Here is a 57,671-nt window from a genome sequence, read left to right as displayed (position 1 = left end):
GGACGGGCTGCACGCCGGGCACATCGATCCGGCGCTGCTGCACTCCGGGCCGGAGCGCGCCGAGGTCTTCGAGGTGGCCGCCGCCCGGTACGCGCCCGCCGGCACCGACCCGGCCGAGCTGGCCGAGGCGCTGGACCGGCTGCTCGACCAGCCCTGGTGGCCGCACGGATACGACGGTTCCGCGATGGCGCAGGCCCGGCTCAAGGACGCCACCAGCCAGCTCATCGGCCGCTTCTGCCTGGCCGCGGAGAGCGCCACCAGAGCCCGCTTCGACGGTGAGCCGGGCGGCCCCGGCGCCGGCCCCCGCCGCCTCACCCGGTATGCCGCCGAGCTGGTGGTGCCCCGCGCCGCGCGCCTGGAGTGCGCCGTCCTCAAGGCGGTCGCCGACCGGTATGTGATGCAGCGCGCCGAGCAGGAGCGGCTCCGGGCCGACCAGCGGATCGTCGTCGCCGAGCTGGCCGAGGCGCTCACCGCACGCGCCCCGCACGGCCTCGACCCGCAGTTCCGCGCCCTGTTCGCGGCCGCCGACGACGACCGGGCCCGCAAGCGTGTGGTGGTCGACCAGATCGCGTCCCTCACCGACGCCTCCGCCCGCGCCCTGCACGCCCGCCTCACCCACGGCACCCCATGAGCCCCCGCCCGCGCCAAGCGGTCCCCGACGCACGGGGGTGTGAGGCGGGTGGCCTGATCGGGCCACTCCCCCTTCCCGCAGCCCGCCGTGTGCGGGACGCTCGCATAGGACACCAGGGCGGACGCACCGCGGACGGCAGGGTCCGAGGCGGACACCCCCAGGACGGCAGAGCTGAGTACACCCGGGCCGCGGCAGCCACCGCGGTACCCGGACCCGGCGAGGAGGCTTCAAGTGGTCGACGCGGATCAGACGTTCGTCATCGTCGGAGGTGGGCTGGCCGGTGCCAAAGCCGCCGAGACGCTGCGCTCCGAGGGCTTCACCGGCCGGGTGATCCTCATCTGCGACGAACGCGACCACCCCTACGAGCGGCCGCCGCTCTCCAAGGGCTACCTCCTCGGCAAGGAGGAACGCGACAGTGTCTTCGTCCATGAACCGGCCTGGTACGCGGGCGCCGAGGTGGAGCTGCACCTCGGGCAGGTCGCCGACGGCATCGACCGCGCCGAGCGGACGGTGCGCCTCGGCGACGGCACCCTCGTCCGCTACGACAAGCTGCTGCTGGCCACCGGCGCCGAGCCCCGCCGTCTCGACATCCCCGGCACCGACCTGGCCGGAGTCCACCATCTGCGCCGCCTCGCGCACGCCGAGCGGCTCCGCGGCGTCCTCGCCTCCCTCGGCCGGGACAACGGCCATCTGGTGATCGCCGGCGCCGGCTGGATCGGTCTCGAAGTGGCCGCCGCCGCCCGGGAGTACGGCGCCGAGGTCACCGTGGTCGAGCCCGCGCCCGGCCCGCTGCACACCGTGCTCGGCCCCGAGGTGGGCCAGATCTTCACCGACCTGCACGCCGAGCGCGGCGTCCGCTTCCACTTCGGCGCCCGGCTCACCGAGATCATCGGGCAGGACGGCCTGGTCCTCGCCGCCCGTACCGACGACGGTGAGGAGCACCCGGCGCACGATGTGCTGGCCGCGATCGGCGCCGCCCCGCGCACCGCGCTCGCCGAGGCCGCGGGCCTGGAGATGGTGGACCGCTCGGCGGGCGGCGGTATCGCCGTCGACGCCTCGCTGCGCACCTCCGATCCGGACATCTATGCCACCGGGGACGTGGCCTCCGTCCAGCACCCCCTCTTCGGCACCCGGCTCCGCGTCGAGCACTGGGCGAACGCGCTGAACGGCGGCCCCGCCGCGGCCCGCGCCATGCTCGGCCACGAGGTCGCCTACGACCGGGTGCCGTACTTCTTCTCCGACCAGTACGACCTCGGTATGGAGTTCTCCGGCTGGGCGCCGCCCGGCTCGTACGACCAGGTGGTGCTGCGGGGGGACGCGGGCAAGCGGGAGTTCATCGCGTTCTGGCTCTCCGAGGGGCGGGTGCTGGCCGGGATGAACGTCAATGTGTGGGATGTCACCGAACCGATCCAGGACCTGGTCCGCAGCGGTACCCCGGTGGACCCCGAGGCGCTGGGCGACCCGTCCGTCCCGCTCACCGACCTGGTGCCCTGACCCGCGGCCGTCCGGACTGTCGGTGCGCGGCCGTAGAATCGGCGCGTGGCCGGAAGGATCAACGACGACGATGTGAAGGCGGTACGGGACGCGGTCCCGATCGACGCCGTCGTCTCCGAGTATCTCCAGTTGCGCAACGCGGGCGGCGGGAATCTGAAGGGCCTCTGCCCCTTCCATGACGAGAAGTCGCCGTCCTTCCAGGTCAGTCCGAGCAAGGGTCTCTTCCACTGCTTCGGCTGCCAGGAGGGCGGCGACACCATCACCTTCGTGATGAAGGTGGACCACCTCTCCTTCTCCGAGGCCGTGGAGCGGCTCGCCGCCGGCGCCGGCATCACCCTCCGCTACGAGCAGGGCGGCTACAACCCGAGCCATCAGCGCGGCGAACGCATCCGCCTGGTCGAGGCCCACCAGATCGCCGCCGCCTACTACATCGAGCAGCTCGACAGCTCCCCGGAGGCCGAGATCGGGCGGGCCTTCCTCGCCGAGCGCGGCTTCGACCAGGCCGCCGCCGGCCACTTCGGCGTCGGCTACAGCCCGGCCGGCTGGGACCACCTCACCCGCTACCTCCGCGGCAAGGGCTTCACCGACAAGGAGTTGCTGACCTCCGGCCTCGCCCAGGAGGGCCGCCGCGGCCCCATCGACCGCTTCCGCGGCCGCCTGATGTGGCCGATCCGCGACATCGCCGGCGAGGTCGTCGGCTTCGGCGCCCGCCGCCTGCGCGAGGACGACAACGGCCCCAAGTACCTCAACACCCCCGAGACCCCGATCTACCGCAAGTCCCAGGTCCTGTACGGGATCGACCTGGCCAAGAAGGAGATCGCCAAGTCCAGCCGGGCCGTCGTGGTCGAGGGCTACACCGACGTCATGGCCTGCCATCTGGCCGGAGTCACCACCGCCATCGCCACCTGCGGCACCGCCTTCGGCGGCGAGCACATCAAGATCCTCCGCCGGCTGCTGATGGACAACGGCTCGGCCCGCGTCATCTTCACCTTCGACGGGGACGCCGCCGGCCAGAAGGCGGCCCTGCGTGCCTTCGAGGACGACCAGAAGTTCGCCGCCGAGACGTACATCGCCATCGCGCCCGACGGTATGGACCCGTGCGAGCTGCGGCTCGCCAAGGGCGAGGACGCCGTCCGCGAACTGGTCCAACCCCGCACCCCGCTCTTCGAGTTCGCCCTCCGCCAGATCGTCGCCCGCTACGACCTGGACACTCCCGCGGGCCGCGCCGCCGCCCTGGACGAGGCCGCGCCCGTGGTCGCCCGGATCAAGAACAGCGCCTCCCAGCACGAGGTGGCGGTCCAGCTCGCCGGGCTCCTCGGCATCCTCGACACGCAGTTCGTGGTGAAGCGGGTCGGGCAGCTCGCCCGCTGGGCCCGGGACCGCGGCGGCCGCGGCCCCGCCCCCACCCCGCGCCAGACCCCCGCCGCACCCCCCGCCCAGACCCCCCGCGGCCCCGCGCTGAACCTCCGCAGCCCCGCCCACCGCACCGAACGCGAACTGCTCAAACTCGCCCTGCAATTCCCCCAGTTGGTCTCCCCGGCCTTCGACGCGTACGGCGCCGACGAGTTCACCGCCCCGCCGTACACCGCGGTCAAGCTGGCCATCGAGGAGTCGGGCGGCGCCGAGCCCGGCGTGGAGGACCCGGCGGCCTATGTGGTGCGGGTCCGCGAGACCGCGCCCGACGACACCGCCCGCGCCATGGTCACCGAACTGATCGTGGAGCCCATCCTGCGCAGAACCGTCGACGAGGTGTACGCCGGGGAGCAGCTCGTCGCCGTCCGGCTGCGCGCGGTCGACCGCCGCGTCCGCGACGTCCAGTCCACCCTCACCCGCCTCGCCGCCGGCGGCGACCCGGCCCAACTGGCCGCCGTACAGAACGAGTTGTGGATCCTCCAGCAGTACGCCCAGGCCCTGCGGGTACAGGGCGCCGCCGCCCTCTGAGCGGCGCGGTGCCGCAGGCGGCTTTGCCCGGCCGGGGGTTTACCGCAGGGCGACGGCGCGGAAGCAAAAAGTGGCAGCACGCCCCTCGTGCCGCAATGTGTCGTGCCCCACACTGGGGGCGGTGCCACCGCCGCCGCGATCACCCTGGAGGTCGCCCCGTGCATACCAGGACCCCGCTCCCCACCGACCGCCCCACGGACCCCGACCCCGCGGCCGACCTGCTCACGGCGGTGCCCCCGCAGCGGCGTCCGGTACCCCTGCCCGAGCCGGAGCCCGCCGCCCAACTCGCCCCCGGTGAACCGCAGTCGGGCACCGAACCACCCGCCGCGCCCGCCCGCGGGGACAGTGGCGGACCCACCTCCGACCTCTTCCGCCAGTATCTGCGGGAGATCGGGCGGATACCGCTGCTCACCGCGGCGGAGGAGGTCGAGCTGGCACGCCGGGTCGAGGCCGGGCTGTTCGCCGAGGAGCGCCTCACCCTCGCCACCGGCCTGGAGGAGCAACTCGCCCTGGACCTGGACCGCTTGGTGGTGATGGGCCGGATGGCCAAACGCCGCCTCATCGAGGCCAATCTGCGCCTGGTGGTCTCCGTCGCCAAACGCTACGCGGGGCGCGGCCTGACCATGCTCGACCTGGTCCAGGAGGGCAATCTCGGCCTCATCCGGGCGGTGGAGAAGTTCGACTACGCCCGCGGCTACAAGTTCTCCACCTATGCCACCTGGTGGATCCGCCAGGCCATGTCCCGCGCCCTCGCCGACCAGGCCCGCACCATCCGGGTCCCGGTGCATGTGGTCGAGCTGATCAACCGGGTCGTCCGGGTCCAGCGCCGCCTGCTCCAGGAACGCGGCTGCGAACCCACCCCGCAGGAGGTCGCCGCACAACTCGACCTGCCGCCCGAGCGCGTCAGCGAGGTACTGCGGCTCGCCCAGGAACCGGTCTCGCTGCACGCGCCCGTCGGCGAAGAGGACGAGGTGGCGCTGGGCGACCTCATCGAGGACGGCGACGCGGCCTCCCCGGTGGAGTCCGCGTCCTTCCTCCTGCTGCGCGAACACCTGGAGGCCGTCCTCACCACCCTCGGCGAACGCGAACGCAAGGTCGTCCAACTCCGCTACGGACTGGTCGACGGCCGCCCGCGCACCCTGGAGGAGATCGGCCGCATCTTCGGCGTCACCCGCGAACGCATCCGCCAGATCGAATCCAAAACCCTCACCAAACTCCGCGACCACACCTTCGCCGACCAACTCCGCGGCTACCTGGACTAGCCAACCCACCCCTTTCCCAGTGGCCCCAGGGGCGCGGGGAACTGCGCAAACCCCAGCCCCCGCGCCCCGCACCCTGAAAGGAACCCGCACCCCGAAGGGAACCCGCGCCCCCGGGACGGGATCAGTCCACCTCCGCCACCGCCTGCGCGAACTGCGCCGCGTAGAGCCGCGCATACGCCCCCTCCGCCAGCAGCAGCGACTCATGCGTGCCCTGCTCCACGATCGCCCCGTTCTCCATCACCAGGATCGTGTCCGCGTCCCGGATCGTCGACAGCCGGTGCGCGATCACGAACGAGGTCCGCCCGTAGGCGAGTTGGGCCATCCCCTGCTGGATGAGCAGTTCGGTACGGGTGTCGACGGAGCTGGTCGCCTCGTCCAGGACCAGGATCACCGGGTCGGAGAGGAAGGCGCGGGCGATGGTGATGAGCTGCTTCTCACCGGAGCTGACCCCGCTGCCCTCGTCGTCGATCACGGTGTCGTAGCCGTCCGGCAGGGTGCGGATGAAGCGGTCCGCGTGCGCCGCCCGGGCCGCTTCCTCGACCTGCTCCCGGCTCACCTCCCCGGACGCCCCGTACGCGATGTTCTCCGCGATGGTGCCGCCGAAGAGCCAGGTGTCCTGGAGCACCATCCCTATACCGGAGCGGAGTTCGTCCCGGCTCATCTTGGAGACGTCCACCCCGTCCAGGGTGATGCTGCCGCCGGTCACCTCGTAGAACCGCATCAGCAGGTTGACCAGGGTGGTCTTGCCGGCGCCGGTCGGGCCGACGATGGCGACGGTGTGGCCCGGCTCCACGGTGAGCGACAGGTCCTCGATGAGCGGCTTGTCGGGCTCGTAGCGGAAGGAGACATGGTCGAGTTCGACCCGGCCGAGCAGGACGTCGGGCTTCTCGCCGGGCACCGGGTCCGGCTGCTGCTCCTCGGCGTCGAGGAGCTCGAAGATGCGCTCGGCGGAGGCCACACCGGACTGCACCAGATTCGCCATCGAGGCGACCTGCGTCAGCGGCATCGAGAACTGCCGCGAGTACTGGATGAACGCCTGCACATCGCCGATGGACAGCGCCCCGGACGCCACCCGCAGACCGCCGACGACGGCCACCAGCACATAGTTGAGGTTGGACACGAACATCATCAGCGGCTGCATGATGCCGCTGTTGAACTGGGCGCGGAAACCGGCCTCGTACAGCGCCTCGTTCTGCTCGGCGAACCGCTCGGCGGACTCCTTCTGCCGGCCGAAGACCTTCACCAGGGTGTGCCCGGTGTACATCTCCTCGACATGCGCGTTGAGTTCGCCGGTGGACTTCCACTGCTGGACGAACTGCGGCTGCGACCGCTTGCCGACCCGCGCGGCGACCACGAACGACAGCGGCACCGTCACCAGCGCCACCAGCGCCAGCAGCCACGACACCCAGAACATCATCACCAGCACACCGACGACCGTCAGCAGCGAGTTGACCAACTGCCCCATGGTCTGCTGAAGGGTCTGCCCCAGATTGTCCAGGTCGTTGGTGGCCCGGCTCAGCACCTCACCACGCTGCCGCTTGTCGAAGTACGACAGCGGCAGCCGCGACAGCTTGTCCTGCACCTCGCCGCGCAGCCGCATCACGGTCAGGTTGATCGCCCGCGTCGACAGCCGGGTGGACACCGCCATCAGCAGGCCCGCCCCGAGGAACGTGCCCAGCGCCAGCAGCAGCACGGAGCCGACCGCGCCGAAGTCGATGCCGTGGCCCGGGGTGAAGTCCATCCCGGAGAGCATGTCCGCGACGCCCTTGTCGCCGCGCTGCCGCAGGCCCTCGATGGCCTGCTCCTTGGTGAGCCCGGCCGGCAGCTTCCGGCCGATGATCCCGGAGAACACCAGGTCGGTCGCCCGCCCGAGGATCTTCGGGCCGACCACCGACAGAGCCACGCTGAGCACACCCGCGCAGAGCATGGCGATCATGGTGGGCTTCTCCGGCCGGAACTGCCCGAGCAGGCGCTTGCCCGAGCCCTTGAAGTCCATGGAACGCTGATCGGGGCCGCCGCCCGCCATCATCCGCCCGCCTGGCCCCGCCATCAGGCCGCCTCCGCTTCCGTCAGCTGGGAGAGCACGATCTCCCGGTAGGTGTCGTTGCCGGCCATCAACTCGCGGTGGGTGCCGGTGCCGACGACCCGCCCCTCGTCCAGGACGATGATGCGGTGCGCGTCGCGGATGGTGGACACCCGCTGCGCCACGATCACCACCGTGGCCTCCGCGGTCTCCTCGGCGAGCGCGGCCCGCAGCGCGGCGTCCGTCGCGTAGTCCAGCGCCGAGAACGAGTCGTCGAAGAGGTAGATCTCGGGCCGCTGCACCAGCGTCCGGGCGATGGCGAGACGCTGCCGCTGGCCGCCGGAGACATTGGTGCCGCCCTGTGCGATGGGCGAGTCGAGACCGTTCTCCAGCTCCCGCACGAACCCCTTGGCCTGGGCGACCTCCAGGGCGTGCCACAACTCCTCGTCGGTGGCGTCCGGATTGCCGTAGCGCAGATTGGTCGCCACGGTGCCGGCGAAGAGATACGGCTTCTGCGGGACCATCCCCACCGTCCGGGACAGCAGCTCCGGCTCCACCGTCCGTACGTCCGTGCCGTTCACCAGGACCTCGCCGCCGGTGGCGTCGAACAGCCGCGGCACCAGCCCCAGCAGGGTGGACTTGCCGCTGCCGGTCGAGCCGATGACCGCGGTCGTCTCCCCGGGCCTGGCCACCAGATCCACCGACCTCAGCACCGGCTCCTCGGCGCCCGGATACCGGAACCCGGCGCCGCGCAGCTCCAGATGGCCGTGCGCGCGCAGCACCGTCACCGGCGCCTTCGGCGGCACCACACTGCTGTCCGTGGACAGCACCTCCTGGATGCGCTCGGCACAGACCTCGGCCCGCGGCACCATCATGAACATGAAGGTGGCCATCATCACGGACATCACGATCTGCATCAGATACGCGAGGAACGCGGTGAGCGCGCCGATCTCCATCCCGCCGCTGTCGATCCGGTGCGCACCGAACCAGACCACGGCGATGGACGACAGATTCACCACCGTCATCACCAGCGGGAACATCAGCGCCAGCAGCCGCCCGGTGCCCAACGACACCTCGGTCAACTGCTCGTTGGCCCCGTGGAACCGCTCCTTCTCGTACTCGTCGCGGACGAAGGCGCGGATCACGCGGTTACCGGTGATCTGCTCGCGCAGTACCCGGTTCACCGTGTCCAACCGCACCTGCATCTTGCGGAAGAGGGGCCGCAGCCGGCGCACGATCAGGCTGACGCAGATACCGAGCACCGGCACCACCGCCAGCAGCACCCCGGACAGCGGCACATCCTGACCCAGCGCCATCACGACACCGCCGACGCACATGATCGGCGCCGACACCATCAACGTGAACGACATCAGCACCAGCATCTGCACCTGCTGGACGTCGTTGGTGGTCCGGGTGATCAACGACGGGGCGCCGAAGTGACCCATTTCACGCGCCGAGAAGGCCTGGACCCGGTCGAAGACGGCGGCCCGCACATCCCGCCCGAGGGCGGCGGCGGTCCGCGCCCCGAAGAAGACGGCACCGATGTTGCACACCATCTGCACGACGGTGATGACGATCATCACTCCGCCGTACTCCAGGATGTAGCCGGTGTCGCCCTTCACCACACCGTTGTCGATGATGTCGGCGTTGAGCGTCGGCAGATAGAGAGAGGCTGAGGTCTGCAGCAACTGCAGCAGCACCAGCAGGACGATGGGTTTGCGGTACGGGCCCAGGTGGGCCCGTAGAAGTCGTATGAGCACGCTCGGGTCTCTCGGGATCGGTGATGGCTCTCGGCGGGACTGCGGAGGTTTGCGAGGGTTCGCGGCACAGCGGTGCAACACCCCCTATCGTCGAACACTCCACCCGCGTTACCTCAAGCCAATTAATCCGTCAGGGCGCATTCCGCTTACCCCGCCGGGTCACCGCTCCCGTGAGCGGCGGTCAGTCCGCGGCTGGCGGGAAAGCGTTCGGATGGAGCTGGTCCCGTACCGCCGTGTACTGCTGGCGCACCGCACGGCCCACCGGCAGTTCCTCGCCCGGCTCGAAGACCTGGGAGGCCGCCCCCTGCCAGGCCGGTGGGGCGTCCGCGCCCAGCGTGCCCCGCGCGACACCCAGCGCCCACGCCGCCTGCCGGGCCGCACCCAGCGCCGCGTAGTCCGCCGGCTGCACCACCACGACCTGCACCCCCAGCAGCGAGGGCGCCGCCGCCCGCACCGCCGGCAGCTCCGCCGCGGCCCCCAGCAGGAACACCCGCCGCACCGCCACACCCCGCCCGCGCAGCACGTCCAGCGCGTCCGCGAGACCGCACAGCATCCCCTCGAACGCGGCCCGGGCCAGATGCTCCGGCTTCATCGACTCACGCCGCAGACCGCTCAACGTGCCCGCGGTGTGCGGCAGATGAGGAGTGCGCTCACCCTCCAGATACGGCAGCAGCACCAGCCCGTGCGCGCCCGGCGTCGACTTCTCCGCCAGCGCCGACAGGCCCTCCAGATCCACCCCGAGCAACTCCGCCGTCCCCCGCAGGGTCCGCACCGCGTTCGAGGTGTGCACCACCGGCAGATGCATCCCGGTCGCGTCCGCGAGCGAGGTGATCATGCCCGAGGAGTCGGCCAGCGCCTCATGGTGCACCGCCATCACCGAACCGGAGGCACCGAGCGACACCACCGCGTCCCCGGTGCCGATCCCCAGCCCGAACGCCGCCGCCATCGTCTCGTCCGTACCCGCCGAGATCAGCAGCCCCTCCGGCGTCGTCCCCGCGGACTGCGCCGGCCCCAGCACCTCCGGCAGCGCCACCTGACGCCCCAGCGCCAACTCCACCAGATCCGTCCGGTACGAGCCCGTCGCCACCGACCAGTAGCCGGTACCCGAGGCCGCACCCCGGTCCGTGGTGCGCTGCGGCGGGCGGCCCAGCAGCTGCCACACCAGCCAGTCGTGCGCCCCCAGCACCGACTCGACGCGCCGCGCCGCCTCCGGCTCGGTCCGCGCCAGCCACCGCAGCTTCGTCACCGCCTGCCCGGCCTGCGGTACACAGCCGACGGCCGCCGCCCACGCCTCCCGGCTCCCGAGCCGGTCCACCAGATCCGCGGCGGCCACCTGCGCCCGCTTGTCGTTGCCGACCAGCGCCGGGCGCACCGCGTTGCCCTGACCGTCCAGCGGCACCACGGCGTTCGGCTGCCCGCACACCCCGATCGCCTGCACGCCCTCCAGCATCCCGCCGGAAGCGGCCTCGCCCAGCGACAGCAGCCAGGCCTGCGGATCGATGTCGCCGACCCGGCCGGTCTCGCCCGGATGCGGCGCGAAGCCCTGTCTCAGCACGGCACCGGTCTCCGTGTCGCAGACCACGATGCGTGTGAACTCGGGCGAACTGTCCAGCCCCGCGACTATCCCCATGGCGAAAATTCTGCCGTACCGTGCGACCCGATCGGAACTCGCCGTCCCCGGACACGACTGTGCCGCCCCCGCGGTGGGAGGCGGCACGGTCTCGTTCCGGTGCGGGAACGGTGCGTCAGGTGTTGGAAGTGCCCCATTCGTCCTCGCCGGAGGAGCCCCGGTCGCGCAGCGAGCGCACCCGGTCCGCCACCGAATCCGGCATCCGGTCGCCGACCCGGTCGCTCACCGAGTGCAGCGCCCTCCCGGCCAGGTCCCGGCCCTGCTGCGCCGCGGACTCGGCCGTGTTGCGCACCGCCGGATTCTGTGCAACCCCCTGAGCGGCCCGCTTCAGCTTCTCGTAACGCTCGCGCCCGGCCCGCGCTCCCAGTACGAAACCCAGGGCCAGTCCGGCGACGAATGTGAGCCGGTAGCGCATGGTGGCCACCCTTCTTCTTGTAATCGGTGTCGATGACGGCGTATCGATTGGCGGAGCACCCCCCCGCTTGCGCTAATGTATGTGCTGCAGCGAGCGCGCGCCGCCCGGCGGATGCCCAGCGAGGTACGTTCGATGCACCGAGGCGATCCTCCGTAGCTCAATTGGCAGAGCAGCCGGCTGTTAACCGGCAGGTTACTGGTTCGAGTCCAGTCGGGGGAGCTCGATCCTCCGTAGCTCAATTGGCAGAGCAGCCGGCTGTTAACCGGCAGGTTACTGGTTCGAGTCCAGTCGGGGGAGCAGCCGAGAAGGACCCCACAGGGGTCCTTTTTCGTGTGCCGTGGAACCGCGCAGCCGCGGTCGATGTCCTCATGGTCGAGCGAAGCCGACCATCCGAGGCAGGAGATCGTATGAGCGGCTATGCTGCGGCAGACGGCGCGCACACCCGTACGCGGCACGCCGTAACGGGGCGGTAGCTCAGCCGGTTAGAGCAACGGACTCATAATCCGTCGGTCCTGGGTTCGAGTCCCAGCCGCCCCACCCTGCGGATCTTCCAGAGAGCCGTTCCTACCTGCGAAAACGTCAGAACGGGCGTCACCACTCCAGGGTGGTGACGTCCGTTCATCCGTTCAGACCAAGATCCAGGGGACACACAGGGGACACGGCGCCAAAACCAGGGAACCGAGGGGACGCTAGGTCGGCTTCGGGCGCCTGGTCTGGGCTCGGCGGCCCCTCCTCGACGCCGGCGGCAGCCCGGTCGGCAGGGCGAAGCCGGCCCGGCCCGGGGACTCGGAGCGGGCGACCGTGAAGCGGGTGAGCGAGAAGTTCGACTGCTGCTCCTCGGAATAGCGGTCGTTGAAGTTCTCCACTCGCACCAGCTCCAGGCTGTTCGTGGCGCAGTGGTCACGCACCCACTTCACTGCGGCGTTGGCGGCATCGCCCTGGCTTCGTCCGGTCAGCGTGATCATGCCGAGGAGGTCGGAGTCCGGCTTTCGCTGTGCTCCAACAGCCCAGGTGTCGCCTGACTGTCGTGCACCGTGAGCGAAGAACACGGCGACGTCGGCCTGCCAGGCCGTCTCGGGGATCTCCAGGGGCGTGCGTTCCGCGTAGGAGATGTCGCGGGGGACGACCGACATGACTGACTCGGCCTCAGCCCGCATCATCTCGGGCAGCACGCTGGTGTAGGTGTCGGAGGTGATCTGACGCGAGGAGTGGCCCAGCTTCTCCTGGACCACCTTGATGTCGTTCTTGGCGAGCAAGGAGAGGGTGGCGGCCAGGTGGCGGAGATCGTGGAGTCGGACGGGCGGTAGTCCGGACAGCTCTACGAGGCGGGTGAAGCGTCGGGATATCCAGTCTGGGTGCAACTCCTCTCCGTTCTCGTGCGTCCACACCCGGCCGCTCTCGACGTAGGCGTCGCCCCATTCCTGGCGCTTCTGCTCCTGCTTGGAGCGGAAGCTGACGAGGTTGTCGCCGGACTCCAGGCTCAGCGACAGGGTGCGGACGCTATCGGCCTTCGGTGCTTCGCCGTAGAGCTTGTACGCGACTTCGACAATCTGCTGGGAGACTCGCAGCCAGAGGGCATCGGTGCTGACCTCTGTCCAGGGCAGTGCGGCCATCTCGCCGCGTCGGGGGCCGAGGAAGATGAAGCTGTGCCACAGCTCGTAGAGCCAGTCGTCCTTGGCGAAGTCCAGGAACTGGCCGGTGAGTTCTGGTGTCCAGACCATGACGGGGCCGGGCTTCTCGCCGGTGCGCTTCCAGTGCTCGACGCGCTCTGGTGTCCAGACGAGCGGCTTGGGCCGGGTGACGGTCGGCAGTTCCACGAGCTGCGCCCAGTTCTTGGCGAACGCCTGCTCGCGCTTGATCCCCCAGGACAGAGCCGAGCTGAGGGTGTCGTTGATGCGGTGCATGGTGGCGGCGGAGGTGATCTTCCGAAGCCCCTTCTTGCCCTCGCGGAGCGCGGCGTTGGCGTTGAGGAAGGCTCGGCGGGTGGTACGGCGCTCCTCCCTCTTGGCGTAGCCCGCGGTCCTCACCCAGGCTTGGTGGGCGTCGTCGCGGTCCTTCTGGAGTTGATCGACGCACAGGCGGTGAAGGATGCGCTCGGCGTTCTCCCTCTCGATCGCGTCGTACATTTTGTCGAGGTGGCGGACCTTGAGGTCGCGGCGCTTGATGTGGCCGAGGTGAGGGATTAGGTAGTTGGCGATGTGTTCCTCGTAGCCGTGGATGGTGGTGCGGGCCAGCGACTTCTTGGCCTTGATCCACCGGACGAAGTAGTCGCCGCACTTCTCGTCGGAGAGCACGTCGGTGCCGGCGGACGCGGCGTCGTATAGCTCCTTGGCCTTCTTCTTGGCGTCGTCCAGCTTGGTGAAGCCGCCTCGGCGGACGCGCGCACGCTTGCCGCCTTCGCCGGGCTCGCCCTCGAAGTAGAAGTACCAAGTGCCGTGGTTCTTCCCGAGCTTGGGACAGGACAGTCCGATGTCTCCGACCTTGGGGGTGCCGTCGTCGTTGAAGAGAGGGTTGCCTTCCTTGTCCTTCAGCGCGCCCTTGCATTGGCAGCGTCGGTAGTAGCTCGGCTCGAACATCCTGTCCCCTGCTGTCGGCTTTGATCGGCTCACAGCCAGCCGGTGCCGTACGTATCCGTACGTGTCTGGTGTGATCTGATTTGATCTTGCTGGGGCTGTCGGACACTGCGGTAAAGTCGTTTACCAGTTGGCGCGGGGGAGACAGGCGACCAACGACATGACTGCTCAGGAACCGGGTGGACCGACCGGCGCGATGGGACTGGAGGAGCTGCTAGCTCTCCCGGCAACTGTGAACATCACGACGGCCGGTCGCGCGCTGGGTGTAGGGCGGGACAAGGCGTACGAACTGGTACGACGGGGCGCGTTCCCCGTCAGGACGCTGCCCTTGGGGGGCACGGTCCGGGTTCCGACTGCCGAACTCTGGAGGGTGCTGGGTGTTGAGCCTCGGGCGAAGGCGAGCCCGTGATCACGGGAATGTACGATTCCATGGTGTTCGTGGGTCTATCAGCAAGGTGACCTATCTTGCTGCTAAATTGGTACTTGTAGGGGGTCGGGTGGAGGGGTAGGAGATGCCAAGGCTTTACGGTTTTGAGGACATGGCGTATCAGCGCGTGCGCGAGGCGGAGGCGGAGGGCATCCGGGCCGCCGCGTCGCGGCGTCGGGAGCAACAGGGCTTTCCGGCGATCACGGCGTGGATGACCGAAGCGGGTTACGTCACCACGCTGGGTAACCCGTTCAAACCTGATGTGCTGGCCGGTGTGCTCCATCACCCGGCCATTGCCGGATTGAGGGAGACCGAGGACGGCGAACTCGTCGACAGTGGGGGTCCTCGGATTATCCCGGTTGAGGACTTCTTGGAGATCCGCGCCATGAAACGGGGCAACGATCCGGACAAGGAGCGCGCCGACCAGAGGGAGTATCTGCTCTCCGGTCCCATCAGTGTGTGCGGCCTGTGTGGAACCACGCTGGGAGCGTCCCCGTCGAATGCGGGGGCTCGCGGGCACCGTTGCCCTCCGAGTTCGGCGCAACATCCAGGCGGTTGTGGGAGAGTCCGCATCAACGCCGATCTGTACGAGAAATACGTTGGCGAACAGGTTATGGGCGAGCTGGCCAAGCCGGAGGTCGCGGAGCTGATCGGCCGTGCGCGTGAGGAACTGCTCCTCCAGGCGATGGACTTGGAGAAGCAGGTTGCTTCGGCTCGTCGTCGGCAGACGAAGCTGGGTGCGGACTACGCCACGGGATCGGGTATGTCGCTCGCTGCCTTCAAGGCGGCCGACAAGGAGTTGAGCAGCCTCATCCGGGAGAAGTCCACGCAGTCCCGGTTCCTGAAGCAGGTCAAGCACGTCCCTGTCGGCTCTGTCCCGGATCTCGTCCGCTGGTGGAAGCACGCCCCGCTGAAGGCGCGGAAGGGGTTGGTCGTCCTGCTGCTGGAGCAGATCGCCGTGTACCCGGCCGCGTCCAGGGGTTCGCGCACCGTGGACTCGGACCGGGTGGCCTTCACCTGGCGGCAGTGGGGTGCCGCCGAGTAGGAGTCGTACTGCGTCTAGCTAGAGGTTGACACCGCGGCGGAGCACAGCAGGTCGACGGTGGTTGCTGAGGACGGCCATCGACAGCCCGGCTGCAATGCCGAGGATGGACAACCCCTCAAGCGTGGGGCTGATGAGGTTGTCGAGTGGCAAAGGCCAGGTGTGGCCGTGCTCGAACGCGAGGACGTAGCCGCCGCGGCTTACCGCATACAACACCCCGAGCGCCGCCCCGGCTGCCGCCACGGCCAGGCCGGCACCGGCCGCGCGGCCCTGTCGCCAGACGGCGCGGGCGAGCTTGGCTGCGCGCATCGCCACCTCGGCCCCGGCGGTGGCGAAGAAGCCGAGGTACGTCAGCAGGTAGGTGCGCACCTCGTTGAACTCGGCGTACGACAGGTCCAGTTCCACGTCGAGCCGTGCGGGGTTGGTGTGGCGGAACTGCCAGATCAGCAGTCCGCACACCACGACGACGAAGCCGATGCGGCAGGCGATGTTGACGTCGTGCGGCAGTTCCCGGTATTCCCAGTCGATGATCATGACTTGGAGACTTGTGCAGAAGATCACGGCGGCGATGTGTGAGACGAGCGATGACAGTTCCACGGTCGTCGCGCCGTCCACGAGGTCGGCCACAGTGGGGATCGCAAGCACGGAGCTGAGGAAACTGCTGGCCAGCGCGAGGACGTGGGCACGGCGCGAGATGCGGAAGAGATCGCTGTTCTGTCTGCGCTGTGTGACGGCTCGATAGAGGGCGATGGCCGTACTCAGCAGGGTGAGTACGGAGCACAGGCCGAAGATCGGGCCGTCCAACGTCAGCGTCCTTCCAGGTAGTCCGCTGCTCGTTCAGCGGCGTCATGCAGGCTCCGGCGTCGTGGGCGCCCTTCGCGGGGCTGGTCAACGCCGGGGGGAGGCGGGGGGATCGTAGGGACGTCTTCGGACAGCCCTCGTTGGCGACGGACCTCTCGGAGCCTTGAGCTGATTGCAAGAATGTCCTGCATTTCAAGACCCTGCATCAAACGCAGGGCTTCGCGGGCTTCGGGTCTCGACGCGAACATGGTGAGCGCCGTCAGGTCGTCCCACTCGGGTCCCCGAAGGAGGAATGCTGCTGGGGCGCCGAGAGCGTCGGCCACTGAGCTGAGGGTAGTGGCTGTGGGGTTGCGACTCGACCCGTTAAACAGGCTGTTCACCTGACTGTGAGAAAGGCCGGGACCAGGTCCGTTGCGGGTGGTGTTGGAGATGTCCCGCGCACTGGGCGTGAAGCCGTCGCCGTCGCGGCGCAGCCTCAACAGGGCGAGGAGTTTCGCTCGGAGGCCCAGGGCCCGCCCGTCGTCGTGGGTGTCTGCCATGTCCGTCATCTCTGGCTGTGTCGTATGCTCCCGGCGGTGTGGCCGACCGGTAACAACCGCAAAGATTACACTACGTCGCCCAGGTTATAGGATTTGTCACACAGTTTCTCGGCGGAGTGACGACTGGTGAGCGGGCACTGGTTGTACCCCCGTGTGCCCGCCGTTGGTGGGTTGCCCCGAGGAGTCGCATCAGGGCGGGCGGAGCGGCGCGCACGCCGTGCACAGGAGGAAACCGCATTCATGTCCGAGGTTGACGAACGCCGGATCGCCGAGATCGCGAAGGAGGCGCCGCGAGTTCTGGGAGGCGCGGTGGGTGGAGCGGCGCAGGACGATGCTCGCCGGGCGGTCGAGGTGATGGCGCTCATGCGACGGGAGGGGCGAGGTGCTGGCGATGGCGAGCCCTGGTAAGGGTGGTGAGAGTGGCGGGAGTCTCGTTCTCAAAATAGATGACATTGTTGATGTGCTGCTGTACGTTCTTTCGCGTCGGGCGGGTACAGCAGCCGCAGGAACCCGTCTGGCGGCGTCGCGTGAGCGGCGTCCTGCCCTACTCCTCGCCGGGTGGCCGACCCCCCGCGCCCCGCCTGGCGAGGAGTCGGCCGTCCGGTGCGGTCGTCGGGGTGCGTGAGGGAAGTCGGCCCGTCGTGACCAGTTCGGTCGCGGCGGGCCCTCTCGCGTGTGCACGCGAATAAGAAATGGAAAAGGCGGGAAATTCTCCTTTCGAATTCACTTGAATTAAAAGAGTTCTGAACTTGCTTTGGCGGTATTTGCCATTAAGATATAAATGCAAGAACAAAGGGAAACACCCTAACGGAATTCATGGAGGGCGCGGGGAAATGGCCGACACCAACAAGATCGAGTTCATCAGCCTCAAGGTCGGCGAGATCGCTCCCAACCCGGAGCAGCCGAGGAAGTTCTTCTCGGAGGAGGCGCAGGAGGAACTGACCAGCAGCATCAAGGAGAACGGCCTCCTTCAGCCGGTCGTCGTTCGGCCGGTCGAGGGCGAGAAGGCTCCCTACATGCTGATCGCGGGCGAGCGGCGCTGGCGCTCCTGCCAGGCGGCCGGCCTGGAGGTCATCCCGGCCAAGGTGGTCGCGGGTGCCACCGAGGAAAAGGCGTACGTTCTCAGCATCGCTGAGAACGTCAACCGCGCGGACATGACGATCATGGAGGAGGCCGGTGCGTACGCCGACCTCACGGCCGCCGGTTGGGACCCGAAGAAGATCGCCAAGCAGTTCGGCAAGACCGAGACCCACATCACCTGGCGGCTGGGCTTGCTGACCCTGCGGCCCGAGGTGTCGGAGATGGTCGACGAGGGGAAGATCAAGTCCAACCTCGCCTGGCACATTGCGCAGCTCAACCCGGCAAACCAGATGGTTGCCGCCATGCGCTACGTGCGCGGCGACTTCGACAGCGAGGCGGACGCACAGCACTTCGCCAACGGCCTCAAGATGATGGAGAGCCAGACCTCCCTCGCCAACGAGAAGGCTCCGACGGCCGAGGAGCAGGAGAAGCGGACCAAGGCCAAGGTCAAGGCCAAGGACGGGCTCAGTAAGGCTGAAGAGGTCCTGATCCCGCTACTGGAGGAGCTGGCTGAGAAGAAGCCCGAGGACCTGGCCGTCATCCTCGGCGACGACCTCGCCCGCCACCTGCGGGTCGTCGGCCGCCTGTACGCCAAGGTCCAGATGGTGCGGAACCTGCTGAGCAAGGCGCAGGGCATCCAGCGGGCGCAGGTCGAGCAGTTCAACAAGGAGGCCGCCGAGGTCCAGCAGGAGGCGGCGGCCAAGAAGGCCGAGAAGCCTGAAGAGGCCACCAAGCCCGCAGCGGTCAAGCCGGCGGTGAAGAGGTCGACCGGCGCCAAGCCCGCCGCACGCCGGGCGCCCGCCAAGAAGGCCGCCCAAGCGGCGGAGTAGAGCAGAGGGGGCGCGTTGAGCCCGCGCCCTCCCCCTCCCCCGGAAGGGTGGAGAGGTGGGCGCAGTCGGAAGTCCCGGCTGCGCCCACTTTCATTCAAATTTCCTCTCGAATTCCATGTTCATGGAATTGAAAATGTCATAAGATATAAGTACGGAAAGAAATTTCTTACGGGATTGGAGATCTGGAGATGGCGGGAAACGGAAAGCTCTCCGTTGATTTCAATCAGGTCAGGTCGGAGTGCGTGGACTGGGGGTCCAAGTCGGACCATCCGGCGATCCGGCAGATCACGGACCACATCTCCTCCCTCATGGTGAAGGCGCGCGATCTCGTACCTGGTCCTGCGTCCGAAGTGATTGAGGAAGTCGAGGACACTACGGCCTCGGCGTATGCCAACGAGACCAACCGCATCATCCGGTTCACGGCCAACTGTGCGGACGGTCTGGTGGAGTTCGACCTCGTCGTTCAGATGGCAGCTCGGACTCCCTTCGTCTACACGCAGGAGTAACAGACTGGCCCGAGCCTGGGGGGCTCCTCCCCCGTGGGCCCGGCGCCCTCCGTGCCCCGCTCCCAGGCAGGGGCGGGGCCGGCAACTCCCCGGCCATCAGCAGCACACCATCACGGCCGGGGTGATCGGTAGTAAGGAAGGAAGCAGAGTGCTCACCTTGTTCACCAACCGGTTCCAAGCGCACCAGCCCCCGCAAGGGGTGCCGGTGCGCATCACCCTTGGCGGCGTCCGGTTCAAACTCCCCTACTCCCTCACCCACTCGGTGCGGGAGCTCGCGCCACGTCGGGACTATCTCAAGGCTCCCGAACCCGAGTTCGCGGCGGCGTTCCGGAGTGACCTCGACCGGCTTGGGCCCGAGCGGATCGCTGCGCGGCTCCGGCAGATCGCGGAGGCCGAAGGCGATCACCGCCTGGTCCTGCTCTGCTTCGAGGACCTGGCCAAGCCTGGCCTGTGGTGCCACCGCCGGATGTTCGCGGCGTGGTGGAAAGACCGCACCGGGGACGAGGTGCGGGAGCTGTCCCCAATGGAGGACGGCCACTACCAGCAGGGAACCTTGCTGTGAGCGTCGGAATCGCGCTCCGTAAATAGATGACATGATTCCAAGGGGCTGCGTGCTCCTGGTGTAGGTTCCAGTCCAGCGCCCGGCCCGGCATCCCGCCGAGGCCGGGCGTTGTCGTTCGTTTGGAGGCGAAGATGTTCCAGGGCACCATCCCGGGCCCCATGCGCTCGATCGTGCGCGAGACCGCCAGCCTGTGGCCGAGCGGCCCGGTCTACATCCCGTGCTGCGGGAACTTCACCATCGAACGGTCCCTGGCAGGCATGGGGTTCGGCCTCCACTCCTCCGACGTGTCCATCTACACCAGCGCGGTCGGCCGGTGGCTCACCCGACAGCCCGTCGGCATACAGCTCCGCGACGAGCGCCGAGACGAACTCGGCTGGCTCGCAGACTCCTTGGACGACGGCGTGGGCACCGTGGCCACCCTCATGCTCGGCACACGGTTCCTCGCCAGTGTCGGCCGCGATGGGCTGTGGCACGAGCGAGTGGTGCGCTCCTACCGGGAGCAGTGGAAGGCCAAGCACGCGGAGACCGTGGAGCGGCTGTCCGGCTCGGACGTCGAACTGGCCTCGTACGACGTGGAGGACGTGCGCTCCTGGCTCCAGAAGGTCCCTGGCGACGCTCCTGTGTGTTCCTTCCCTCCCTTTTACGGCGGCGGCTACGAGAAGCTGTACGAGCCGCTGGAAGCCCACTTCACCTGGGACGCGCCGCAGTACAAGCCGCTGTCGGATGACGACGTGGTGGGCGTGCTGGGCGCGATCACGGACCGGCCGTACTGGCTGACGGCCTCCAATCACAGCGTGCCCGAGTTGCACCCGTACCTGCGTGGCGTGATCAAAGCGACGCCGCGCGCCGCTCCCTTCTACGTGTACGCCAGCAAAGCCCGCACACGGATCGTCGCACCCCGTCAGCCGATCGACCCGGTGAAGATCCCGCGTCTTCGCGAGGGCGAGGAACTGGTCGGCCCGCTGCGGCTGTCGCTGCTCAAGCCTGGACAGTTCAATGCGTTGCGCTCCCGGTACCTCAACCCGAGGATCGCGCCGGGGGCGGCCAACCTCGCCGTCGCGGTGAAGGACGGCCGCGGGCGGCTGCTCGGCGTGTACGCGATGGCACCGAGTACGTTCACCCCGGACGAGGCGTACGTGCTTTCGGACTTCGGGGTTGCGCCGACCGACTACCCGCGGTTGTCGAAGCTGATCGTGCTCGCGGCCACGAGCACGGAGACCCAGTTGCTGTGCCAGCGGGCGTTCTCGCGGCGCATCCGGCGGGTGGCGACGACGGCGTTCAGCAACAACCCGGTCTCGATGAAGTACCGCGGGCTGCTGCGGCTGAACAAGCGCGGCCCGTCGAGCGAGGACGGCTGGAAGTTCCAGCTCCAGTACCAGGGGGCGATGGGTCGGCACACGTTGGCCGAGGCCCTTCAGATGTGGGCGAAGCGGTGGGGCGCTCCGACGACGAAGACGGGAGTCTGATCATGGAGACCGAGTCCACACGGCTCGCCCCGCCGCAGATGGTGCAGGGTGACCCGCGCACGCTGACGCTCCTCGACCACAACGCGCGGTTCCTGCCGCACGAGCAGTTCCGGCAGCTCGTGGCGAACATCGAGCGGGACGGGCATCTGACCTCGACGCCGCTGGTGTGGAACGACCGGGAGGCGGGGCGGCTGGTCGTCTTGTCCGGGAACCACCGCACGCTCGCCGCGGTTGAGGCCGGCCTGTCCACGATCTGGTGGATGCAGATAGACGAGCCGCTGCCCCGGCAGCGGCAGATCGCGCTCCAGCTCTCGCACAACGCGATCGCGGGGCAGGACGATCCGGCGATCCTCAAGGAGCTGTACGACGAGCTGGAGTCGGTGGAGTGGCGGCAGTACACGGGCCTGGATGACAAGGCCCTTGACCTGCTGGAGAAGGTGGACGTGGCCTCGCTGGGGGAGGCGAATCTCGACTTCTCCAGCGTGCAGTTCATGTTCCTGCCGCCTGAGTTGGAGCGCGCCGAAGCGGCGTTCGACGCGGCCCGCTCCACGGCGACGGCGGATGAGCGGTGGGTGGCCGGGCTGGAGCAGTACGAGCCGGTGCTCGATGCGCTGGAGACCTCGCGGGCCGCGTACAAGATCGGCAACTCCGCGACGGCACTCGGCGTGATCCTCGCCGTGTTCGAGCGGCACCTTGGCGAGCTGGCCGAAGGCTGGTTCGACGCGAAGGCCGCGGAGCCGACGAGGGCGGGGACGGCGCCGCTGGAGTCGGTGTTCGGGGTGCGGGTCCTGCCGGTGGAGTCGGCGGCCGTCGTGAGGGCGGCGATCGACCGGATGGTGCAGGACGGCACCGTGCCCGCCGACGAGCCGTGGAGGGCGCTGGAAGTCCTGGCCGCCCAGAGCAACTAGCGGCCGTCGGCCAGGAGGTGAGCGGTGGCCGAGGGCACCGTGGAGTCCTGGGAGCGGCAGGGCGGGGAGTCGGTCCAGGCGTTCGAGGCGTTCGCCGTGTACCGCGATCTCGGGCCGGCGCGCAGTGTCACGAAGGTGGCACGGGAGTTGGATAAATCCCGCGCGCTGGTGGGCCGGTGGTCGCGGCAGTTCGCATGGGTGATGCGGGCGACGGCGTACGACCGTGAGCAGGACCGGCTGTTCCTGGCGGAGCAGGCGCAGGCGCGGCGTGAAATTGCTCGCAGGCACGCGAAGTTGGCGCAGGCCGTACAGGGCAAGGCGGTTGCCCGGTTGCAGACCCTCGACCCGCGGGAGTTGTCGCCGTCGGAGTTGCTGCGGTACTTCCAGGTCGCTGCTGAGATCGAGCGGCGGGCCGTGGGTGAGGCACCGGTGGGGCCGGTTGAAGACCGGGACGAGGGCGTGGACGTGGCCGGGCTGTCGGACGAGGACCGCCGGGCCCGCATGGAGCAGTTGCGCCGCGAGTTGGAGCGGCGGCTGTCGGAGGGCGGGTCGTGAGCCGGGGTCGGGCCAAGCGCGGCTTGGTCGAGGGGTTCGGGGACCCGTCGGTGATGAGCGAGGAGCAGCTTCGGGCCGAGGTCGCCGCGCTGGTGCGGGCCGATGAGGTGTCGGCCCGGCGGTGGGCTTGTGAGGTGCCGGACTGCGACGGGCTGCCCCATCCGGGGTGGCTGCATCACCATGCTCGTGGGGCGCAGCGGCGGCCGTTGTGGGTGTGGACGGTGTGGATGCTGCTGACCGGCCGCGGCTGGGGCAAGTCGCGGACGGCGGCGGAGGCGGTACGGGAGTGGGCGCAGACGCCGGGGCAGCAGATCGCGGTGGTGGCGAAGAACGCCACGTTGGTGCGCGACATCTGCTTCGAGTCCCCGAAATCGGGGCTGCTGTCGGTGTTCCCACCGGAGGAGATCGTCAAGTACAAGTCCGGCCTGGGTGAGACGACGCTGTGGCTGTCCAACGGGACCGTCATCAGGGGATTCGGTGCGGAGACGCCGGACAACCTGCGCGGGTGGGCGTTCGATAAGGCGTGGCTGGACGAGTACGCGGCGTGGAACCGGATCGTGGCGCAGGCGGTCTACGACATGATCTGGTTCTGCCTGCGCGAGGCGGACGCCCCGCAGGTCGTGATCTCCACGACGCCGAAGCCGCTCCCACATGTGAAGCGGCTCGTTGAGCGCGGCCGTGCCCAGGAGAAGAAGCACCGGGAGGACGGTGCGCCGCCTCGGGTGGTGTTGACCCGCGGGCACATGCGGGAGAACGACGCGAACTTGTCGGCTGCTGCCCGCGAGGAACTGGAGGGGGAGTATGCCGGCACCCGGCTGGGGCGGCAGGAACTGTCCGGGGAACTGCTTGAGGACGTTGAGGGTGCGCTGTGGAAGGGGTGGATGCTGGAGGTCGAGGGTTTCCGCCCTCGGTCCGAGCATCTGCCGGATCTCCAGCGAGTAGTGGTGGCTGTGGACCCGGCGACGAAGTCGCACGAGGACGCGGACATGACGGCGTTCACGGTGGCCGGGCGCGGCTACCCGGTGGAGTCGATGTTCGGGGACGACCGGCCTCGCGGGTATCTGCTGGACTGCGAGCAGGACCGGCACACGCCGACGGCGGCGATGCGGCGGGCCGCGGCGCTGTACCACGAGCACCGTGCGGACTGCGTGGTCATCGAGGCGAACAACGGTGGCGACTACCTGCCGGCGTTGTTGGAGCAGGTGGATCCGACGGTGAACTGGCGGATCGTGCACGCGACTCGGGGGAAGCGGGCGCGGGCGGCACCGGCGGCGCAGTTGTATGAGCAGGCGCGGGTGTCGCATGTCGGTCCGGCGCGAGTGTTCGCGGAGTTGGAGGAACAGATGACGACGTTCGTCGGCCAGGGGGAGACGGAGGACTCACCGGACCTGCTGGACTCGGCGGTGTGGGCGTTGTGGGATCTGTTTCTTGACCCGACGATGCCACCTCCACAGGGTGGGGATGACCGGCGGCTTACGGGCCGACGCTAGTGAATGCTGCTCGTGCTGCGATGAGATGTGAAACGCTGAGGCAGTTCGGATCGAGCTGGCAGGGGAGGCCAGGATGTGGGAGTGGTTGGCTATCTTGGCGGCTCTGGTTTTTGGGATTCTGAACTGGATTCTCCTACCGTTCCGGCGCTCACCGCGTTCGGGGTGGGACACCGTTCCAACGCCCAGTAAGAGGACCGGACGTGATGTCGGAAAACACCTGATGGCGATCGGTCCTGCGGGAGCTGGGAAGACAACGCTCTTTTCGCGGGTGGTTGAGGACCTGAGAACGGAAGAGCGGTTGCTTATTGTCTCCGCGGCGATGCTTGGCTCAGATTCTGCTCGTCCAGTGTCTGGTAGCGGACCCCCGAATCTATTGAGTGTGGCCCAGGATGAGCAGGCCGTTGAAGGTGTCATCCATATGCATGAAGGGCTGGATGCACTCTTTCAAGCTCTCGGGCCCCCGCCAGAGGGAGGCTTAAGCGAATCGGAGCGAGTGGGTAGCGGCAGCGGAGGGACCGTTCAGTGAGCACAGACAGCGGAACCTCGGCGCGGCAGCCCACTGGTTTGGAAATTGCCATGCAGTGGGCGGAGCTGCCTGCGGAACACATGAAGATTGCTCTTGCCGCTCTGGAGCCTCAGCTACGCAGGGAGCATGAGGCGCGGACGATGCAGTTGCAGTCCGAATTTCAGCTTGCCCTTGCAGAGGCGAGTGCCCGGGAGTCTGCGGCAAAACGGGCGCATAGTCTGTATATGGTTGGACTGATTGCCGGGTTCGTTATCTCAACTGCAATGTTGAGTGGTGCGGTGGTAGTGGGGATTCACGGTCAGCCGTGGCTCGCTGCCATACTGGCGGGGCCCACCCTCGGGATGTTAGCGACCATCTTTGTACTCAGGAGAAATGATCAGCACTTGGTGCGCGCAGTTACATCAGGACAACGTGCTGCCCTGAACGTGGTGCAACCGCCGACGGCCTGATACATCTGTTACGGCAACTTCCGGCTTCCGTAGGGCACATGCGCGTGGCCATATAAGCTGATCGATGGCGTGGGGCTGAGCTTCCTGGAGTGGACGTGGGCCTGCGCCAACTCGTGATTGATGCGTGGTCGTGGTTGAACTACAAGCCGGTGATGGCCGAGGCGGGCCGCCAGGGCAACCGGGCGTTTCCGGAGCTGGCCAAGACCTGGGTGCCGCCGCAGGAGTTGCGGCGGCTGGCTGCGTACAAGGTGCTGGCTTCGTACGACAACAACCAGGCTGGGCAGCTTGCTGCGGCTGGTGGTGACGAAGCCGCTTTGGAGCGGCGAGAGTTGGGTGACGCTGCGAATCTGGTGGATACGGCGCTCGGCTATCTGTTGGGTTCGGAGCAGAAAGTCGCGGTCGAGGGGGCGGAGCACGCTGACGAGGCGACGCCGACTCCAGGAGCGGCGGAGGCAGCCGCGGTGCAGCAGCGGTTGCGGAGTTGGGCGGACAAGGAGCTGCTGACGCTCCGCGTGCAGCAGGCGGAGCGGGCGGCGGTTCTCCTCGGGGACAGCGTGATGGTGCTGGCGTGGAACCCGGAGAAGCAACGGCCGACGTTGCGGGTGTACGACCCGGGGTTCTTCTTCCCGCAATGGGACGACGGTGCGGACGACGACTTCCCGAGCCGGGTGCATCTGGCGTGGGAGCTGCCGGCCGACGACGAGGCCGGAATCAAGGCGCGGGTGCGGCGGGTGACGTACGAGCTGGGCCCGATCTCCGACGGAGAGGAGGAGGGGGCGTCGGGGACGCGGACGTATCCGTGGGAGTCGGGGCGGACGTCCAATGTGACGTGCTACCTGACGGATGCGGAGTGGCGGCTGGAGGATCTGAAGAGCGGCGAGACGCTGGATCGCTTGCCGATGAGCAAGGCGAGCTTCCGGGTAGCGGCGGATGGCACGGAGCTGAACCGGCTTGATTTGATGTTGGACTTCGTGCCGGTGGTGCACATCGCGAACACCATCCCGGACGGCGGAGAGCACTGGGGTCGGTCCGTGCTCGCGCGGGTTCTCCAGGCGCTCGATGAGTTGGCGGCCACGGACTCAGACGGCTCGGCGGCGTCTGCGACGACGGGTACGCCGATCATCGGGCTTGCTGGCGCGCGGCTGCCGGTGGACCGGGTGACGGGCAGGCCGCAGGAGTTGGAGGTGCGGGCCGGGGCGGTGTGGCAGCTCGGTGAGACGGGGCGGATGGATGCGTTGGACACGTCGCCGCAGTTGGCCGAGTTGCGGGCGCGGGTGGATCACCTGCTGGAGCGGATCGCGGCCAACTCGCGGGTGACTGCGGCCGGGTTGGGGACGCTGGACGCCACGGAGGTGCCGTCGGGGTACGCACTGAAGCTGGCGCTGGGGCCGCTGGATGCGCTGATCGGCATGATGCGGCTGGCCCGTGAGCACAAGTACCGGTTGCTGTTCAAGATGGTGCAGCGGTTGTACCAGGCCGGGCGGGCGGAGGGTTGGACGGCCGGGGAGACGCTGCCGGCGCGGCTGGCGTGGGCGCCGCACACGCCGACCGACCGCGGGGCGGTGCTGGAGGAGGTGGTCACGGCATATGGGGCTGGGGTGCTGTCGCTGGAGACGGCGGTGGCGATGCTGCTGGAGGCCGGGTACCCGATCAGGGACGCCTCGCAGGAGGTGGAGCGCATCAGGGCGAAGGCGCAGCAGGAGGCCGAGGCGCGGATGGCGGAGGCGGCGGCGCGTCACAGGCGCGACGAGGACGAGGAGGACCTGGACGGCGACGCCGGTCCGGGCGTGGGCGAGGAGCGAAATCTGATGAAGAGGGAGAGCGAGCGGGAGCCGGTGGTCTCGGGCCGGTGACGCTGTGGCCGGGGTGCGTGAGCGGGTAGTCAGCGCCAGATGCCGCGGGCGCGCATCAGATCGATCTGGGGTTCGGTGACGTGCTCGCGGTACTCGGCATGGTTGTAGGGCGGGCGCTCGACGTAGAGGTTGGCCGGGTAGATGGGCTGGTCGTAGAGGGTGCGGTACAGCTCGTTGCGTAGGTCCTTGGTCCAGTTCGTCCATGCGGCGGTGGTGCGTTGCCGGCGCAGGGCGGGCAGGTCGATGGTGGCGGTGACGAAGGTGGGGACGCCGCCGTGGTCGAGGTGGCCGACGGTGCGGCCGGTGTAGTCGGTGATGGTGGAGCGTCCGCCGAAGAAGTCGATGCGCTGCCCGTCGGCACCGGTGTAGGAGGCGGGGTTGGGGGCGAGGACGTACATGAGGTTGTCGAGGGCGCGGGCTCGGTTCTGGATGTCGAAGGCGCCGCTGGCGACGCCAGGCAACGGGAAACTGGTGCGGTAGGCGATCTCGCAGCCGCCGAGGGCGAGGCCGCGGGCGTTCTCTGGGTATGACGCTTCGTTGGCCATCATGACTCCGAGTCGACCGATGGCGGTGTCCGCGACTGGCCAGTACGCCTCGGGGCCGGTGCCGTACAGCTCGGTCCACCGGTCGAGGACATCGTGCGGGCTGAGGCTGTGTTCCATGGGCGGGAGCGGGGCGAGCTTGTAGTGCCGCAGGACGATCTCGCCGGTTGGATCGATGACGAAGCCGACGTTGAAGTACCGGTCGGGGAACGCAGGGTGGAGGGCCTTGGCCTGACCCATGAGATGCACGTCGAACTCGCGGGCCCAGCGGCCGAGTTCTTCGGTCTCGGCGCCGGGGAGGTTGATGGCGCAGGTGCGGGCGTAGGTGGCGTGGTCGAGGTCGTGGATCTCGTCGGCGAAGCCCTGGAGCGCGCCCTCGGGCAGGACGACCAGCCGCACGGGGTGGTCGAGGCCGCCAAGGGAGACGGCTGTGCGGGTGAGCGAGTACAGGTGGTCGAGGTTGCTGGCGATGCCGTCGCGGTGCTGGACCTCGGTGATCTCGGGGATCAGGCCGACAGCGATGTAGGGGGTCAGCGTCATGGGGTGGGGCCTCCTTGTCCGACCGCCATCCTGAGTGGACGGTCGGACAAGGCTCTGACCTGCGGTGTTGAGGATGCGACACGCGTCTGAATCGTCTACAGTCCTCTCCTTATCCTTTAATGAAGGCGACTTTGATTAAAGGATCGCGGATCAATGACACATAAAACTCACTCTTCAACTGCGCGGATCAACTAGTCTGTAAGCAACGGCTACAGCAAGTCTTTAAGAGTCATTGCCCGCCAACAGTGACTCGGCTGGAGTAAGACCACCGCTTGCTCCGGTTCTTGTCGCCCAGGAGCGTCGAAGCGTCTGACGCGCGTGTGACGGAGCCCCGCTCCGCGACGCGGAGCGGGGCTCTGCCTGGGTGTGGCCCGTCAACGGCCGACGACCACGACGGCTCCAACGTCGTGGTCGTCGGCTACCCCAGCAGGCTGAACAGCCTGATTACCGCTGCCCCGCCCACGTCCACCATCTTGGTGGCGAAGGCCGAGAGAAACGCAGCAGCTACTATCAGGGCGAGTTCGCGCCGGCCAAGCCGTCGGACCAGTTCCCCTAACCACCTCAATGGTTACCGCCTCTCGTCAGCCCGGACCCTGTTGTCCGGGGACATAGGGGGCAAAGCGTGAGAAACGGCACTACATTCAGGCTTGGACCAAGATTACGCGCATCACCTACGTAGTACGGCCAGTTCGCCGAAATTGATCCGGGCCCAGTGTGGTTAGTCGGGCGTTTGGCTACACTGATCGGTGGCGCGGGGGCGCTCTGGAGGAGATGTATGGTCCGGCCCCTGCCGCCTCGCCGTCCCGTCGGCCACCGCCGTGACGGGCGGCCGATCTACCCGGTCCTTGGCGCCTCTTCGGAGGATGAGACGAATGACCGGCTTGATGACGCCCCGGACGAGGGTGGACAAGAGCAGCAAGTCATCGTGTCCCAGGACCGGTTGGGCAAGATGCTCACTAGGGAGAAGGCTCAGGGGGAACGGGCTGCTGTCAAACGGCTGTTGTCCACGCTCGGCTTCGACACCCCCAAGGCGCTGAGTGAGTTCGTGACGACGCAGCGGGAGGCCGAGCAGGCCGCGCTGTCGGAGGTCGAGCGCCGGGAACAGGTTGCGCAGGAGCGGGAGTTGCAGGCCGCTCGCCGGGAGGAGTTGGCCGCGGAGCGGGAGCGGGCCGCGCTGCGCCGGGCCGCGCTGGTGGCCCTCGGTGCGGAGGGCGATGACCTGCTGGACGCGGAGCGTCTGCTGTCGGTGGACGATGAGGACGCTGGCGAGGCCCAGTTCCAGGCCGCCGCCGAGCAACTCCGCGCCCGCCGACCGGAGTTGTTCGGTGAGGCACGTACTCGGGTGTCGGCCGCACCTGGGGGTGCACCGGCCGGACGTGGTCCGACCCGTACGACCTCGGTGTCGAAGCCTGGTTCGGCCGGGTTGGAGATGGCCAAGCGTCGTGGCCTGGTACCGGAGTTCAGCGACAAGGCTGCCCGGTAGTTCCGGGCTCTGATCTTGGGGACCACGCCCCTGGAACTTCGTGGACGGCATCGTCCCGGTGGCGGTGTGCGGAGTCTGACCGCAGCGTCCATGGAGATCAAGAACATGACTATTCAGCCTGTCTCGAAGTCCGAGTACATCACCGCCAACCGCGAGTGGCTGGCTTCCCTGCACGGCACCGACTCCGTCGAGACCATCACCCTCGATCTGAACCTGTTCTGCGAGGGCACGCACTATGTGTGCGGCGACGGCTGTGACCCCTACGGCCGGGTGCTGTCCGGCGTGCCGGTCGGCCGCGTCGCGGAGTCCGGTCTCTACGGCCCGTACGACCCGGACGCGCACTGCGGCCGTCAGATCCTGCGCGGCTTCGTGATCGCGGAGGCGCCGTTCGCGCCGGGGCAGACCCGGGTGCCGGCCGCGCTGCTCTGGCACGGCGCGGTGAAGGCGTCGAAGGTGCCGGGCGGTATCGACGTGTCCGAGCTGGTGTGGCACCCGCGTGCCGCGCAGATCCGCTTCGTCTGAGCGTGGGGTTTGAGCTGTGACGATTCAGGACCTCCTCAAGGACGTCTCGGTCATGGACCTGACGACGTTCGCCAGGGCGATCCCGTCCCCGAAGGACTTCCTCCTCACTCAGACGATCTTCCCGACCGTCGAGCTGCGAGAGGTGAAGTGGCGGACCAAGGACTCCGGCAGGTACGTCAACGTCGCCAAGTACCGGGCGTTCAACGCGAGCGTGCCGTTCGCTACCCGTGAGGCATGGCAGACCTCCCGCGAGGGTGCGCTGCCGCCACTGGGGCAGAAGCTCGTCGTCTCCGAGCAGGAGCAGATCCTGCTGGAGGCGTCCCACGGCAGCGATCAAGATCGGCTGATCGAGCTGCTGTACGACGACGTGGAGCGCCACGTCGAGGCCATTCGTTCCCGTCTGGAGCTGGCCGCCGGAGACGTGCTCGCGGACGGCAAGTTCGAGCTGGAGCAGGAGAACGGGCTGACGCTCGAAGTGGACTGGGGTGTGCCGGTGGAGAACCGGCCGGTCGCCCGCGTCCCGTGGTCGGATCCGGCTTCCGATCCGATCGCGGACGAGCTGCGGTGGATTCAGCAGCTCGATGACATCGGCGCTCCGGAACCGGAGATGGTGATCACGAGCCGTAAGGCGTTCTCGTACCTGGCGGCGAACAGCGCCTACAGGGCGGCGTACTACGGGTCGGTGAACCCGTCGACCACGCCGACGGCGACGCTCACTCCGCAGCAGATCAACGTGGTGCGCGGCAACTACTCGCTGCCGCCGATCACGTTCTACAAGGCGCAGGTCCGGGTGGACGGCAAGCCCCGCAAGGTGTTGCCGGAGGACCTGTGGATTCTGGTGCCGCCGGAACGGGAGAAGTGGGCCCAGACCATGTACGGGGTCACCGCCGAGGGCCTGGTCCTCTCGCGCGGCACGAACCCCGAGATCCTCCGCGAGGACGCGCCGGGCCTCATCATCACCCGGGGTGTCCAGGACGACCCCGTGCAGATCTACACCAAGGGGGCCGCGGTCGGGATGCCGGTCATGCACACCCCGGACGCGCACATCGTGGCGAGGGTCCTGTGATGGCGGGCCGCGGGCGGCTGAAGGCCGCGGTGTACGTACAGGACCCGTCCACGCGGGAGGAGTTGATCGTGCTGCCGGGGGAGAGCCCGGACCCGGAAGTGGCTGTGCTGATCACCAACCCGGACGCCTGGGACGAATTGGCCTACGGCGAGCCGGTCTCTGTGGATAAGCCAGAGCCGCCTGTGGACAAGAGCGACGGTCAGGAGGAGACAGTCAGCGGGGGAGGGGCGAAGAGGTCCGCGTCATCAAGGCGGGGCGGGGGCGGAGGCCGGTCGGCGTCCGCCTCGTCGTGACGAACCCAAGGCGTCCCGCTGCCGGGAACATCCCGACCGCGGGCCGCGCCGTGTGGAAGGAGTAGAGGGTGGACGAGTTCCAGCGGTCGTGGTTGCTGGCCCAGCTCGGGCCGGACACTGACCCGACCGACCTGGAACGCCGCTTCTTCCGGCTGCGGTCGGTGTGCGCTGTCGCCCTGGAGGTGCTGGGTGAGCGGCGCGCGAAGCTCCTCGCGGACCCGCTGAAGGTCACCGTGGACGGGGTGGTGACCATGGACCTCCAGGAGAACCTTCGGGGCCTGGAGCGCCAGATCGAGCAGATGAGGCAGGCGCCAGCTCCGAATGGCTCGGGCGAGGACCAGGAGGACGATGGGCAGTTGGTCCAGGTCGCCTGGCTGACCCCCAGCCGTCTCTACCGTTAGCGGAGCCCGTGGGCGCAGCTCTGCATGGTCAGTTCGGGTGCTGGTGTGCGTGTTTGTCGGACTCGTCAACTCCGGTGCCAGGGCCTCGGGATGGCGCTGGTGGGTTCGGTAGGGAGATGACTGTCGGACGTCGGAGTCAGGGTAGAACGAGAGGGGTGGTCCCCCGCAATACTCCTGCGGGGGACCACCCGTCGTACCAGGCGGTCAGTTATCGACAACGCCGAAGTCGAGGTCGCCAGTCTGCACGGTCTCGATGAAGGCCGAGAACGCAGATGCGGGGAAAGCCAGCGTGGGGCCGTCCGTCTTCTTGGAGTCCCGAACGTGAATCCGGCTGCTCTGATCGGCGATCTCGACGCAGTTGGTACCGGTGCCGTCGCTGTACGACGACTTGAACCACGCGCTCTCTGCGATCGGCTCGTGGGCCAGCGTGTCCATGTTGATGACCTTTTACCCTCCTGCTAGTTCTTCCAGAAAATCAATAGATTCTTCCACGCCCAGGGCTACGCCCAGCATCGCGTCGAACCGGCGCGAGAACCGGTCCACCTCTCGGGGTTTGTCCGACGTGGAGACGGCTGCCCAAGCATTATCGGTCTGCACGCGAGCCGGGAGCGTGCCGAGGTTCAGGATCGTGAAGTCGTGGGTCGACCTGTAGCCGCGGCGGAATGGAAGGATCTGCAAGGAAATGTGGTTTTCCTTCGCCAAGCCGGCGATCTCCTGGTACTGCTCCCGCATCACGTCCTCGTCACCGTACGGGGTACGCAAGGCCGTCTCTCCGAGGATGATCCGGAGGCGGGCCGGGGCCCGGTCCTTCGGCCGGAGTACCCGCTCCTTGCGTTCCATTCGCAGCTCAAGGTTGCGCTTCACCGATTCTGCGGTGGTGTCCTCTACAGGGCGGTGCGCCTCCAGGAGTGCCTTGGCGTAACGCTCCGTCTGGAGCACCCCGTACACCAGTATCGGGTGGTACGCGGTGATCGCGATGGCTTCTGCTTCGAGACCGACGTAGTGCGGCATACCCGTCGGCATGAAGCTGCGGTACTGCGTGATCCAGTCCTCACCGGGAGCATCGCGGTTCAACTCCACTAGCTGTTCAACGAGTTCGGCATCGGACACGCTGTACCGCTTCAAGAGTGCCCGCAGGTTCCCGACGTTGCGCCGGAAGTTGATCTCACCGCCCTCGATGCGCGACAGCGTCGCCTCGGACAGCCCCTTGAGTCCCCGAACAGCTTCCTTGCGCGTCATGCCCAGCGTTCGGTCCTTCTCCGTCGGCGGGCAGTTCTCGCGCAGATGTCTCATCTGGATACCGAGTTCAAGTCGTCGTCCTGTCGCTCCGAGCTTTGCTGCCACCTGTGCACCTTCCTAGCGCCGTCGTGCACGCGGGTCCCTTCCTGTGCAGGGACTGATACCCCCTGAGCATGAGGTGCAGTCCGCTGTGCACGCCGCTGCATAGTCCATTTTGAGGTCTCGCTGAATTTTCATTGGAGACTCGGTTGCGGTCCAACGTCACTACCGGCCACGGTAGTTCACGGAATCCGTGAGAGCGGGGTTCCAGCGCAAGGGGCGTCCACTTCGCTCCAGTGCACTGGGCTCTCTCTCCCCACCGCGCCCTCCAAGAAGCCGAGGCCAACCATGAGCCCGAGCCCCACCAGTAGTCGACGCCCGGACCGAACCAGCTTGCTGCGCCGACGAGTTCGTACCAAGTACGTGGACACGTCGGTGTCCCACGGCTTCCACGCGGCGTTTGAGCCCACCCCGGTGAAGGTGGCCGAGATGCGGCGCGCGACGGCAGCCCTATTGCAGAAGGCGTGTCTGCCGGAGTCGTTGGCTAGTGATGTCGTGCTCGCAGTTTCGGAGTTGGTCACCAACGCCATCGTCCACGGTGACGGAGAGGTGGGCCTCCACGTCTCGGTTAATAGGGAGCGGGTGCGGGTCTCCGTGTCCGATCAGAGCCCTGATGAAGCCTTCTTGATGTGGGCAGAGGCCGATTGTGAGTCCGGCCGCGGGATGAATCTCGTCGCTGAGCTCGCGGCTGCCTGGGGCGTCGAGGTCACGCCCACTGGTAAGAAGGTATGGGCCGAACTTCGTCCGCCTGCTGAACGGCGGGCGGCATGAGGAGCCCCGGAGTCGCTGACACCAGCGTCGAGACCATGACGAGTGTCCTCGCCCGGTTGCACGATGCGTTCGTGCACGACGAGGACTTGGATGACGACCTCGACGTGATTCTCTCGGGGCCGAGCTGTCTGAGCCGTCCGCCGCGGGCGCGTGGCCTGCGGGCACGCCTTCGCCGTCCGGCCCGCTGTGAAGCCGGTCCCGACATCACCGGTCGGGTCGAGCGACTGAGCCGGATGCTGGGTCAGCTCGTCAATATCGCAGCGCACCGAGCCTCCAGTCCGGAGCTGCTCGACATGGTGAAGAGGGCCGACGACGTTCGCGCGGAGAAGCCGCGCGGGGAGTTCATGGCCGACCGAGGTCTCCTGCGGCGGATGGCGCTGGCGGCCCTGGACCTCGTTGAACTGCTCAGTGAGGACGAAGACGGCGCCTTGACGTACGGGAGCCCTCCGCCGGCTGATGGAAGCCGGACATGACTCATCTGCCACGGACGTACTGGGCCCACCTCGACTATCGAGGCGACGGGGCAGGTCCGGTCCCGGTCCCGATTGGTGATGTCAGCACCGAAGAACCCGACCTGGCGGTCGAGTGGGTGCGCGAGTCCGTACGCGGGGTCAGCGCGTCCCTGGATCGCCGGACTTTCCACACCGTATGGGCGTGGCTGGGTGATCACCGCGCCGTGGGGGTCGCCGTGGCTGAGTTGCGGCACGGTACGCCGTACTCCTTCACCGTCGCGGGCCGCACAGGGATGTGGAAGTGGACCGCGTACTCCGTGTCGGTCCTCCCCATGGTGAGTGCGTGCCCATGCGGGGCTGAGCGGAAGTCCGTGGAGACCGCCACTGGCGGAAGCGGAACGCCTCCGTGACCTGGCCTCCGCCTGGAGCCCAGGAACACCCGTAGACGATGCCGGAGAGAATTCGAATGGCTAGCACGACCATGGCGCCGGATGGCGCACACCTGGGCGCCGAGGCCACCGTGAACGAATCGGTAGGTTCTGAGATCGTTCGTACGCAGCTTCGCGGCGCGCTGCTCAACTTCGCACGTCTGTCCAGCCGGTTCAGTATGGATCTCAACTCTCGGGGGGAACGCGAGGCGGTACGCGGTTTCATCGCGCCGTGGGTCCCGGCTGCCGAAGACCGCCGCAAGGCCAGTGGCTCGCCCGCGGACGAAGCACGCTGGCAGAAGATCATCGCCGACGTGCAACCGCCGGAGGACGAGGCGGACCTGCTGTCGCTGACCATCGCCGGGCGCACGCTGCTGCGTGCTCTGCTGGAGGCTCTGCGGCCGGGGCCGAGCGTGCGGGCCGTAGCGGATTACGTTCGTGCGTCCATCGCCAACGGCGCCTACCCTCCCGGCAGTTCCACCTCGGCGGGGCGTATCGCCACCGAGATGGGGTGCCCGCGGGCAATCCTCGGCCGAGTGCAACTGGCTCTCGCCGACCTTGAGGCAGAGGGCCTGGTCACCTTCCCTCAACCCCACCGAGTAAGGGTGGGCGGCGAAGAAGCGCAGCCACTGGACCGGGTCGCCCAGACGGCAGACTGGCTGCGTCTGCTGATCCAGGCCGGCGTGTACCTCCCCGCTCACCCCCTGCCCACACGCTCAGTTCTGGGACGGGCCCTTGTGACGCCCGAGGCGATAGTCACCCAGGCCATCGGTGCCCTGCACGTAGAGAAGATCGTCACCGCCTACCGCGGCTCACGTGTGATAGTCCGTCCGGAGCTGCCCTTCAAGGCCGCGGAGCCGCCGGACCTCGACCGCCTTGTCCGGCGGCTCGAAGCAGCGGCACTGCCCGACGCCGACCTGCGGCCCACCCGCATCCGCGAGCTGTGCCAGCAGTCCCGCACCTGGTGGCACACGCGCTTCACCCCCCATCCCGAAGTTCTGACGCAGACCTTCCGCGCCCTGGTGGCCGCCGCGGCGCATCTGGTCCCGCTCGCTGCCTCTCGGTATCCCGGCTACCAAGAGGTCCAGCCTGTGCTGCGGCGTACCGCCGTCACGGCACTCACCGAGCTGCCCCAGGACTCCGACACCAAGGTGTGGCGGACCGCGGTGCTGGGAGCAGCCGTCCGCGAGGTCCTGATCCTGCTCCCCGACGCCGGGTGGCCGCCCGTCACCTCAAACAACACAGAGCCAGCGTCAGCCTCCCGCCCACTCCCATCGAAAGACCAACCATGACCACCACCAAACGGGCCGCCGAACTCCGGCGTGCGCTCCGCTCGTTCAACTCCGAGTGCTGGAGCTTCGACGCTGAGCCCACGGTGCGGCTACTGCGTGGCTACGAGGTTGCGTGGAATGCCGCGCTTCCGTGGCTGCCGCTGGCCCAGCAGAGGCTGGGGGAAGCCGCCGGATCGCCTTCGGAGCGCGCCCGCTGGCAGGAGCTGATCGACAAGGTCCGGCCTCCCAAGTCCGGGAGGCTGAAAGGTACTTCCTATGCGGACTTGGTCTCCCTGTGCGCTGCCGTCCGAGCTTTCTTGAACGCGCTGCTCGATGCGGAGAGGCCCGGTCCGACCGTCGCGGAGATCGCAGAGTACGTGCGGCGGGCTGTGAGAGCGGGCCATTTCCTGCCCGGTGAGCCCATCCACGTGGGGCAGATCGCCGAGGAGGTCGGCTCCCCGCCCGATCGAGTGCGCCGGGCCCTCCAGGACGTAGGTGACTCGGGCGCGAACACACTGACCGCCGCGGGGCAGCTTGCCAGTGTCTCCGTTCGTCCGATGCAGACCGCGACCGCTCCCCGCCCAACGAGTACCCCGTGACGGCCCGCGGCTTACCGGTCCGGGCACCGCCCGCGTCTGATGCGCAGGACGGACCGGGGTCCGGCTCCGCAGGACAACACCCAACTCAGCCCCTTTCAGGGAGAGATCCGTATGCACGATGACCGCGACTTCACCGACTCGCCGCAACGCCGTCTCGGCAACCTGGCGCTCTACCTGCACCCGGAGGACATCTCCGAGGACGTCCCGGCGGAGGAGCGCCGGGTGCTCCTGGTGTGCAAGAAGTACCAGCAGGAGAAGGGCGAGTTGCGCCCATGGGGGCTGCCGGGCGGGTGCGCGACGACGAACGAGCCGGCCGACGCCGCGCTGCTGCGCGAGGTGCACGACGAACTGGGCATCGGGGCCCAGCTCGGCCGGATCCTCGTCGTGCACCAGATGCCCGAGTCCGAGGACTCCACCGAAGGCATCAACCTGGTTTGGGAGTGCGCGCCGATCCCGGATTCCACCGTGATCCGGCTGCCCCAGGACGAGCTGTCCGCGTGGGCGTACGTGCCGATGAAGGATCTGGACGAGTACGTCAAACCGCACACACGCATCCGGATCGAGGCCGCCGTTGACGTCGCCAACGGCACCGCGCCGGGAGCCGTATTCCTTCACGGTTACCCCGACGTCGCCTGACCGTGTCTTGCTGCGGCATCTGGTCCTGACCGCAGCAGCCAAGTCCCGCCCGCCGACCGGTGGTTAACGGTCCCGGACGGCGGGCGGCTCAGCCCCCGCTCGGGACGTCACGCATCACGAGCGGGCGGGCGCCCTGGCCGGCGCGAGCGTATCCGTCTTCCCCCGAGCGGACCGCGCTTGCCTGGCCAGGGCGCATCTCCCCTCCCGTGGGCGATCCACACCCGTCCTCGCCGGATGGGGAGAGTACAGCCCACAACGAAGAGCACCACTCCCCGGCACGCTGCCCTGGTGACGGGGCCGGGAGAGGAGCCAGCGTCGGCCTTCCGCCGTGAACAGGCCGAAGCCCTTCTGCGCCAGTAACCGCTCCCACCACCGCAGAGCCCGACCGAAGAAAGCACATGAGCCAAGGCAGAACCGTAAAAACCTGTTCCACCTGTGATGGCCAGAAGAAGATCAAGACCATGCAGCGAGGACAGGTTGTCGTCATCCGGTGCCGCGACTGCAAGGGAAGCGGATATCAGACCACTGGATGACCTCCACTACCCGCCCCTCCCCCTACAAGGACCACCTGCGATGTGTTTCCACAAGCCGCCCTGCCCCAGTGCCGCCGCATCCGACCGCGATGCCGCGCACCCCGTGGTCACCCGTACCGAACAGGGCTGGAGCCTGCTGTGTAACGGCGTGATCGCCTTCGAGGACACCGGAGAACTTCTGCCGGACGGCAAGATCATCTGGCCGTGCCGTGCCGTCCCCGCCGCTGCCTGAGCCACGCCGGGCAGGGACCGCTCCGTTGAAGTGCGGCCCTGCAAGCGAGACGTCCACTCTCTGCCTCGGCCGTCGATGACTGCCACCCGACTTTCTTAACGAGGAGTGGACCGTCATCACGCCAACGATTGGATGAACCAGATGAAACCTGCCCACGCCCTACTCGCGCTCGCTGTTGCGGGACTCGGTGCGCACCTGTGGCAGAGGGAACGGCATCAGCGGGAGACCAAGGCTCTCACCGCCGCGTCCATGCACGCGGAGTACCTGCGCTACATCGAGTCCCACCCGGAGTTGCTGAAGCAGTGGGCGCCGGAGGACGACTCCCTCACGCCGGAGGAATACAGCCGCCGTGTGCACGCGAACCACCTGTTCGTCGGCCTCGCCGCTCGCCACCGGGCGAGAATCTTGGATAACCAGACGCTCCGTACCCAGGCCCAGTGGCTCATGTCCCGCCAGATCGGCCGTGACTACTGGGAGTCCTTCGGCGCTTGGCGCGAGGGTGAGGCGCGCGACAAGTGGGACCGCCGCTTCAACGCGATCATGAGCGACGAATACGCCGCCCGTCCGGAAGTGACCACGGCTGGCGCCGCCTGACCGGAAACAGCCCGCTCGCGTAACCGGGTGACTACGCTCCGCTCGACATTGTGGTCACCTCTACAGACGGGCGGACGGTCTCAACTGGGCTCGCTCGCAGGCAAGTTGGGCGGGCGCCGCACCAACACCACGGTGCGGCGCCCGCCCTGGCCACCGGCATCTGCCGCTTCACAGCGACTCGCCCCCGGAGGGCGGGCGACCGCGGTGTCTGCGCACTCGGCTGCACTTCCCCGGCAGCCGGATGCGGGGGTCCCGCGGCCCCTCCGCCCGTGCACCGCACGGACGGTCCTGATCATCTTGGAGGTACTGACATGGCCACCCCGACAACCGAAATGAAGCCGACCAGCGCCAACAGCACTCAGCTTCTCGCCGGCGAGGAGTGGGAACTCGACATCGCCATCACCGACGCGCCGCGGCCGATCGTCAGCGACTGCGGCACCGGCGACGGATGCGCGTCGACCTGCGCCTCATCCTGCGCGAGCTGACCTCAAGACGAACGCTGTGCGGGCCGGGGACTCACCCGGCCCGCACGGGCCCAGCAGAATGGGGAACAACGATGACGCGGACCCGACTTCTTCAGCGGGGTGACGTGCTCCTCCTGCGGGCCGCCGTACTTCCTCTCCGCGCTCAGCGAACTCGCTGGCCATCGGTGGATGATCCAGAGGAATGCCGACGGTGGCTGGCGGATATCTGGGCCGAGACCACGTTCTCGACGGCGGTCCGCGCGGCCTCACCCCTTCTGGCGCAGGCCGTCGATCAGATCGTCACCGGGCACGCCCTTGCGCCCAAGAAGGTACGCAAGGCCGTGTTGTCGACGGCCCGCTACCTGCTGCGGGCGGCCGGCCGCCCGACACCTTTCGGCCTCTTCGCCGGGGTGTCGAATGCCCAACGTGGGCCTGCACTGGCCCAGTTCGGTGATGCTCACCGCCCTGTCGTACGGCCGGACACCCTTTGGCTCGACCACGTTCTCCGCGATCTCCACAGCCGCCTGGACGTCCTGCCTCACCTGACCCTTCAGCTCAACAACCTGGCCGTCCGGCACGGCGACGCCCTCGATGTACCGCTGTCCGGCGGCCGTACGGCCAGCATCCGCGTCACCAGACCACTCGCCGTCGTCATCGAGGCCGCGACCGTTCCCGTGCTCTGCCAGGAGATCATCGACCGGCTCCTGTCGATGGGCGGCACAGCAGAGCAGGCTTCCCGGCTCGTCACCAAGGCGCTGACGGCGAACGTCCTCACCAGTAGCCTGTCCGCGCCCATGACCGAACGCGACCCGCTCGGGCACATCCTTCGTTCACTGGAACCGCTGACGGCTCAGCTCGATGCCGGGTCTGCGGACCTTCTACGCGAACTCACCGGTGTGCACGGGCTGCTGACGCAGCACGACAGCACCGCCGACACCGCTGCCGCACAGGACCTGCGACTCCAGGCCAGGAAGCAGATGAGCGCGCTGAGCCAAGAAGGTCGGGCTCGTCTCAGCCTGGACCTTCGTCTCGACGCCACGGTGCAGATTCCCGACTCCGTCCTCAGCGAGGCGGAGTACGCCGCCGACGCCTTGGTGCGCTTGACACGCAATCAGGGTGAGCAGCCGATGTGGGCTGAGTACCACGGCGTGTTCTGGGAACGGTACGGAGCCGGAAGCCTGGTGCCCGTCCGGGAAGCCGCCGATCTGGCGGCCGGCGTGGGACTCCCGGCCGACTTCCCGACGTCCGTGTGGACGGAGCCGCCCGTCACCGCTTTGCCGCGCGACGAGCTGCTGTTGGCCAAGGCGTGGCAGGCCGCCGTCACGGGCGCCGAGGAGATCCGGCTCACCGAAGCGGACCTCGACGAGCTGTCCGCCGATACGACGGCCCGGGACCCCGCGATCAACCCCCACGTCGAGATGGGGGTGCGCGTCTACGCCTCCAGCCAACAAGCCATCGACCGGGGCGAGTTCACCGTCACTGTTCGCCCGGCTTGGAGCACCGGCAACCTCACTGGCCGGTTCGCCACGATCCTTCAGGACAGCGGACTGCGTGAGTTGTACGAGAAGCTGCCGACGCTGGTCGACGGCGCCTTGTCCGCACAGCTCTCCTTCGCACCTGTTCATCCCCACGCCGAGAACGTCGCCCGGACACCGGCACTCCTGCCGTACGTGATCCCCATCGGCGAGCACCGCGCCCCGGCCGGCAACGTGATCCCGCTCGATGACCTCGCCGTACTCTCCACCAGCAAGAGACTGCACCTGGTCAGCCTCTCCCGACGGCGCGTGGTGGAGCCGGTGGTGCTGCACCCGCTGGCCCTGGAGAAGCAGGCCCCGCCGATCGCGAGGTTCCTCGCCCTCCTCGGGCGCGGCTTCGCCACCGCCTGGACTCGCTTCGACTGGGGGCCGCTCGCGGCTGGCGTTCCGTACCTGCCGCGGGTCCGCTACCGCAAGGCCATCCTCTCGCCAGCACGCTGGCGCCTGATGGCCTCCGCTCTGCCCTCCGGTCCGTTCGACGGGGCGTGGCAGGAGGCACTGGCCGAGTGGACGCAGACCTGGAAGTGCCCACGGGTACTGGAGCTACGCGACGACGACCGCACCTTGCGCCTGGACCTGAGCGAACCGCTGCACGCCCGCATCCTCCACGGACACCTCCAGCTTCACCCGGAGGCCGACCTGACCGAAGCGCCGAACGAAGACGACCTCGGCTGGATCGGGCACGCCCACGAAATCGTGATGCCCCTGGCCTCCGCCCGCCCGCCGCTGCCGCACCCCGACGCGGAGAACGCGCCGGTGTTCACCAACCGGATGCTGCCGAACCCCGGAGACGACCAACAGCAGTGGGTGCAGGCGAAGTTGTTCACGCATCCAAGCGTCATGGACCAGATCCTCACCCGTCGACTGCCCCGGCTCCTTGACGAACTCGGCTCCTCCCACTGCTGGTTCGTCCGCTACCGCACGCCTCACGAAGAAGACCACCTCCGGGTGCGGATCTCGGCCTTCAGCCCGCATCGGCACACCCAGGTAACGCACGCCATCGCCGCCTGGGCCGAACAGCTACGGAGTGACGCCCTCGCCTCACGGCTCGTCTTCGACGGCTACCGGCCTGAGATCGGCCGCTACGGCACCGGTGCCGCCCTGGCCGCCGCTGAGGAGGTCTTCGTGGCCGACAGCGACACCGCCCGGTACGCGCTGGCCGACCTCACTGGCCTGGACCGCAAAGTCCTCTGCGCCCTTGGCATGGTCGACCTTGCCCGCGGACTCCTCGGCGACGAAGAGGGCACGCGCTGGATGGCCACCACGCTCGCCCGGGGAACGGGTGTCCCCGAAGTGACCCGACAGACCCTCCAGCACGCCGGCGGGGGTGGCCTCCAACAGCAGGCCGGCTGGACATCTCGCCTGCACGGTGCCCACAAGGCCCGCCGGCAGGCCCTGGTCCGCTATGCGGCTCACATCGGCGACGGCCGGCTCGAAGCCGTTCTGGAGAGCCTGCTGCACATGCACCACAACCGGCTGATGGGCCCCGACCGGGAAGCGGAGGCCGCCTGCCGTCACGCCGCCCGCCAGGTCTGCCGATCGGTCAGGGAACGGCGGGTGGGCCAGTGAACGACCTGGTGCACGACCTCGGTCGCGGCGGTGCCGGGACCGCCGTCTACCACGGCGTCCTGGCGCGGGACACCGGCGCGTGGACGGCCGCGCACGCCGCCGCTCGGGCGATGGCAGGGCAGGCGGCCACCGTGGACCCGTCGAGCGTCGGTCTGTACCGCGGTGCCCCCGCCGTCGCGTACGCCCTGGACACCGCCGGCCACTGTGCCTACCAGTCCGCTCTGGAAGAGCTGGACCGCAAGATCGGGCCTCTCATCGCCGCGCGGCTGTCAGCGGCCGGACGCCGCGTGGACTCGGGCCATCCACCACGGATGCGTGAGTACGACCTGATCCGGGGCCTGACCGGCCTCGGCGCTTACCTGCTGCGCCGCAGAGCGCACCCTGATCTGCTTGACGCCGTTCTGCGCTACCTCGTACGGCTCCTCCAGCAACCCGTCACCGTCGAAGGCAACAGCCTGCCCGGCTGGTGGACACTCGATGGCCCGAGCGGTGAACCAGACAGCGACTGGCCGCAGGGGCACGGAAACTTCGGCATGGCCCACGGCGTGGCCGGCCCCCTCGCGCTTCTCGCCCTGTGCGCACGCGCCGGACGCACCGTTCCCGGTCAGCAGGAAGCCCTGGTGAGCGCGTGCCGCCTGCTGGAAGAATGGGTGCGCCCGCTTCCGACCGGCGCTGCGGCATGGCCGGAGACGATCACCGCCAACGGTTGGGTCAACGGGCCGCCCACCAGAGCGAACCTGGGCAGGCCCTCATGGTGCTACGGCACGCCGGGCATCGCCCGGAGCCTGCAACTCGCCGCGCTCGCCTGCGGCCGTACGGACACGCAACGCCAGGCTGAAGACGTACTCCTGTCCTGCGTCTCCGATGCCCGTCAACTTGAGCGACTTGAGGACGCGTCTGTCTGCCACGGCTGGGCCGGAGTGTGCTTGGCAGCGGACCGCGCCGCCGCGGACGCCGCCCCCGGCAGCGAGCTGCCGGGGCGTCTGCCAGCCCTGCGCGCCGCCTTCGCCACGTACGTGGCAGCGAACGCACTGCCCCGGGATTCCGGACTCCTCACCGGAGCGGACGGCATCCTGCTCACGATCCACACCCTCAACCCCACCCACCGCGTTGGATCCGGGTGGGAAGCCTGTCTCCTCCTCAATTGAAAGAGATCACTTCCATGAACAACTCCCTCGAACTTGACGAACTCCGCAACCAGCTCGTCGATGAGATCAAATCCAAGGTGTCGCTGACCGGCCCCGTCGAGCGGGCTCTGCGCACCGTCCGCCGCGAAGTCCACCTTCCGGGAGCAACTCCCGCCGAGGCGTACACCGACGAGGCCGTCAGCATCAAGGAGAACCCCAACGGGCCGCTCCCTCTCTCCCTGGCTTCCGTGCCGTCGACCGTCGCCATGATGCTGGTGCAGCTCGACGCTCAGCCCGGCGACCGCATTCTGGAGATCGGCGCGGGCACCGGATACAACGCTGCCCTGCTGTCCGAACTCGTCGGCGCTGATGGCGAAGTCACCACCATCGACATCGACCCCGGTGTCGCGCTGCACGCCCGAGACGCGCTGAACAAGGCGGGCTACGAGCAGGTCAGGGTGATGGAACGGGACGGTCTGAAGGGTGCTCCCGAGCACGGCCCGTACACCAAGATGATCGGCACAGTCGGCTTCTGGGACCTGCCTCGTGCCCTGTGCGAGCAGTTGATCGAAGGCGGCCGATTCGTAGTGCCGCTGCGGTGGCGCGGTCAGACCCGATCGGTGGTCCTCATCCGCCGCGGGGACACCCTCATCTCCGAAGGTATGGAGCTGTGCGGGTTCGTGCCCATCATCGGCCAGGACGGCGAGCGGACCACCGCCTTGCTGGAAGACACGGTCCGCCTTCATCACGACCAGGACCTGCGGTTCGACTCCGCCGCACTGACCCGCGCCTTCGCCACGCCCGTCACGGAGGTCTGGACCGAGACCCGGACCGGACGGCGGGAGTCCTTCGACGGGGTCTGGCTTCGCGCCACGGTCCTCGAAGACGCCGTGTGCCGAATCGAGGTCACCGCCCAGGCGCTCAAGGGAGGCGTCCGCCGTCCGGCGATCCCCATCCGCAGCGTCACCCTCGTCGGCGCGGATTCTCTCGCCTACATGATCCTCTCGATCGATGAAGAGGCCGATCCCGCGCAGCAGGTCCAGCTCGGGGCCGCTGGCTACGGGCCGGAAGGCGCCGCTCTGGCGAAGAAGCTGGCCGACCACATCACTGCCTGGGGAGCCGACCGTGAGGCGGCACCGCGCCTGACCGTCCACCCGATCGACGCCGCCGACGGCGACCTTCCCGACGGGCACGTCATCACCAAAGAGGACAGCCGCATGGTCCTCTCCTACGTGTAGTAACCCGCCCCCTCCATGGTGCGGGTTGGTGTGCTCCTGCGCGCGGAGCACACGCGCTCCCTTCGGCAGAGCGAGTCCGTTGAGGTCAGATCGTAGGAAACTATCGCCTGCGGTTTCGTGGTGGAACTCCAAACCGGGGCTGTCCGACCGCCTCGCTAGCTTCGGGTGAATGGATCACCACGACGACTCTCTGCATCACGTGCGGATCACCGCTCACGGTGAAACCGCCGGCATAGACATCGACGGCACGCGGGTAGATCCGCGTGCCGTCGATGCGTACACCATCACGCAGATCGCGGGTGAGCACTCGCACGTCGTCCTGCATGTCACCGAGCGCGGGAGTACCCAGTGGTCCGGCATGAGCCGGATCTCCGTGGCCGATGCTCCTGATCCGGGCCAGGCCGCTGCAATCTTCCTCGAAGCGGTCGACCCAGAGGCGCTGGAGGGCGCCGCGCTTTCCCGTCCCGACCTCGGCACTGAGCCGTACTCCCTGACGAAGGCCATGCTCACCCAGCTCGGAGAGTGGGCTCGTGGCCTTTGACGTGGACGGCGCCCGTCGAATCGTCGCCCGCATCCTTGACGACAAGCTGGAGGTCTGGCGCGACAGCGCGGGCCGTACGGACGACGTGCTCGACGAGAACGCTGGAAGGCTGGTGCCGCCCACGCCGGACGAGGAGCTGGTCTGGGACGGGCTCGGTTCGGTGATGCCGCTCGGCCGCCCCGCCATCACGAAGCCGGTCGGCGGGTCGGTCGCTGTGGAGCCGCCGACCACGGATTATCAGGCCGTGCTGCCGGTCGACGCACCGGAGCTGCGGCGCGACGACGTGATCCGCGTCGCCGGTTCCGTCCGGCCCAGAGGCCCCCGCGATCCTCATCTGATAGGTCGCCGCTTCCGGTTCTCCGACGAGGCGGTGGGCAGCTACAGCGTGGTGCGCATCGTCCGGGTTCAGGTGATCGACTGATGGCCACGGCGAACCCGCACCCCAACGCCCACCCGGACGCCACTGCATTCCGAGACCCGATCGTGCTGGCCGCCGCACTGGCTCGGATGGGTCCGGCGACCCGCGCCCGGACGCGGACGGTCACGCGGCACCACGCCATGCTGCTGCGCGTCCGTATCCAGCGGAACGCGAGCGGTCGGCCGGGACCGAACGTGATCACTGGGCAGTACCGCGCCTCATGGGATGTGCGGATGCGTACTGGGGGCGGCGAGGTGATAGCCGAAGTGTTCTCCGACGCGCCGCAGTCGAGGCGGTTGGAATACGGCTTCGTCGGCGTGGACTCGCTCGGGCGGCACTACCGGCAGCCGCCGTTTCCACACGTCGAGCCCGCGTTCCGGCAGACCGAGCCGGCGTTCATCCGGGCCCTGGCCGACGGGGTGCTGCTGTGACGGCACGGCTGCCGGTAACCCGCGCGCTCGCTGCCCTCGTGGAGAAGACCACCGGCCGCCGGTGCGGGATCGGTGAACTGCCACGTGTCGAGGGCGCGTCCGGGTGGGAGCCGGCGTCTGCGCCGTACACCGTCCTCGACTCGCTGCCGGCGGAGTTCAGCGGGCCGCCCCTGTGGGACTGGCACGCCGACGCTGCCTGGTCGTACCAGATCACCTCGGTCGGGGAACGGGGCGATCAGGTCGAGTGGTTGGCCGACCGCGTGCGCTCAGGCGTCGTCGGCCGAACCGACGACGGCTGGGCCCATGACCTGCTGATTCCCGAAGTCCGAGTGATCGACCGGGAGTTGACGTACGACGCCGGTGGAGAGCCGTCGGTGTCGGCGGCAGGCGCTATCGTGTCCTACGTGCAGCGGGTCACGATCACTGTGACCCCGGCGTGAATCCTCACCGCGGAGGCCCGCGCGGACGCTAAGCCCCACCAGGCCAGGCGAACCCCTTTTGAACGTCAAGGGGCAGGGCCTCGGCACGGGACGCTGCCCCAGAAGTGGGAGCGGACCTGTGTCCACGAGCACGAAGAAGACCCAGACCCGATTTCTCCGGCGCGGCATCTCCAAGATCCTCTGGCTGAAGGATCTAGGTGACCCGAAGTACCCCAGCCGCCGAGAGATCACCAAGGCGTTCGCCCTGACCGATGCCGTCTCGGACATCGAGGGCTGGGCACTGGAGAACGACCCGATCGAGACCCCGGACATGGGCTCGACCTTCAACTCCTCGATCCCGGGCAACGACAAGGCGGAGAACTCCAGCCTGACGTTCTACGAGGACCGATTCTCCGACGCGATCGAGCAGCAGCTCCCCAAGGGCGAGAAGGGTTACGTGGTCCTTCTGCGGAAGGGCGACCTGCCCGGCTCCCGCTCCGTCGACGTGTTCCCCGTCCAGGTCGCCACCCGCGCCGCGACGTACAGCACCGGCAACGAGGCCGCCAAGTTCAAGGTCGACTTCACGATCATCGACGAGCCGTCGCTCGACCGCCCGGTGCCGCAGGCGCAGCCTCAGCCGCTGCCGGACGAGGACAGCGAGACCGGCCACGGGCACGGCGATCACGACGGTGACCATGTCGACGTGACCGTGGTCAGTACCACCAAGACCAAGGCCGAGGCGACGGTCCGCGAGCACGACGCCGATGAGGGCTGACCATGTCGCGCCCCGTACAGGCCAAGCGCCCCGTCCCCTCAGCCAGCCCGGCGGCGGAGGGTGCCTGGTCGGCCAAGATGGACCGCCTCCGCCGCCGCGCCCGGCCGCAGAACCGGCTCCGTGTCTGCGACGACAGCGACCTGCGTCAGCGGTACGAGGAAGCTGAACAGGCTGCTCGCCGGGCGAAGTTCGTCGCAGAGGCCAACCTCGGTGACGAACTGGCCGAGCGGCAGTCCGTCGACGCCGACTCGGCGCGCGACCAGGCCCTGGCCGCGCTGGACGCCGCGTCGGAGTTTCTGACCTTCCGCGCGCTGCCGCGGCCGGTGCTGGAGGACCTGATCTCCGAGCACCCGCCCACCGGACAGCAGGCGGAGGAGGGCGCGATCTTCAACGCCGACACCTTCCCCGCCGCTCTGGTGGCGGCGGCCTCCGTGGACGGTATGAGCCGCGAGGAGGCCGAGGAGCTGCTGAACGGCTGGTCGGCGCCGGACGCGAACGCCCTGTGGGACGCGGCCTGGCAGGTTCAGCAGGAGAGCCGGGTCGAGCTGGGAAAAGGCTGAGCCGTGATGCCGGCCTGCGCGCGGAGCTGGAGCTGTGCGAGCGGTTCCAGATCCCGCACTCGCAGTTCCTCGGCGGCGACGGCCGCTGGTCCGACCTCGACCGGGCGAAGGCGCTTGCGTGGGCGGACTGGCAGCGGTCGGTGTGCCCGGAGTGCCGTACGCGCCTGGAGGAGTGGGACCGCGCCCGCGGCGGCGACCCCCATGCCTACGTCACCGACACCTTGCGCTGCCCGGGCTGCGAGCTGATCGAGCAGGAGCGCGATCACGTTCCGCAGAACCGGTCTGGCTACGGCGTGAAGATCCAGCTCCTTCCACGCGAGCAGTACGAGTCGCGCCCCTGATCCACCCTGCACGTAAGTAAGGAGGCCGCCTGCGGTGGCCGGGTTCACCCTCACGGTTGCCATGCGCGCCGAGGTCCGCGACCTGATCGCGGGAACCCGTGCTGCCTCCGCACAGATGCGGACCCTGGGGGACCGGACCGACGCCGCGAACCGATCGCTGGCGCGGCTGGACGCCAACGGGACACGCCTCGCTACGCAGTTCGCCGCGCTGAATCGCTCTGCCCGCGGTGCCGTCGGTGAGCTGAACCGGATCACCGCCCGTGCCGGGGCTGCCCGCGCGGCTCTGCGCACGGCGGGAGACGACGGCACACGGTCGATGTCCCGGCTCCAGCGGGCAACCGCCGGTGCCGGTCGGCGCGGCATGTCCGCCACGAACATGCTCGCGGGCGGCGCCCTTGTCCTCGGCACCGGCGAGGCCATCGAGGAGGGCAACCGCTACCAGCGGCAGATGAACCTCTTCCGCGCGGTGACCGACGCGACCGCCGGACAGATGAAGCGGGCCGCTGCCGTCGCCCGCGAACTCGGCAACGACCTGACGCTGCCCACCTCGACGTCGGCGGACGCCGCCGAGGGCATGGTCGAGCTGTCGAAGGCCGGCTTCCGAGCGGACCAGTCGATCGACGCCGTACGCGCCTCACTCCAGCTCGCCGCGGCGGCCGACGTCAACGCCGCCACGTCGGCCAAGTACTTGGGCGACGTCATGGACCAGTACGGCCTCGGTGCTGATCAAGCGTCCCACGCGGCCGACACCCTCGCCGCCACCGCCAACAACGCCTCGGGCTCGATTACCGACATCTACTACTCGATGCGGTACGCGGGACCGGTAGCCAACGCGCTGGGCGTCACCCTCCAGGACACGGCGGCCGCGGTCGGGATGCTCGGCAAGTCGGGCATCCTCGGGCACACGGCGGGCACGAGTCTGCGCGGGATCTTCGCGAATCTCGCCGCACCGACCCCGATTATGAAGAACTCCCTGCGCGACCTCGGGATCGAAGCCTGGGACGCACAAGGTCGGTTCAAGGGCTTGCGCACGGTGATCGACGGCCTGTCGAAGGCCGAGCACAGTATGAACGAGCAGGACTTCGTAGCCGGTGTGACTCGCGCCTTCGGCAAGCCCGCGCTCAGTGGCGCCGTGGCGCTCGCCCACCAGGGGACCGAGAGCTTCGACGCCCTGTCGATGGCGGTCGACCAGACCGGTTCGGCCGCCTCCCTCACCGCCTCGCGCGGTGAGGGCCTGGCCGGCGCGATGACGCAACTGCGCACCCAGGCACGGCAGACCGGCATCGCTCTGTACGAGGGGATGGCCCCCGGCCTGGAGTGGGTGACCCGCCTGCTCACCCGCGGGATGTCCGGAGCCACGCCGTACCTGACCACGGCGCTGGAGTACGGGCGGAACATCGCCACCCTGTACGGCCCGGAGTTGAAGGCCCAGACGAAGGACGGGCTCAGCGGTCTCATCGAGGAGGCCCAGCAACTCGTCGGTCCACTCAAGGACATCGGGGAGCACTCCCTCGCCACTGGTCTCAACCTGCTGATCAACGCCGGGCGCACCCTCGGCGACGTCCTGTCGAACGCCGCCGACGGCGCAGAGCCGATCCTGGAGGCCATCTCCGGACTCGGAGAAGAAGGCGGCGCGGCGGCTGGCACGCTCGACATCATCGCCACTGTCGCCAACCTCGCGATGGACGCGGTCTCGGGCCTGTCGATGGTGCTCGTCCCCATCGGTCACGCCGTCGGCGGCATGGTCAGCGCGTTCGGCGCGCTGCCCGGACCGATCCAGTCCGCAGCCCTGGCCATGCTGCTGTTCCGCCGCGCCCAGCCGGCGCTGACGAACATGTCGACCACCATGACCGGTCCCGTCCGCTCGGGCATCAGCTCGTTCAACCAGCAGATGCGCGTGCAGCAGTCGTTGGCAGCCGCGTCCGGCGTCGCCCTCTCGCGGTACGGCGCGGCCTGGGCCACCGTCCAGGCACGGGCCGGGTTCCTCGGCAATATGACCAGCGCCTTCCGCAGCGCGAACGGCGCCGGAGCGACGTTCACCGGCACGCTCAACGGCATTGGGAGAGCAGCCGGTTCGGGACTGCGTTCGGCTCTCGGCGGCGTGACCAACGTGCTCGGGGGACCGTTCGGCGTCGCCATGGTCGCCGTATCGGTGGGGCTCGGTCTCCTTGCCGCGCGGCAGCAGAAGGCCGCCCAGGCCGCGGCCGAACACCAGCAGCGCGTCTCCACGCTCACGTCCGCGCTGCGCGAGTCCGGTGGCCAGATCGACAGCAACGTCCGCAACGCGGCGGCCCAGTCCCTGTTGGACACCAAGACGGAACAGGGCCAGCTCACCAAGGTGATGGAGCAGGCCGGAGTGCCGTTGGCGTCGCTCACCGACGCCTATCTCGGCCAGGGCACCTCGCTGGACGTGCTGCAGAAGCAGCTCCAGGCCACGGCCGACAAGCACCAGGAGTGGAAGACCATCGGCAAGGCGACTGTTCAGGACTACTCCGAGGTCGGCCGACGGTACAAGGACGCAGCCGATGCCCTGGGTAGCGTCAAGGGTGAGATGACCGGGGCGCTCAAGAACGCCAAGGACCTGGCCAAGGCCGCGAAGGGCGCAGGAGATGGCACCTCGGCGTACGACCGGCTGAAGCAGGCCGTCGGCGGCCTGGCCGACCAGACCGCCGACGCCGACACCCGCACCCGGTCGCTGAAGTCCGCGCTCGACCTGCTGTCGGGCGGCCAGATCTCCCTCCAGGCCGCCGAGGCCAAGGTGAACTCGGCCGTCCTCGACCTGAAGGACGGCAGCAAGAACGTCGATCGCAGGCAGGGGTACGCCGGCAAGCAGCTCGTCAACGAGGACAAGACCCTCAACACCACGACCCGGAACGGGCAGGGTCTCTACACCCAGCTCACCGCGCTCTCCGACGCGGCGGCCGACGCGAGCGTGGCGACCTTCGACCTGGCCCGGCGTAACGGCGAGGATCTGCCGACGGCGCTCGCGAAGGCCCGCGAGCAGATGAGCCGGGCCCGGTCCGAGGCGATCCAGGCCGCCCGCGGCTACGGGCTGACCAAGACCGAAGCCGAAGGCGTGGCGGACAGCCTCGGCCTGCTGCCGTCGAAGGTCTCGCTGCTGCTCCAGACGAAGGGCATGGACAGCACCTTGGCGAACCTCATCGCGGTCCAGGCGGAGTTCCAGCGGCTGCCGAACGCCAAGACGATCAAGGTCGACTCGCTGTCCGACGGGGCGCAGAAGAAGCTGAGGAGCCTGGGCTTCACCGTGAAGACGGTGCCCGGCACCCGGCAGATCAAGATCACCGCACCGACCGCAGGGGCGAAGAAAAACCTCGACACGCTGATCGACCGGCTTGGCCGTACCCCGAGCAACAAGACCGTCAAGGTGTCCGCGCCGACCGCCGCCGCGATCAAGAGTCTGGAGGCCGTACAGGCCAGGATCCGCGCAACTCCGGGAGCGAAGTCCGTCACTGTGCGCGCACCAACGGCGAAGGCCCGCAAGGAGCTGGAGGCGTTGGGGTTCCGAATTGAGAAGGTCCCCGGCTCGAAGAACGTCAAGGTCACCGTGCCGACCGGAGGCCCGCGTAAGGCCGCTGACTCCATCCAGCAGCGCATCAACGCGCTGCGCGGGAAGTCGGTGACCGTCACCACCCGGCACGTCACGATCTTTGACGAGATCCGGCAGTCCAACCGCGGAGCGGCAGACGCTGTGCGGAGGCAGGCGGAGAACATGCGCAAGCAGGCGAACGGGCACGCTGACGGCGCCGTTGTCGACTACTACGTGGACGGCGGCGTCACCGACGGACCGCGGCGCGAGCGGCACGTCGCGCAGATCGCACCGGCGGGCAGCTACCGCGTATGGGCGGAGCGGGAGACGGGCGGGGAGGCATACGTGCCCATGGCCGGTGCCAAGCGCGAACGCAGCAAGGCGATCGTGGAGACGGTGGTCGACCGGTTCGGCGGCCAGGTCGAGTGGTACGCCAACGGCGGCGTCCGGAACGCCCGCGGCCGCGACTACAGCCCGATGCTCGCCAGCTCCTTCAAGCAGGCCCGCAGCGTCGCCGCGATGGCGGGCGTCGTCCGCTCCTTCGACCTGCGTACCGGCAGCGACCGTGCCCGCACGCGCGTGGTCGATGCCCGCGCCGGCGGCCGGGTCCAGGTCGTCGTCGTGCGCGAGCAGCAGCCGCTGATCGGCTCGATGCCGGTCACCGTCTCCGACAGCTCCGCCACCCCCGAGCAGATCGGCACCGAGATGATGCGCACCCTGCGCAACGCGCAGCGGGGCGGGAGAGTGTGATGACCACAGCACCGAACAAGAACCCCGAACTGGCCCCGTTTCAATACGAGATCGGCGGCGTCGTCCTCGGCACCGGCAGTCTCGTCCCGGTCGGCAACATCGAAGGGCTCGGCTCCCCGGCCACCCGGTCGCAGGATGCCGACAACGCTAACGGCGACGGCACCGCGCCGGGCCGCGACTTCTACGGTCCGCGCCCCCTGCGCTTCGAGGCGGGCATCAAGACGCCCGGCGACCCGGTGAAGGCCGCCGAGATTCTCGCCCGGTTGGAGCGGGCCCTGGACGACCCCGCCGCCCGGGCCAGCCCGGACGGCCGCCACATCCTGCGCGGCCGGTGGCCCGGCCACTCAACACGCCGCCTGTACGGGCGACTTCGCCGGATGGAGGCCACCAGCACCGCCACCGCCGTGCACGGATGGATACCCCTGGACATCGAGTTCGTGGGCCTGGACAACCCGCGTTGGTACGACGACGAGCTGTCGAAGCTGACGCTCGGCCTTGACCAGGCCGCCCACATGACCAAGGCCGACCGTACCGTGGACAAGGCGATGGGCAACCCCGTCGCCTGCCGCCGTCCCGCCGGTCCGGAGCACCCCCCGGCCGACGATCGACCCGGTTGGGTCATGAACCACGGGGACGCGCCGACGTACCCCGGCCTGCGCGTCCACGGACCGGTCACCGGGCCGCGGATCTGGAACACCGTCACCCGCCGTGTGCTCGAACTCGACCTGTCGCTGCGCGAAGGCGAGTGGGTTGAGCTGGAGACCCGGCCCAACACCTGCTGGGTGCTGCGCAACGGCACCGTCAACGTCGCCAACGACCTCAGCCCTGTGAGCCGTCTCGACCTGTTCACTCTGCCACCGGGCCGCTCCGAGATCGCGTGGACCGCGACCGACTCGTCCGGCACCGCGCGCCTTGAGGTGGCGTGGCGGTCCGCGTACACCACCCTGTGAACGGAGAGCACTCGTGACGCTGCAACCCCCCATGATGGTGCGCGGGGCCGACCACTCCGCCCGCGCGATGCGCCTGATGATTCGCGACCTCGCCCGTGGCCGGCAGGGCGTCGCGGAGAGCGAGGACCTGAAGGTCCGGCCGTTGGAGACGCCCGGCTCCGGTGTCCGCGTCGGGGACGGCTCCGCGCTCATCCACGGCGCCCGCCCGTGGCAGGGGGCCTACACCCAGAGCAACATCGGTGACGCCCGCGTGAACGTCGAGCCGACCGGACCGTTCGCACGCACCGACCTGATCGTCCTGCGGATCGAGGACCCCGAGTGGGAGGGGGACCGCGACCCGCACACCCAGGAGATCGGCTACTTCCACGTCATACGTGGCGTGGCCGCCGACGCCTCCGCCGTACCCGAAGGGATGACCGGCCTCGCCCTGGCCCGGGTCGCGTTGCCGCGCAACACCGCGTCGGTCACCGCCGAGATGATCACCGATCTGCGGCAGGTCGCGAATCCGCGCACCGAGCGCATCCTGCGTACCGTGCACCCGACGAAGACGGAAGAGGTGCCCGGCAAGCACGGTCAGTGGGCGGCATGGCCGCAGGAAGCGGCGTGGGATCTCGACGTCCCGGCCTGGGCGACGACGGCCACCGTCGTTGTCACGCTCTCCGGGCTGCGTGCGGAGGCGGGCTCGATATACGCCGAGCTGCGCACCCGCCTCGGGGAGCGGGCCGCGAAGCCGACGGTCGTGGACGACGACGGGACCACCACGCGCCGCTCCTCCGCGACCCTGGCCGACACGCTCGCCGTGCCGCCCGTCTACCGGGGCACCCGCCAGCACCTGGCCGTCGAGATCAACCAGAACGACAAGTACGGGGACGGCAAGCTGACCGTGGCCAAGGGCACGACGGTCACGCTCGACGTCGCCTTCACGGAAGGGCCCGCGTGACGATGGCCGACTACCGCTACATCGTCGCGCGGGCCTCGACCGGCGAGGTACTGCACTGGAACCTCCCGCTCGGCGAAGTCGAGTACGGCCCGGAGATATCCGGGCCCGGCTCGCTGAAGGCGACCTTGCCGACCTCGTTCCGCCGCGCGCTGAGCGACACGCTCGGCGCGGGGGACACCGTGCTCCTGGTCGAGCGCGACGCCCGCCTGGACTGGGGCGGGGTCCTGTGGCGCGCCGAACCGGAGGGCAACACGCTGCCCGTCGAAGCCTCCGGCTTCACCAGCTACCTCCACAAACGCTTCGACCTGCACGGCAACCTCGACGGGCGCGGCCCGTACATCGAAGCGGACCCGTGCCAGGTGATCCGCGACGTGTGGGCCTATGCCCAGGACCAGGAGGACGGCGACCTCGGCGTGGTCGTGGACGACACCAAGTCGAAGGCGAAGACCGGCACCGCGAAGGACCCGCACACCACGACCAAGACCGATCCGCGCAACCTCGGCGAGATGGTGGACGAGATGGCCGAGATTGATGACGGTCTGGAGTGGTCGGAGACGGTGGCCTGGCGCGGGCGCCGCGCCGAGCGGCGCATTCTCCTCGGCGCCCCGCGCCTCGGCCGGCGGCGGGAGGACCTGACGTTCACCACCGGCGCGAACGTCGTCGGCACGCCGCACGTCATCAAGGACGCCGACGCCTACGCACAGTGGGTCATCGGGCTCGGCGCGGGCGAGGGCAAGAAGCGCACGGTCGTCGTGGACGGCGAGCGCAACGGACGCCTTCGCCTGGAGTACCGGCTGGAGACCAGCGAGAAGGACGAGGCGAAGCTGAAGCAGCGGACCCGCCGCGAGCGGCTGGCCCGCCAGGTCCTGCCCTCGCTGACCGAACTGGAGATCATCGACCACCCCGCGGCCCCGATCCACGCGCTGCGTATAGGGGACGACGTACGCATCCGCCTGTTTGAGCCGCACACCGAGTTCGACGGCTGGTGCCGAATCGTCGGGTGGACCGTGCGGCCGGGCGAGGGCGAGACCGCCGAGCGCGTGTCCCTGAAGCTGGAGCGCACGAACAAGCCCGAGGACGAGGCGGGCGAAGAGAGAACGGAGCAGTAGATGCCGGACACGATTGCCATCCTCGGCCGCCGCATGGCCAAGCTGGAGCGCCGGGTCACCGCGCTGGAGCGCGCTGGCCGCGCCCCGTACCCGGAGTGGAGAGACCTCCCGCTCACCGGCGACACCTCCGTCCCGGACGAGGAACAGCCGCCGCAGTTCCGGGCGAACCCGTGGGACACGACGGAGTTCTGCGGCCGGATCGGACTCGAAGGCGGCCGGGCCACCGACGGACAACTCGTCGCTCTGCTGCCCGAGGGGTACTGGCCCGAGGCCCTGCGCACGGTCGACGTCGCCTCCGACGCGCGGCGTGCGCTCCATCTCGACATCGACCCGAAGGGGATGGCGCGGCTACGTGTCCAGGGCGGGGACAGCGTCCGCGCGACCTGGCTCAGCCTCGACAGCGCGTCGATCCGCACCGAATGAGACGACGCCTGACCGAGCGGCGCACCGGCTGCGGCTCAGTGGACCGCCGGTAGCATGACGACCTGGGTGACCCTCCACCCGCTTCGTACTCCCGAGGGACCGGACCGCTTCGGCGGTCACGGCCAACTGCCATCCGGCGCAGGGGAGATGGACGAAGCGCGTGGCTACACCGCTGAGCGCGGACAGGTTCCTGTCCGTACTGAAGGGTGCCGGGCTCGGCGTGGTCGAGCACGGGAAGTGGCGCACCCACAACCGCAACACGCACGGCAACTGGGGTCCCGCGAACGGGATCATGATCCACCACACGGGCCCGTACAGCTCCGAGAAGGACATGGTGGAGCTGTGCCGGACCGGATACCAGGACTTGCCCGGTCCGCTGTGCCACGGCGTGATCGACCGCTCCGGCACCATCCACCTCGTCGGGTACGGGCGTTGTAACCACGCCGGCATGGGCGACACCGACGTCCTGCTCGCGGTCATCGCGGAGAAGAAGACTCTCCCGCGCGACAACGAAGCTGATACAGACGGCAATCGGCACTTTTACGGCTTCGAGTGCATTAACACCGGGAGCCAGCCCTGGCCGTCGGCGCAGCTCGACGCGATGGCGCGGGCAGCGGCGGCGGTTTGCCGCGCGCACGGCTGGAACCAGCGGTCCGTCATAGGTCACAAGGAGTGGCAACCGGGCAAGCCCGACCCAGGCGGCATCGACATGGACGACTTCCGTGCCCGCGTCGCCCATCACCTCAAGGGCGGCGCCGGGAAGCCGAAACCCGATCCCAAGCCTGACCCGAAGCCGATGCCACACCCCAAGCCGACTCCGAAGTACGCGGCGTACCCAGGCAAGGAGTTCTTCCGCGAGGGCCGGTCCTCCCCGATCATCGCCGCGATGGCGAAGCGGCTGATCGCGGAGGGATGCGACTCCTACGACACCCCGCCGGGCCCGGTGTGGAACGAGGCGCACCGGCGCTCGTACGCCGCCTACCAGATCAAGCGCGGCCACCAAGGTGCCGACGCCGACGGTACCCCCGGCCCCGGGACCTGGGCGGACCTCCGCGTTCCGTACCAGGCCGGCGCTCCCGCATCGAATCCGACCACCCCGAACCAGGAGCACGACCCCATGCCGCAGGCCCTCGCCGACGTCGCAGAACGTACCGTCGCCACCTACCTCCAGTCCCTCCTGGGTCTGATGGTCGCCTCCAGCACGACGGACATCGTGTCCCTGTCGGAGTGGCAGGCCGCGGCGGTCTCCGCGATACCCGCCGCGCTCAGCGCGCTGAAGTCCACGCTGGGAACCGTCCTGGGCAGGTCCGGGACGGCGTCGTGGCTGACGCTCAACCGCGACCCCGCCACTCCGAAGTACTGACAGCCGGTGCCCAGAGATGAGGAGAGCATCGTGCCCGAGGGACAGGTAGCCCTTGCCCTGGCCGAACTTCGCTCGGCATTGGAGGTCGGGTTCGCCCGGATCGACGGCCAGCTCGCGCTGCTCGTGCAGAGGAGCGACCAAGCCGACAAGGCCCTGGGGGATTTGGAGGAACGGGTGGCGGCGCTGGAGAAAACGCGGTGGCCCCTGCCAACGCTAGCTGTGTTGGTGGCGATAGCGGGACTGGTGCTCGGAGTCAGTCAACGATGGTGAATACAAGGTCAGTTGGGTAGATCGGTTGGACCGCTGCTATGGTTCCGGGCGTAGGTAGCAGCGCCCACCTGAGCGGTCATCGTGCCCACGCCGCGATGAACCACCTCGCTCGAAGGTCCGAAGTGGATTGCGCGTGTTGGCCGTGTCGTTCAGACGGAGGCGTGGGTAGACCGTCAGAGCGGGAACGCTTAATGGTCCAGCACCGGCATCGTAAACAGGCAGTGCGTGCCCTGATGAGGGACAGAGGTCTCAGCTATCAGGTAGCTCTGGATCTTTGGATTCGGGAGCGATGGAAGATTCCATACGCCGATTCAGCCGAATGTCCTGAACAGATCCCAGGGCATCATGGATATTCCTTCGCGGTGTCTCGCGCTGTGGTGGATGCGGGAATCCGAACCGGGCATTGGGTCCTCTGTGGGTTCGGGCCCTGGACCGCA

52 protein-coding genes, 3 tRNA genes and 1 pseudogene (1 of these 56 only partly in view) are annotated in these 57,671 nt (G+C 68.6%); 47 read left to right on the top strand and 9 right to left on the bottom strand.

Annotated features, from left to right (window positions below; translation table 11 throughout):
- The 4 genes from ACFVST_RS02155 to ACFVST_RS02140 all read left to right on the top strand — a co-directional run.
- Positions 1-631, top strand: the end of a protein-coding gene (locus ACFVST_RS02155; protein ID WP_390145960.1) for a deoxyguanosinetriphosphate triphosphohydrolase. 782 nt of this gene lie to the left of the window's left edge; 631 of the gene's 1,413 nt are visible here — the last part of the coding sequence; the start codon falls outside the window, past its left edge; it ends in the stop codon at positions 629-631.
- A gap of 231 nt (positions 632-862) precedes the next feature.
- Entirely contained in the window at positions 863-2,125 is a 1,263-nt protein-coding gene (locus ACFVST_RS02150; RefSeq protein ID WP_390145958.1) for an NAD(P)/FAD-dependent oxidoreductase, read from the top strand.
- Between the two features lie 45 nt (positions 2,126-2,170).
- The gene (gene dnaG / locus ACFVST_RS02145; RefSeq protein ID WP_390145956.1) at positions 2,171-4,066 is read left to right on the top strand and encodes a DNA primase; all 1,896 of its coding nucleotides are present in this window, start codon (positions 2,171-2,173) and stop codon (positions 4,064-4,066) included.
- Between the two features lie 95 nt (positions 4,067-4,161).
- On the top strand, positions 4,162-5,328 hold the full coding sequence (locus ACFVST_RS02140) for a sigma-70 family RNA polymerase sigma factor (RefSeq protein WP_390145954.1): 1,167 nt from the start codon (positions 4,162-4,164) through the stop codon (positions 5,326-5,328).
- Positions 5,329-5,449: 121 nt separating this feature from the next.
- Here ACFVST_RS02140 and ACFVST_RS02135 read toward each other — a convergent pair whose 3' ends face one another.
- The 4 genes from ACFVST_RS02135 to ACFVST_RS02120 all read right to left on the bottom strand — a co-directional run bounded on the left by ACFVST_RS02135 (position 5,450) and on the right by ACFVST_RS02120 (position 11,156).
- On the bottom strand, positions 5,450-7,378 hold the full coding sequence (locus ACFVST_RS02135) for an ABC transporter ATP-binding protein (RefSeq protein ID WP_390145952.1): 1,929 nt from the start codon (positions 7,376-7,378) through the stop codon (positions 5,450-5,452).
- The gene (locus tag ACFVST_RS02130) at positions 7,378-9,111 is read right to left on the bottom strand and encodes an ABC transporter ATP-binding protein (RefSeq protein ID WP_390145951.1); all 1,734 of its coding nucleotides are present in this window, start codon (positions 9,109-9,111) and stop codon (positions 7,378-7,380) included. The genes ACFVST_RS02135 and ACFVST_RS02130 overlap by 1 nt, the downstream gene beginning before the upstream one ends.
- A 181-nt stretch (positions 9,112-9,292) precedes the next feature.
- A complete protein-coding gene (locus ACFVST_RS02125) occupies positions 9,293-10,741 on the bottom strand; it encodes an FGGY-family carbohydrate kinase (protein ID WP_390145949.1) in 1,449 nt (482 codons plus the stop codon).
- 115 nt (positions 10,742-10,856) lie between these two features.
- Positions 10,857-11,156, bottom strand: a complete 300-nt coding sequence (locus ACFVST_RS02120) for a YtxH domain-containing protein (protein ID WP_390146275.1) — start codon at positions 11,154-11,156, stop codon at positions 10,857-10,859.
- Positions 11,157-11,302: 146 nt separating this feature from the next.
- Between ACFVST_RS02120 and ACFVST_RS02115 the strand changes: the two genes are divergently transcribed.
- The 3 genes from ACFVST_RS02115 (at position 11,303) to ACFVST_RS02105 (ending at position 11,693) form a co-directional block, all read left to right on the top strand.
- Positions 11,303-11,375: transfer RNA gene (locus ACFVST_RS02115), tRNA-Asn, on the top strand.
- A gap of 5 nt (positions 11,376-11,380) precedes the next feature.
- Positions 11,381-11,453, top strand: a tRNA-Asn gene (locus ACFVST_RS02110).
- A 166-nt stretch (positions 11,454-11,619) separates the two neighbouring features.
- Positions 11,620-11,693: transfer RNA gene (locus tag ACFVST_RS02105), tRNA-Ile, on the top strand.
- Positions 11,694-11,845: 152 nt separating this feature from the next.
- Here the strand turns inward: ACFVST_RS02105 and ACFVST_RS02100 are convergent.
- Positions 11,846-13,732 (bottom strand): tyrosine-type recombinase/integrase, encoded by a 1,887-nt coding sequence (locus ACFVST_RS02100; protein ID WP_390145947.1) that lies wholly within the window; start codon positions 13,730-13,732, stop codon positions 11,846-11,848.
- Positions 13,733-14,268: 536 nt separating this feature from the next.
- Here ACFVST_RS02100 and ACFVST_RS02095 point away from each other — a divergent pair.
- Positions 14,269-15,201, top strand: a complete 933-nt coding sequence (locus ACFVST_RS02095; protein ID WP_390145945.1) for a recombinase family protein — start codon at positions 14,269-14,271, stop codon at positions 15,199-15,201.
- 18 nt (positions 15,202-15,219) lie between these two features.
- On the opposite strand, the gene ACFVST_RS02090 is transcribed toward ACFVST_RS02095, so the two are convergent.
- Positions 15,220-16,002: a hypothetical protein gene (locus ACFVST_RS02090; RefSeq protein WP_390145944.1), complete on the bottom strand. Its 783-nt coding sequence runs from the start codon at positions 16,000-16,002 to the stop codon at positions 15,220-15,222.
- Positions 16,003-16,778: 776 nt separating this feature from the next.
- Between ACFVST_RS02090 and ACFVST_RS02085 the strand changes: the two genes are divergently transcribed.
- From ACFVST_RS02085 to ACFVST_RS02040, 10 genes are all read left to right on the top strand, one after another.
- Entirely contained in the window at positions 16,779-16,946 is a 168-nt protein-coding gene (locus ACFVST_RS02085; protein ID WP_390145942.1) for a hypothetical protein, read from the top strand.
- Positions 16,947-17,371: 425 nt separating this feature from the next.
- Positions 17,372-18,448 (top strand): ParB/RepB/Spo0J family partition protein, encoded by a 1,077-nt coding sequence (locus tag ACFVST_RS02080; RefSeq protein WP_390145940.1) that lies wholly within the window; start codon positions 17,372-17,374, stop codon positions 18,446-18,448.
- Positions 18,449-18,636: 188 nt separating this feature from the next.
- A complete protein-coding gene (locus ACFVST_RS02075) occupies positions 18,637-18,954 on the top strand; it encodes a hypothetical protein (protein WP_390145938.1) in 318 nt (105 codons plus the stop codon).
- 205 nt (positions 18,955-19,159) lie between these two features.
- Complete coding sequence (locus ACFVST_RS02070; protein WP_390145936.1) at positions 19,160-19,516, top strand: hypothetical protein; 357 nt, start codon at positions 19,160-19,162, stop codon at positions 19,514-19,516.
- Between the two features lie 131 nt (positions 19,517-19,647).
- Positions 19,648-20,982: a hypothetical protein gene (locus tag ACFVST_RS02065; RefSeq protein ID WP_390145934.1), complete on the top strand. Its 1,335-nt coding sequence runs from the start codon at positions 19,648-19,650 to the stop codon at positions 20,980-20,982.
- Positions 20,983-20,984: 2 nt separating this feature from the next.
- Entirely contained in the window at positions 20,985-21,890 is a 906-nt protein-coding gene (locus ACFVST_RS02060; protein ID WP_390145932.1) for a ParB/Srx family N-terminal domain-containing protein, read from the top strand.
- Between the two features lie 24 nt (positions 21,891-21,914).
- A complete protein-coding gene (locus ACFVST_RS02055) occupies positions 21,915-22,445 on the top strand; it encodes a hypothetical protein (protein WP_390145930.1) in 531 nt (176 codons plus the stop codon).
- A gap of 53 nt (positions 22,446-22,498) precedes the next feature.
- Complete coding sequence (locus tag ACFVST_RS02050) at positions 22,499-23,935, top strand: terminase large subunit domain-containing protein (RefSeq protein WP_390145928.1); 1,437 nt, start codon at positions 22,499-22,501, stop codon at positions 23,933-23,935.
- Positions 23,936-24,457: 522 nt separating this feature from the next.
- The gene (locus ACFVST_RS02045; RefSeq protein ID WP_390145926.1) at positions 24,458-24,910 is read left to right on the top strand and encodes a hypothetical protein; all 453 of its coding nucleotides are present in this window, start codon (positions 24,458-24,460) and stop codon (positions 24,908-24,910) included.
- Between the two features lie 89 nt (positions 24,911-24,999).
- Positions 25,000-26,763, top strand: a complete 1,764-nt coding sequence (locus ACFVST_RS02040) for a hypothetical protein (protein WP_390145924.1) — start codon at positions 25,000-25,002, stop codon at positions 26,761-26,763.
- Between the two features lie 29 nt (positions 26,764-26,792).
- Here the strand turns inward: ACFVST_RS02040 and ACFVST_RS02035 are convergent, their stop codons facing one another.
- Positions 26,793-27,845 (bottom strand): nitrilase-related carbon-nitrogen hydrolase, encoded by a 1,053-nt coding sequence (locus tag ACFVST_RS02035; RefSeq protein WP_390145922.1) that lies wholly within the window; start codon positions 27,843-27,845, stop codon positions 26,793-26,795.
- A 925-nt stretch (positions 27,846-28,770) separates the two neighbouring features.
- Between ACFVST_RS02035 and ACFVST_RS02030 the strand changes: the two genes are divergently transcribed.
- The 4 genes from ACFVST_RS02030 to ACFVST_RS02015 all read left to right on the top strand — a co-directional run bounded on the left by ACFVST_RS02030 (position 28,771) and on the right by ACFVST_RS02015 (position 31,610).
- Positions 28,771-29,328, top strand: a complete 558-nt coding sequence (locus tag ACFVST_RS02030) for a hypothetical protein (protein ID WP_390145920.1) — start codon at positions 28,771-28,773, stop codon at positions 29,326-29,328.
- A gap of 105 nt (positions 29,329-29,433) precedes the next feature.
- A complete protein-coding gene (locus tag ACFVST_RS02025; RefSeq protein ID WP_390145918.1) occupies positions 29,434-29,850 on the top strand; it encodes a head decoration protein in 417 nt (138 codons plus the stop codon).
- 16 nt (positions 29,851-29,866) lie between these two features.
- Positions 29,867-30,916 carry a major capsid protein gene (locus ACFVST_RS02020; RefSeq protein WP_390145916.1) on the top strand — a complete coding sequence of 350 codons (1,050 nt, stop codon included), beginning with the start codon at positions 29,867-29,869 and terminating at the stop codon, positions 30,914-30,916.
- Positions 30,917-31,277: 361 nt separating this feature from the next.
- Entirely contained in the window at positions 31,278-31,610 is a 333-nt protein-coding gene (locus ACFVST_RS02015) for a hypothetical protein (protein WP_390145915.1), read from the top strand.
- A gap of 204 nt (positions 31,611-31,814) precedes the next feature.
- Here ACFVST_RS02015 and ACFVST_RS02010 read toward each other — a convergent pair whose 3' ends face one another.
- The gene (locus tag ACFVST_RS02010) at positions 31,815-32,045 is read right to left on the bottom strand and encodes a DUF397 domain-containing protein (protein ID WP_390145914.1); all 231 of its coding nucleotides are present in this window, start codon (positions 32,043-32,045) and stop codon (positions 31,815-31,817) included.
- A gap of 12 nt (positions 32,046-32,057) precedes the next feature.
- A complete protein-coding gene (locus tag ACFVST_RS02005) occupies positions 32,058-32,954 on the bottom strand; it encodes a helix-turn-helix domain-containing protein (RefSeq protein ID WP_390145913.1) in 897 nt (298 codons plus the stop codon).
- A 357-nt stretch (positions 32,955-33,311) separates the two neighbouring features.
- On the opposite strand from ACFVST_RS02005, the gene ACFVST_RS02000 reads away from it, so the two are divergent.
- The 25 genes and pseudogenes from ACFVST_RS02000 (at position 33,312) to ACFVST_RS01880 (ending at position 57,234) form a co-directional block, all read left to right on the top strand.
- Positions 33,312-33,719 carry an ATP-binding protein gene (locus ACFVST_RS02000; protein ID WP_390145912.1) on the top strand — a complete coding sequence of 136 codons (408 nt, stop codon included), beginning with the start codon at positions 33,312-33,314 and terminating at the stop codon, positions 33,717-33,719.
- Positions 33,720-33,754: 35 nt separating this feature from the next.
- Complete coding sequence (locus ACFVST_RS01995) at positions 33,755-34,192, top strand: hypothetical protein (protein WP_390145911.1); 438 nt, start codon at positions 33,755-33,757, stop codon at positions 34,190-34,192.
- A 445-nt stretch (positions 34,193-34,637) separates the two neighbouring features.
- Positions 34,638-35,891, top strand: coding sequence for a GntR family transcriptional regulator (locus ACFVST_RS01990; protein ID WP_390145909.1), 1,254 nt, complete (start codon positions 34,638-34,640; stop codon positions 35,889-35,891).
- Positions 35,888-36,469 carry a hypothetical protein gene (locus ACFVST_RS01985; RefSeq protein WP_390145907.1) on the top strand — a complete coding sequence of 194 codons (582 nt, stop codon included), beginning with the start codon at positions 35,888-35,890 and terminating at the stop codon, positions 36,467-36,469. Before ACFVST_RS01990 ends, ACFVST_RS01985 begins: the two co-directional genes overlap by 4 nt.
- Before the next feature lie 111 nt (positions 36,470-36,580).
- On the top strand, positions 36,581-37,105 hold the full coding sequence (locus tag ACFVST_RS01980; RefSeq protein ID WP_390145905.1) for an NUDIX domain-containing protein: 525 nt from the start codon (positions 36,581-36,583) through the stop codon (positions 37,103-37,105).
- Between the two features lie 573 nt (positions 37,106-37,678).
- The gene (locus ACFVST_RS01975; protein WP_390145903.1) at positions 37,679-37,870 is read left to right on the top strand and encodes a DUF5999 family protein; all 192 of its coding nucleotides are present in this window, start codon (positions 37,679-37,681) and stop codon (positions 37,868-37,870) included.
- Positions 37,871-38,002: 132 nt separating this feature from the next.
- Positions 38,003-38,464 (top strand): DUF6082 family protein, encoded by a 462-nt coding sequence (locus ACFVST_RS01970; protein ID WP_390145901.1) that lies wholly within the window; start codon positions 38,003-38,005, stop codon positions 38,462-38,464.
- 311 nt (positions 38,465-38,775) lie between these two features.
- Entirely contained in the window at positions 38,776-38,949 is a 174-nt protein-coding gene (gene fxlA / locus ACFVST_RS01965) for an FxLD family lanthipeptide (protein ID WP_390145900.1), read from the top strand.
- Positions 38,950-39,113: 164 nt separating this feature from the next.
- Entirely contained in the window at positions 39,114-42,032 is a 2,919-nt protein-coding gene (locus ACFVST_RS01960) for a lantibiotic dehydratase (protein WP_390145898.1), read from the top strand.
- Entirely contained in the window at positions 42,029-43,180 is a 1,152-nt protein-coding gene (locus ACFVST_RS01955; protein ID WP_390145896.1) for a lanthionine synthetase C family protein, read from the top strand. Before ACFVST_RS01960 ends, ACFVST_RS01955 begins: the two co-directional genes overlap by 4 nt.
- Before the next feature lie 14 nt (positions 43,181-43,194).
- Positions 43,195-44,397, top strand: coding sequence for a methyltransferase, FxLD system (gene fxlM, locus ACFVST_RS01950; protein WP_390145894.1), 1,203 nt, complete (start codon positions 43,195-43,197; stop codon positions 44,395-44,397).
- 169 nt (positions 44,398-44,566) lie between these two features.
- Positions 44,567-44,938 carry a hypothetical protein gene (locus ACFVST_RS01945; protein WP_390145892.1) on the top strand — a complete coding sequence of 124 codons (372 nt, stop codon included), beginning with the start codon at positions 44,567-44,569 and terminating at the stop codon, positions 44,936-44,938.
- The gene (locus ACFVST_RS01940) at positions 44,928-45,359 is read left to right on the top strand and encodes a DUF6093 family protein (RefSeq protein ID WP_390145890.1); all 432 of its coding nucleotides are present in this window, start codon (positions 44,928-44,930) and stop codon (positions 45,357-45,359) included. Before ACFVST_RS01945 ends, ACFVST_RS01940 begins: the two co-directional genes overlap by 11 nt.
- Positions 45,359-45,787 carry an HK97 gp10 family phage protein gene (locus ACFVST_RS01935; RefSeq protein WP_390145888.1) on the top strand — a complete coding sequence of 143 codons (429 nt, stop codon included), beginning with the start codon at positions 45,359-45,361 and terminating at the stop codon, positions 45,785-45,787. Before ACFVST_RS01940 ends, ACFVST_RS01935 begins: the two co-directional genes overlap by 1 nt.
- Before the next feature lie 38 nt (positions 45,788-45,825).
- Entirely contained in the window at positions 45,826-46,227 is a 402-nt protein-coding gene (locus tag ACFVST_RS01930; RefSeq protein ID WP_390145886.1) for a hypothetical protein, read from the top strand.
- A gap of 118 nt (positions 46,228-46,345) precedes the next feature.
- Positions 46,346-46,981: a hypothetical protein gene (locus tag ACFVST_RS01925; RefSeq protein WP_390145884.1), complete on the top strand. Its 636-nt coding sequence runs from the start codon at positions 46,346-46,348 to the stop codon at positions 46,979-46,981.
- Between the two features lie 2 nt (positions 46,982-46,983).
- Positions 46,984-47,541 carry a hypothetical protein gene (locus ACFVST_RS01920; protein ID WP_390145882.1) on the top strand — a complete coding sequence of 186 codons (558 nt, stop codon included), beginning with the start codon at positions 46,984-46,986 and terminating at the stop codon, positions 47,539-47,541.
- Positions 47,484-47,882 (top strand): hypothetical protein, encoded by a 399-nt coding sequence (locus tag ACFVST_RS01915; protein WP_390145880.1) that lies wholly within the window; start codon positions 47,484-47,486, stop codon positions 47,880-47,882. The genes ACFVST_RS01920 and ACFVST_RS01915 overlap by 58 nt, the downstream gene beginning before the upstream one ends.
- A 34-nt stretch (positions 47,883-47,916) precedes the next feature.
- Complete coding sequence (locus ACFVST_RS01910) at positions 47,917-52,179, top strand: phage tail tape measure protein (protein ID WP_390145878.1); 4,263 nt, start codon at positions 47,917-47,919, stop codon at positions 52,177-52,179.
- Positions 52,179-53,129 (top strand): phage distal tail protein, encoded by a 951-nt coding sequence (locus tag ACFVST_RS01905; RefSeq protein WP_390145877.1) that lies wholly within the window; start codon positions 52,179-52,181, stop codon positions 53,127-53,129. Before ACFVST_RS01910 ends, ACFVST_RS01905 begins: the two co-directional genes overlap by 1 nt.
- A 13-nt stretch (positions 53,130-53,142) precedes the next feature.
- Positions 53,143-54,069 carry a hypothetical protein gene (locus tag ACFVST_RS01900; RefSeq protein WP_390145875.1) on the top strand — a complete coding sequence of 309 codons (927 nt, stop codon included), beginning with the start codon at positions 53,143-53,145 and terminating at the stop codon, positions 54,067-54,069.
- The gene (locus ACFVST_RS01895; protein ID WP_390145873.1) at positions 54,066-55,178 is read left to right on the top strand and encodes a hypothetical protein; all 1,113 of its coding nucleotides are present in this window, start codon (positions 54,066-54,068) and stop codon (positions 55,176-55,178) included. The genes ACFVST_RS01900 and ACFVST_RS01895 overlap by 4 nt, the downstream gene beginning before the upstream one ends.
- Positions 55,179-55,601 (top strand): hypothetical protein, encoded by a 423-nt coding sequence (locus tag ACFVST_RS01890; protein ID WP_390145871.1) that lies wholly within the window; start codon positions 55,179-55,181, stop codon positions 55,599-55,601.
- 160 nt (positions 55,602-55,761) lie between these two features.
- A pseudogene (locus tag ACFVST_RS01885) lies at positions 55,762-56,661 on the top strand (peptidoglycan-binding protein); the annotation flags it as partial.
- Positions 56,662-56,994: 333 nt separating this feature from the next.
- The gene (locus tag ACFVST_RS01880; RefSeq protein WP_390145869.1) at positions 56,995-57,234 is read left to right on the top strand and encodes a hypothetical protein; all 240 of its coding nucleotides are present in this window, start codon (positions 56,995-56,997) and stop codon (positions 57,232-57,234) included.
- The last annotated feature ends 437 nt before the right edge of the window (positions 57,235-57,671 follow it).

The organism is Streptomyces sp. NPDC058045 (assembly GCF_042885635.1).
GTDB lineage: Bacteria > Actinomycetota > Actinomycetes > Streptomycetales > Streptomycetaceae > Streptomyces.
The sequence above is the reverse complement of the archived record's forward strand: the minus strand, read 5'-3'. Positions and strand labels throughout refer to the sequence as shown.

Bases quoted from the DNA above. Each gene is read 5' to 3' on its own strand.
- ACFVST_RS02035 (WP_390145922.1), bottom strand. From the start codon at position 27,845: ATGACGCTGACCCCCTACATCGCTGTCGGCCTGATCCCCGAGATCACC.
- ACFVST_RS02095 (WP_390145945.1), top strand. From the start codon at position 14,269: ATGGCGTATCAGCGCGTGCGCGAGGCGGAGGCGGAGGGCATCCGGGCC.
- ACFVST_RS01990 (WP_390145909.1), top strand. From the start codon at position 34,638: ATGGCTAGCACGACCATGGCGCCGGATGGCGCACACCTGGGCGCCGAG.
- ACFVST_RS02060 (WP_390145932.1), top strand. From the start codon at position 20,985: ATGGAGACCGAGTCCACACGGCTCGCCCCGCCGCAGATGGTGCAGGGT.
- ACFVST_RS02085 (WP_390145942.1), top strand. From the start codon at position 16,779: ATGTCCGAGGTTGACGAACGCCGGATCGCCGAGATCGCGAAGGAGGCG.
- fxlM (WP_390145894.1), top strand. From the start codon at position 43,195: ATGAACAACTCCCTCGAACTTGACGAACTCCGCAACCAGCTCGTCGAT.
- ACFVST_RS01945 (WP_390145892.1), top strand. From the start codon at position 44,567: ATGGATCACCACGACGACTCTCTGCATCACGTGCGGATCACCGCTCAC.
- ACFVST_RS02125 (WP_390145949.1), bottom strand. From the start codon at position 10,741: ATGGGGATAGTCGCGGGGCTGGACAGTTCGCCCGAGTTCACACGCATC.
- ACFVST_RS02065 (WP_390145934.1), top strand. From the start codon at position 19,648: ATGTTCCAGGGCACCATCCCGGGCCCCATGCGCTCGATCGTGCGCGAG.
- ACFVST_RS02025 (WP_390145918.1), top strand. From the start codon at position 29,434: ATGACTATTCAGCCTGTCTCGAAGTCCGAGTACATCACCGCCAACCGC.
- ACFVST_RS01920 (WP_390145882.1), top strand. From the start codon at position 46,984: ATGTCGCGCCCCGTACAGGCCAAGCGCCCCGTCCCCTCAGCCAGCCCG.
- ACFVST_RS01935 (WP_390145888.1), top strand. From the start codon at position 45,359: ATGGCCACGGCGAACCCGCACCCCAACGCCCACCCGGACGCCACTGCA.
- ACFVST_RS02100 (WP_390145947.1), bottom strand. From the start codon at position 13,732: ATGTTCGAGCCGAGCTACTACCGACGCTGCCAATGCAAGGGCGCGCTG.
- ACFVST_RS01985 (WP_390145907.1), top strand. From the start codon at position 35,888: ATGACCACCACCAAACGGGCCGCCGAACTCCGGCGTGCGCTCCGCTCG.
- ACFVST_RS01970 (WP_390145901.1), top strand. From the start codon at position 38,003: ATGAACCAGATGAAACCTGCCCACGCCCTACTCGCGCTCGCTGTTGCG.
- ACFVST_RS02050 (WP_390145928.1), top strand. From the start codon at position 22,499: ATGAGCGAGGAGCAGCTTCGGGCCGAGGTCGCCGCGCTGGTGCGGGCC.
- ACFVST_RS02135 (WP_390145952.1), bottom strand. From the start codon at position 7,378: ATGGCGGGGCCAGGCGGGCGGATGATGGCGGGCGGCGGCCCCGATCAG.
- ACFVST_RS01905 (WP_390145877.1), top strand. From the start codon at position 52,179: ATGACCACAGCACCGAACAAGAACCCCGAACTGGCCCCGTTTCAATAC.
- ACFVST_RS02140 (WP_390145954.1), top strand. From the start codon at position 4,162: ATGTGTCGTGCCCCACACTGGGGGCGGTGCCACCGCCGCCGCGATCAC.
- ACFVST_RS02075 (WP_390145938.1), top strand. From the start codon at position 18,637: ATGGCGGGAAACGGAAAGCTCTCCGTTGATTTCAATCAGGTCAGGTCG.
- ACFVST_RS01975 (WP_390145903.1), top strand. From the start codon at position 37,679: ATGTGTTTCCACAAGCCGCCCTGCCCCAGTGCCGCCGCATCCGACCGC.
- ACFVST_RS01890 (WP_390145871.1), top strand. From the start codon at position 55,179: ATGCCGGACACGATTGCCATCCTCGGCCGCCGCATGGCCAAGCTGGAG.
- fxlA (WP_390145900.1), top strand. From the start codon at position 38,776: ATGGCCACCCCGACAACCGAAATGAAGCCGACCAGCGCCAACAGCACT.
- ACFVST_RS02080 (WP_390145940.1), top strand. From the start codon at position 17,372: ATGGCCGACACCAACAAGATCGAGTTCATCAGCCTCAAGGTCGGCGAG.
- ACFVST_RS01980 (WP_390145905.1), top strand. From the start codon at position 36,581: ATGCACGATGACCGCGACTTCACCGACTCGCCGCAACGCCGTCTCGGC.
- ACFVST_RS02120 (WP_390146275.1), bottom strand. From the start codon at position 11,156: ATGCGCTACCGGCTCACATTCGTCGCCGGACTGGCCCTGGGTTTCGTA.
- ACFVST_RS02010 (WP_390145914.1), bottom strand. From the start codon at position 32,045: ATGGACACGCTGGCCCACGAGCCGATCGCAGAGAGCGCGTGGTTCAAG.
- ACFVST_RS01995 (WP_390145911.1), top strand. From the start codon at position 33,755: ATGACGAGTGTCCTCGCCCGGTTGCACGATGCGTTCGTGCACGACGAG.